Raw genomic sequence first — 56143 nt, 5'->3', positions numbered from 1 at the left:
CAGTCACGCGCCGGCAATCGGGGTGACGTCCTCTGACAGGTCGTATGGATAGTTCGCAAGAAGGCTTAAAGCCCGAAAGTGCGGAATCCCTAGAGGCAGGATGCGGAGAACCTTAACAGAGGCCTGTAGAATTAGCCATAGGGGATTATCACTGCCTACACCCTAACGACAGTAACAACCGCAGCAAGAAGGCTCGCAGCCGTCAGCCCCACAAGAGACAAGCGGAGGTTCCAGCGGAATGAAGCATCCATGGCTCTATAGCCTGTCAGGCGCTCCATAATAAGAGCATTGGCAGCAAAGGGGGTTCCAAAGGCGGTTATCCCCCAGCCTGTTACCATGCCAATACCCAGGCCGATCAGTGCATCGCCAGGCCAGATAGCGCCTAGAATACCGCCCGCGAGGGTGCCTATCACAATCGGATTAATACCGGCCAGACCGGCCGCAAAGAACACCCAGGGAACGCAGGCTGCTATGACAGGCCAAAGCCAGGCCGGCACATTCGGGTCACCACTTATCTGCCCCAGCACAGCACCGCTGATCACCGAGCCAATAAATGCAGACCCACCCACAATCGCCAGCTCGTTACTGACGTTAGACATATTGACCAGCGGCGGGTTCGTGTTGCGACTCCAGGCCAGAATCCTTGCGCCAAGAACCGCGGCTAAACAACTGAGGGTCACCGCATGGGCATAGCTGAGTTGATAACGCTGGCTAAGCAGGAACACACCCGCACAGATGGCCAAAATGAGCGCCCCGAATCGTAACCACGGCGCCAGACCAGCCTTGCCCGTAGGGGCATCCATTTGTTGCGCGCTTTCCGGCTCGCGCCAGATCAGACCACATAAAACGATAGCGGCAGAAAACGGGACGGTGAACAACAACAGATCAAGACTGCCCAGCCCCGGCAACAGCGTGAGCGTGAGTACAACAGAGATCGATAGCGGAGAAAACGTAGGCGAGACACCAAAGCCTCGTAACACCGCACGGGTTGCGTTACGGGTAGCTGGCGAATCACCACTGCTGCGCACACGCTCACCCACCAGGCTACCGACGACGGCCACAGATCCAAAATTCAGAGGTACGGAAACAAGAGAGGTACCGAACGACAGGCTCAGGTAGCGAACGGATGAATTACCTCCAAACAGGCTGGAGGAAATCTGCTGTAAATCACGGGTACGACCAAGTACGGACGACAAGAGCATCACCGCCAGTACGAGCCCCGCCAAGCGGCTCATATTCCCCGCCGCAGCGCCAATCAGGCCCGGGTCACGCCCTAACGCAAACACCAGTGCCAGCACTGCCACCAGGAAAACAGCCCTGGGCACCCTTCGCATGTCTCGCCAACCCAGAATCACCGCAAGGCTGACTGCTCCGGCACCCAGGCCCGCCATACCGGGAAACAGTACGAAAACAGCAGCCACAAGGGCAATATAAGCAAGAGCAGAGCGTATCAGCAGCAAGAGTGCATGTCCCGAGCGTCAAAGCCGGGCATTTTAGGGGCCCGGTGCCTTATCGGGTATCCGCAATTATGGGGATACCCTTAGCTTCCTTATGGCTTTAGCTCTCAGCGGGTTGCGGCGCCGGCAAAATTCGACAGAGCGCCACTCACTTTTTCCAGCACTGCGTCGCAGCCCTCAATAGCGTGCCTGGCTTTCAGGTACTCGGGGTCGTTATAACCGAGCCAGACTTGCCCACTCTCGTCTTCCCATATTAACGCTTTCTGGGGCAAATCGACTGCCACACTCTGGGCGCACTGCATGAGTGGTGAACCCACTTTCGGGTTGCCAAAAATCACCACCTCAGTCGGTCGCAACTCCAAACCCACAGACTCGGCACCAGCGGCATGATTGATCCGGTTCATGATTTTCATACCATTGTCGCTCAGAGCCGCTTCAAGTTTGTCAGCGGTGGCCGCTACGCTGTGATTGCTTTTGACCACAATCAGGCCGTCTGCAGCATGGGCTGCACTCGCACACAGCACTAAAAGAAGGGGTAATACGACGATCCTGAACATATTCATCAAGCGCTTCCTCTTTATGAATGACAAGGCCCATACTAGACCATTCATGCCTCTCCAAGAAGCCGGGCAAATGATTTTACCTAGCTGCCAAACAGCGCCGAGCGCAAGGGTCGCAGAAAACCTCGAGGCTTGTACTCCTGGGCTCTGGTCTTCTCGCCATCAAACTCGATATATCCGTCTTCAATGGGTTCAAACCGCAGGATTTTTACATCTGCCAGATAGTTCTGGGAAGACTTCCAGGGGCCGTGAGTGCCCTGGCGTGGAAGCCGATCCTGAGCCCGCTTTATGTAGCCTGCATCCAGAGAGCCCAACACGGTGTCTTTACCGAGACTGTTGCCGGTATCTCTGGCAAGTGCCACACGCCTGCCTCGCCGGTCCATGTGGTTAATCAGGCGGCAAAGATATTCACTCGCGATATCCGCTTTCAGGGTCCAGGAAATATTGGTGTACCCGAAAATCATACCCGCATTGGGCACCCCTTCTACCATCACATTCTTGTAGACAACTTTATCTTTCAGAATCACTTCCTGGCCGTCCACCCGTGGCTTTACGCCCCCAAGCATCTGAATATCCAGGCCCGTGGCCGGAATAATGATGTCTGCGTCCAGGTGCGCGCCGGATTCCAGTTGAATGCCATTTTTAGTGAAGCGCTGGATGTGATCGGTTGCGATAGACGCCCTGCCCGTTTTCAACGCCTTGAACAGGTCGCCGTCTTTCACCACGCATAAGCGCTGATCCCAGGGGTTGTAGTCTGGCGTGAAGTGGCGCATATCGGCTTTATCGCCAACCTGCCGCTTGATAATGCCCAGAAACAGGCGGCGCATAGTTGCCGGGCTTTTACGGGAGCGTTGATATAAAAAACGGGACATGGAGATGTTTCGGGCCCGGGTCAGTCGGTAGGCGGCCTTGGGAGACAGCACCCTTTGCAACGCGAGCGTTATCTTATCTGTGGACGGCATGGGCACCAGGTAGGTCGGTGAGCGCTGCAGCATGGTCACGTGGCCGGCTTCTTCGGCCAGAGTGGGCACCAGGGTAATCGCCGTCGCCCCGCTGCCAATAACCACGACTTTTTTGCCCTCGTAATTCAGGTCTTCCGGCCAGTGCTGAGGGTGCACAATAACGCCTGTAAAATCCGCCTCTCCGGGGAAATCCGGCTTATAACCCTGATCATAGTTATAGTAGCCGGTACATCCAATCAGAAAGCTGGCGGTGTAGGTTTCAGGCTTGCCGCTCGCTTCATTCAAAGCAATCAGTTTCCAGCATTTATCCACACTGGACCAATCTGCAGTTTGCACCGCCCGGCCATACCGGATGTGCCGCTCAACGTCATACTCTTTGGCTGTTTCAGCCACATACTGTTTAATGGAAGCGCCATCCGCCAGCACCTTGCCGCCGGTCCAGGGGCGGAAGTTGTAGCCAAATGTGAACATGTCGGAATCTGAACGTATGCCCGGATAGCGGAAGAGGTCCCAGGTCCCGCCGAGCGTCTGGCGCCGTTCCAGAATGGCGAAGGACTTGCCCGGGCATTCCCGCTTCAGATGGCAGGCCATACCGATACCGGACACCCCGGCACCAATAATCAATACATCAAAATGCTGTTCGCTCATAACCGGCCTCTCGATTCCATTGTCGTTATTCTGGCAACGCACTGGAAATCAAGATAACGCAACGGGGTACCATGAAAAATTGGCCCGCACGGTCGCAGGTTGCTGCGGTTTAGGCCAGTTTTCGGATACTAGTGGCAGAATGCTCTGCCCATAGCCGGTAAGCATCCAGGCCAGGGTGGAAGCCATCCGAAGCCATAAACCCGGGCTCGAAAGGAAAGGAAACACAAAGGTATTCAAGGTTACTGCGACGGCTGCAGATACTTTCCATCAGTCCGTTCAACTGCCTGGCCCGCATACCCAGATACCAGCGTAAGGGCTGAGGTAAGGACGGGAACAGATGCATGGGAGGAATAGCGGTGAACAGAACTCGGGTGGCACCCAGATCGTGTAGCAGGCAGTCCGAAAGCTCGTTCAGAGCCGAAAGCCACTGCTGTGTGCTGGTGCGGCCGGTAACGTCGTTTACACCAACCGAGACGAGCACTACATCGTAGCGATCTTCCGCTGAAGCTTTGACTGCCTCCAGAACATCGACTGCTTTACGACCTGTTTCCGCCAGCACACTCCAGATCACGCGATGATCACTGGCCAGGTTTCTGACCAACTGCCCCACCAGTGCGTCCTGCTGGTTGCTCACGCCCACACCGGCGGCAGCTGAATCCCCAAGGATAAGCAGCCGAAGCTCCGGCCCTTTACCAGCAACGCCCTGGCGCTCGCCCTCAGGCTCTGGCAAGCGCGGCGTTACTCTGCGTACATGCCGCCCCTGGCCAATAAGAACCGGCGCCAGCGCGAGCGTCGACAAAGGGTAAAGCATGACGTATGTACCCGGTCAGTCGTGGTGGCCAATCGGCCCTTCTGTAAACAGAAACTCCCGCAAGTGCTTGTCCATCACCGGATCCTTACGACGGATCCACTCGAGCACCATAGCCGCATGTTCTTTTTCCTCGTCACGGTTGTGCTCAAGAATCGCTTTCAACTCGGCATCCTTGCAGGCATCCACCCGCTGGTTGTACCAATCAACCGCCTCAAACTCCTCCATCAGGGAAACCACGGCGCGGTGCATTTCGCGGGTTTCATCCGTCAGTTCACCAACTGGCTCGTGATAACTATCGCTCGACATAATCTGGTCCCTCTACATTTGGTTTTATACAGGTGCACAAGACATTTTTTAACACAACAACACTGTCTGACAATAGCCGAAAATCCAGCGCTTAAACACCATGGTTTCATTTGAGCCGTATCAAGGGCTGTGGCAAAGTCTTAAGACAAGCTGACCGGGATAAATTCTTGATGAAAACCGTCTTCTCACCACTGCATAGCCTCCGCTCAGTCAAAACTGAACTGGATGGCGGCATATTGATTCAACCCCACGAAAAACCGTCCCGGGCAGAGACCATCCTTGCACGCGTAAAAGCGCAAATGCTCGGTGACGTACTAGGGCCGGAAGAGTTTGGCCTCGAGCCGGTCAAACGCGTGCACACAGCGGATTACGTGGAATTTCTTGAGCACTGCTGGACGGACTGGGTAGCGGAAGGCAAACCGGGAGAAGCCATCCCCGCCGTCTGGTGTGGCCGGGGCATGCGGCCACGGGTACCCAAAGACATTGACGGCCGTCTCGGCTACTACAGCTTTGCCGCCGAGACCTCCATTTCCGACGGTACATGGGAAGCGGCCCGCGCTTCTGCCAACGTCGCACTGACGGCTCAGAAGCTGGTCGCCAATGGTGAGCGGGCCGTTTTCGCCCTGTGCCGACCGCCTGGCCACCACGCCCATGCCGACCTGTTCGGTGGCTACTGTTTCTTCAACAACGCAGCCATTACAGCCCAGGCCTTTCGGGATCAGGGTTGCGAACGTGTTGCCATTCTCGATGTGGACTTCCACCATGGCAACGGTACCCAGGCCATCTTCTATGGCCGCAGCGATGTGCTGACAATCAGCCTGCACGGCGATCCGGACCTGGTATTCCCCCACTTCCTCGGTTTCGAGGATGAAGCCGGTGAGGGAGAAGGTGAAGGCTATAACCTGAATATCGTTTACCCTCCGGGAACGCCCTATGGCGCCTGGAGCAAGGGTCTGGAAACCGCCTGCGAACGCATTGCAGCATTCAAGCCGGACGCTCTGGTTATTGCCCTGGGGGTAGATACGTTTGAAGACGACCCGATCTCATTCTTTAAACTGAAATCGGCGGATTACCTGTCGCTGGGCAAGCGCATTGAGCAGTTAGGGCTACCCACCGTATTCACCATGGAAGGCGGTTACGACGTGGACGCCATCGGCGTTAATGCAGTGAACGTGATGCAAGGCTTCGAGAACTGGAAATGAACATAGGGGTTAACAACTACTAGACGACCGGTCTAGTAGGCTTTATCCTTCTGCCATGGATAAACACCACAATACCTGCCAACACCTGCTGGACACCGGCCGCGAAATCCTTGCTGCACGGGGTTTCAGTTCGGTTGGATTGAGTACTATTCTTCAACAGGCAGGTGTGCCGAAAGGTTCCTTCTATCACTACTTCAAGTCGAAAGAAAGCTTCGGCCAGGCAGTGCTGGAAGATTATTTCGACGGTTATATGCAAAACCTTGCGGTGCGTTTCAACGACGGCCCCGAACCGGCGCTGGATCGACTTATGAGTTATTGGGTTGATTGGCAACACCAATACTGCGGCCCAGAAGGACTCAAGGATTGCCTGGTGGTCAAACTCAGTGCCGAAGTCGCCGATCTATCTGAGGCTATGCGCCTCACACTGCGGGATGGCACCGGCAACATCATCAGCAATATCGCCGAGTGCATTGATGCCGCAATAGCCGAAGGGTCGTTGCCCGACCAGGATTCCCGACAACTGGCCGCCAGTCTCTACCAGCTATGGTTAGGCGCCAGCCTGCTGACCAAGCTCCATCGAGACAATCAGCACATGACGTATGCGATGGTCTTAACTCAGGAATTACTTTCAGGTTAGGAAAGCCTCTACAAGCAAATGGCCAACAGGCCTTATTTTTTTACATCAAAACTAGTCGACCGGTCTATTCCTTTCGTATCCCAGACCCACTATGAGGATTGAGAATGAACAACTTTGATTTTTACAACCCGACCCGCATCGCTTTTGGAGAAGGTAAAATTGCCGAGCTTGATAAGCTCGTGCCCCAAGACGCCAAAGTGCTGGTGCTCTTCGGCGGAGAGAGCGCCCGCCGTACCGGCACCCTGGCTGAAGTGAAATCATCCCTTGGCAACCGCCAGGTTTCAGAGTTTGGCGGCATTGAACCAAACCCGAGCTTCGAAACCCTGATGAAAGCAGTTGCCCAGGTGCGAGAGCAAAACGTCGACTTTCTGCTTGCTGTAGGCGGCGGATCCGTTATCGACGGCACCAAATTTGTGGCCGCGGCGGCCGTTTTCGAGGGCGACGAGTGGGATATTCTGCTGCAAGGCGGTAACAACATTAAACGCGCTCTGCCCTTCGGCTCTGTACTCACTTTGCCGGCCACCGGTTCCGAGATGAACAAAGGCGCAGTAGTCACTCGCAAGTCACTGAAAGCAAAGCTGCCGTTCCACAGTGACCTGGTGTTCCCGCAGTTCTCAGTACTCGACCCTACTAAAACCTACACTCTGCCGTTACGCCAGGTAGGTAATGGGGTTGTCGATGCCTTCGTCCATGTGGTGGAGCAATACCTGACCTATCCAGCCCAGGCTCCGGTTCAGGATCGCTTCGCAGAAGGGCTGCTACTGACATTGACCGAAATCGGCAAACAGGCACTGGTTGACCCCGAGAACTACGAGATCCGTGCCAGTCTGATGTGGACAGCCACGCTGGCCTTGAACGGCCTGATCGGCAGCGGCGTCCCGCAGGACTGGTCCACCCACATGCTGGGGCATGAGCTGACCGCCCTGCACAATCTTGATCACGCCCAAACACTGGCGATTGTATTGCCCTCAATGCTACGTGAACGCAAGGCTGAGAAGCTCGACAAACTGGTCCAGTACGGTGAACGCGTCTGGGATATCCGGGATGGCACTCCCGAAGAGAGGGCAGAAGCCGCCATTGCCAAAACCCGTAACTTCTTTGAATCACTCGGTGTGAAAACCCGCCTCAGCGATTACGATCTGGGCGAAAGCGACATTGAGTCGCTAATTGAAAGCCTGGAAAGCCACGGCATGGTGGCACTTGGTGAACACGGTGATATCACGCCTGATGTATGTCGCCGAGTACTTCAGGCAAGCCTGTAAGATAAACGAGTCCTTTTGCGGGGCCCTGCTGTGATTGCAGGTGCCCCTTTTTTTGCATATCCGATGGGGAGGGGGGTCAGCCCTTGAAGCCCTTGCCAACCACATAGACTTCCCGGGAGCGGGCGCGGGACGAATCCGGCTTGCGCACCACCACCTTATCGAACACCGCCCTGGCGGCTTTCAGGAATTCTTCATAGCCTTCACCCTGAAACACCTTGGCGACGAAACTGCCTTTGGGCTTGAGCACCTGACAGGCCATATCCAATGCCAACTCCACCAGATACATGGAAGATGCCTGGTCGGCCACCGTTACCCCGCTTATGTTCGGCGCCATATCCGAAATCACCACATCCACCGGGCTGTCTCCCAGTTTGGTCATGATCTCTTCAAATACCGAGTCTTCAGTGAAGTCGCCCTGAATGAATTCCACCCCGGCAATGGCGTCCATAGGCAATATGTCAGAGGCCAGCAGCCTGCCCTTGTGGCCGACCAGATTGACGGCCACTTGCGACCAGCCACCCGGCGCGGAGCCAAGATCCATCACCACCATATTGGGAGCAATCAGCCGATCCTTCTTGTTGATTTCAAGAAGCTTGTAACTGGCCCGCGAGCGATAGCCGTCCACCTGCGCCTGTTTTACGAAGGGGTCGTTCACGTGCTCTTCAAGCCAGCGGTTACTGCTTTTGGATCGGGCCATAGGGACTCATCAAAAGGGGAAAGCGGACACACCATTCTACGTGTCCCATCCGCCTGCGGCAAAATCCTGACATCCGGGCCGGGCGCACGTACAATTGCCGCAACATTTTCCGATTCTTTTATCACCGGCTATTAACCCGTCACCGACGGCGAGATCCGGGCAGGACCTACTATGATCCGCCTTACCGAACTGGCGCTGCCACTGGACCACCCCGAAAGCGCCCTGCGAGCCGCAATCCTCGAACGGCTGGGCATCGACGACGCCGATCTGGCGGATTTCACCGTCTTCAAGCGCAGTTACGACGCCCGCAAGAAAAATTCCGAGATCAAGTTCGTTTACATTGTTGATCTTAACGCCCGGAATGAAGAGGCCATTCTGGCCCGCTTTGAAAAAGACCAGCACGTGCGGCTGGCGCCGGATACCGCCTATTATCCCGTTGCACAGGCGCCCGCCGGCCTCACCGAGCGCCCGATCGTGATCGGCTTCGGCCCCTGTGGGCTGTTTGCAGCCCTGATTCTGGCCCAGATGGGGTTCCGCCCGATTGTACTGGAGCGCGGGAAGAACGTGCGCAGCCGTACCAAAGACACCTGGGCCCTGTGGCGGAAAAAGCAGCTTTCACCGGAATCCAACGTCCAGTTTGGTGAAGGCGGTGCTGGCCTGTTCTCGGACGGCAAGCTTTACAGCCAGATCAAGGATCCGAAATTCTTTGGTCGCAAGGTGATGCACGAGTTTATCCGGGCCGGTGCACCGGAAGAGATCCTGTACGTCAGCAAGCCCCATATAGGAACCTTCCGGCTGACGGGTGTGGTGTCCACCATGCGCGAGGAAATTATCCGCCTGGGCGGCGAGATTCGTTTTGAAAGCAAAGTCACTGACTTGCTCATCGACAACGGCCGCATTGAGGGCGTAGAGCTGGACACCGGGGAACAACTGCACAGCCGATATGTGATTTTGTCTGTCGGTCACAGCGCGCGCGATGTCTTTCGAATGCTGCAACGCAATGACGTGTTTATTGAAGCCAAGCCCTTTGCCATCGGCTTTCGCATCGAGCACCCACAATCGCTCATCGACAACGCTCGCCTGGGCAAATACGCCGGTCATCCCGCGCTGGGAGCTGCGGACTATAAACTGGTGTATCACGCCAGCAACGGGCGCGCGGTTTACAGTTTTTGCATGTGTCCTGGGGGAACCGTAGTCGCTGCAACCTCGGAACCCGGCCGGGTCGTCACCAACGGTATGAGCCAGTATTCGCGCAATGAGCGCAACGCCAATGCCGGCATTGTGGTGGCTATTCATCCGGAAGAAGACTTTCCCGGAGGCCCTCTGGCCGGCGTGGATATGCAGGAAGCTCTGGAGTCAAAGGCCTATACGCTTGGCGGCAGTGATTATTGCGCGCCCGCGCAGCTGGTGGGCGATTTCATCAAACGCAAACCCTCCAGCGAACTGGGCGAAGTCGAGCCTTCCTACAAACCGGGTATCAAGCTGGGCGATCTTGCACCTTCGCTGCCGCCCTACGCCATCGACGCCATTCGCGAGGCGCTGCCGGCTTTCGGCAAGCAGATCCGGGGCTTCGACCGCAAAGACGCCATTCTGACCGGCATAGAAACCCGCACCTCCTCCCCCGTGCGCATCACCCGGGATCGCACCAGCCTGCAGAGCCTGAATACCCGGGGGCTATACCCGGCAGGCGAAGGCGCAGGCTATGCAGGCGGTATTCTCTCGGCTGGCGTGGATGGCATCAAGGTTGCCGAAGCTCTGGCTCTGGCCATGCTGGAAGATCTGGCCACCAACAGCGGAAGCGAATCGTGAAGCTGGATGACATAAAAAAACTGCATCAGAAAAAATACCGTCAGGCACTGGGCCACTATCTGGTCGAAGGCGAGCATCTGGTGCTGGAACTCCAGAAAGCAGCAGCCCGCCAGCCCCGGCTGAACGCTTCCGAGCTTTATGTAACCGGCGTGTTTGAACATTGGGCAAGTCCATTCAAAACCCACCAGGTTAATGATCGCCAGATGGCCCAGCTTGCCGATACCCGCACGCCTCAAGGGATTCTTGCCGTGGTGCCCATGCCGGAGAAAGGCCTCGAGCCTGCAGCGGACCCCGGCGAAAAAGCGGTTTACCTGCACGAAGTACAGGATCCTGGAAACCTGGGGACAATTTTACGCACTTTGGCCTGGTTTGGCGGATTTCGCTGCCTTCTGAGCCCCGGCAGCGTCGACCCCTACAATCCGAAAGTAGTGCGCGCCAGCATGGGTGCCATATTTCACGTACCGGTGGAAACTGACGTCCCACTGGATAGCCTGAGCAACCGCTACCATTCTATCGCCTGCCTCGATCTGAACGGCGACAAACTGACATCGGAGCCCTTCAGCACACACGATTGCTATCTGTTTGGCAACGAAGCCCGAGGCGTACCACAGGAAGTACTGGCTCAGCTGGCAGCAACGCCCTACACCATTTCAGGCAAAGGCGAAATCGAATCCCTGAATCTGGCTTCCGCAGTCAACATGTGTGCCTATGAGCTTGCCCGGGACAGCTGACCGGTAGCGGTGGTCTATATTGGCAATAATCCTGGCCGTTATCGCCATTGCCTGTAGCTTGCTAATTGGCGACTATCAAAGCCTGATGCCCTGAACCGGATGCCTGATTATGGATCGATACCTCCAGCCCACTGAGTTTTTTGACTACAACCAGCCTGAACTGAAGGCCTGGATTGCGGCCCGACTGGAGGGCGTACCTGAAGATAAGGTAGAACAGGCAAAGGCCCTGTATCTGGCAGCCCGGGACAGCGTGAGCTACAACCCCTACATTTTCCGCCCCGAACCCGAAACCTTCAGCGCCAGCTATGCTCTCAAAACCGGCGAAAGCTACTGCATTCCCAAGGCGGTATTGCTGGGCGCAGCAGCAAGGTCCATCGGCATACCCAGCCGCCTGGGCCTTGCCGATGTGCGCAATCATCTCTCAAGCCCGAAACTGATCGAATGGCTGCGTTCAGACATCTTCCGCATGCACGGGTTTATCGAGCTATATCTCAACGGGCGCTGGGTGAAAGCAACGCCGGCGTTTAACAAACAGCTTTGTGAATTGATGAACGTAGAGCCACTGGAGTTTGATGGCGTCAACGACTCCATTTTCCAGGAGTACACCGAGGCCGGTGAAGCACATATGGAATACGTGAACGATCACGGTCTTTTCGACGACGTTCCCCACAACTTCATTTTGTCCGGAATAAAAGAGGCTTACGGTCACCTGTTTTCAGAAGAAGGTGCACCAGAAATAGTCGATGGAAGTCTGGCGCAAGATATATCCGGGCGCTGAAACGCAAAACGGCACTCGCCTGCTGTGGGAGTGCCGTTTACGAACCAGAGCCGGGAACTGGATCAGGCTCCCACCCCTCCTGCCAATTACCTTATTCCACAGAATTGCGAATCAGGAAGTCAAAAGCACTCAACGCAGCTTTCGAGCCCTCCCCCATGGAAATCACAATCTGTTTGTAGGGCACGGTTGTCGCATCACCGGCCGCAAAGACACCAGGAATCGATGTCTCGTTACGATCGTTAATGATGATCTCTCCGTGCTGGCTCAACTCGATATCGCCTTTCAGCCACTCGGTGTTGGGTACCAGGCCGATCTGGACGAACACGCCTTCCAAAGCCACATGGTGGTTTTCACCGGTGTTGCGGTCTGTGTAGTTCAGGCCGCTCACTCTGCCGTTCTCGCCAACCACTTCCGTGGTCTGACCAGAGGTAATAATGTCCACATTGTTGAGACTGCGCAGCTTTTTCTGCAGCACATCGTCTGCGCGCATTTCAGCACCAAACTCGATCAATGTGACATGACCAACGATACCGGCCAGGTCGATGGCAGCTTCCACACCGGAGTTACCACCACCGATCACCGCAACGTGTTTACCCTTGAACAGCGGGCCGTCACAGTGAGGGCAATAGGCCACACCTTTGTTACGGTATTCATCCTCTCCCGGAACACCCAGCGGGCGCCAGCGCGCACCGGTGGACAGCACAATCGTGCGGGCCTTGAGCGACGCACCATTAGCCAGACGGACCTCGTGTGGCATTCCACGCTTGGCAGCCGGAATCAGCTTCTCGGCATGCTGCATGTTCATGATATCGACGTCATATTCTTTAACGTGCTGCTCCATGGCGGCAACCAGTTTCGGGCCTTCGGTATAAGGCACAGAAATCAGGTTCTCGATACCCATGGTGTCGGCTACCTGTCCACCGAAACGATCGGCGGCAATACCGGTAGAGATACCTTTACGCGCTGCGTAGATCGCTGCTGCTGAGCCAGCCGGCCCGCCACCAATCACCAGAACCTCGAAGGTGTCTTTCTGGTTGATCTTCTCGGCTTCTTTTTCCTCAGACTTGGTGTCCAGCCTGGAAACGATCTCTTCCAGCGTCATGCGGCCCTGGCCCCAGGGTTCTCCATTCAGGTAAACGCTCGGTACGGCCATAACTTCGCGCTTTTCCACTTCATCCTGGAACAAAGCACCATCAATGGCCGTGTGACGCACACCCGGGTTCAAAACACTCATCAGGTTCAGCGCCTGAACCACATCCGGGCAATTCTGACACGACAGGGAAAAATAGGTCTCAAACTCGAAGTCACCGTCCAATTGCTGGATTTGTTCGATCACTTCCTGCGACGCCTTGGAAGGGTGCCCACCGACTTGCAGCAACGCGAGAACCAGAGAAGTAAACTCGTGCCCCATCGGAATGCCGGCGAAGCGAACGCCCATATCGCTGCCAATGCGGTTTATCGCGAAGGAAGGGCGACGCACATCGTTCGAAGCTTCCGTGCGCAGGCTGATTTTCTCGGACATCGGCTCGATTTCTTCCAGAAGCTGCTTCAGCTCCTGGGACTTATCGCTATCATCATAGGCTGCCACCAGCTCAATCGGCTGCTGCAGCTTTTCCATATAAGCCTTCAATTGTTGCTTGATATTGGCATCCAACATGTAACGATTCCCCTCTTGAGTTCTTTAGGCTGACCGCCAGAATCCGTAAAATCAAAATGATCTGTGATTAAGATATATTCCAAAGATACGGAGTGGCTTAAAAAAGCTCAAATTAATTGATGCAAACCAATTGATAGGCAGTTGCTATTATTACTTTGATGCGGTTACGAATAGCGAATACCCATCCAAGCCTTACCCCGGTACCATGTTACCAGGCGTCGCAACGTCACCCTTTGCACTCAGGATAAGCAGCACATGTTTCCAGATCGTTATCACTCAACCCAGAACGGATGCGTACACATTTCCGCATCTCAGGCCAGTCTGTTCGCAAAAGAAGTGGCCGGGGATTTCAACCCGATTCACGATCCGGACGCACGCCGTTTCTGCGTTCCCGGAGACCTTCTTTTTGCCGTGGTCGTCGCACGCTTCGGGCTTTCACGACACATGACCTTCCAGTTCCGTGCACTGCTGGGTGACGGCGTCCCTCTGGAGTTCCGGGAAAGCGATGACGAAACCATCGAAGTGTGCGATCAGAACGGCAAGGTCTACCTGGAAGTAACCCGTAGCGGCGAGGTAACCCGGGACAGACAAGTGATCGAAGAGTTTATTCGCTGCTATGTGGCGGCCTCCGGCAAGAACTTCCCACACACTCTGAAGCCACTTATGGAATCAAAGAATGTGATGTTCAACCCGGATCGCCCCATGGTGATGTACGCCAGCATGAGTCTCACTCTGGACAGCCTGGACGCAGCGTCACCGGAGTTGGAACTGCACAATGCCGACCTGGAAGCAAATGGCAAGCGTGGCAATGTCACCCTTGATTACCGGTTGATCTCTGATGGCAAACCCGTGGGCGAAGTGACGAAACATCTGGTACTGGGCGGACTGCGACCCTACTGCCCGGATGCCATGGCAGAGGTGATCGAAGAATTCTATCGCCTTAAGGCACGCGGCTCCCGGTACGGTGTCGATACAGCCAGTTCCTGATACAGATCGTCTTTTCAGAGCTGGTTCATGGCTACAATGATCCTTATGAACTTCGCAGTCACAAGGACGAATAGCCATGACCAGCGAACAATCGCCGTTAGCGCCTTATAGACTTTCTTCCGATGCCGTCATCTCGGCTTTGGGTAGCAACGGACAAAACGGCCTTGATGGTGATGAAGCCGATCAACGCCTGGAGCGTGATGGCCCGAACGAGCTTAGCGCTTCCAGACCAGTCCCCGGCTGGCGCAAGCTGCTCGCCCAATTCTCCGACACGCTGGTTATTCTGCTCCTGCTCGCCGCTGCCATCTCCTCGGCGCTGTGGCTGATAGAGCGGGACTCACCTCTTCCCTACGAAGCCATTGCGATACTGGCCATTGTGCTTTTTAACGCCGCTATGGGTTATATCCAGCAGGCGCGTGCGGAACAGGCCGTTGCGGAATTACAGCAGATGTCTGCCGCCCAGGCCCGGGTGATACGGGACGGGCAACAGCAGAGTATCCCGGCAGCCAGGCTTGTAGCCGGTGATATTATCCTGGTAGAAGAAGGCGATACGATTCCCGCCGACAGCCGGCTCATTCAATCTGTGTCTCTGCAAACCTCAGAAGCAACACTGACCGGCGAAAGCCTTCCTGAATCCAAAGACCCGGAAACCATCATCGACGACGCCCCTATAGGTGATCGCCAGAACATGATTTTCAGCGGCACTACGGTTACCTATGGCCGCGGAACGGCGATAGTAACCGCAACCGGCATGCAGTCTCAGATAGGCCAGATTGCCGGTATGCTGGAGCAGGCACCTCCAGAGACCACGCCACTGCAGCAGGATCTTGCCCGAGTTGGCAGAATGCTGGGGCTGGTGGTCATCATGATTGCGGTGGTGATAATCCTCACCATTATTCTGGTGGATCACGTCACCGGCTTTTCCGCCCTGTTCGATGTTCTGATTCTTGGCGTCGCCCTGGCAGTGGCTGCTGTACCCGAAGGCCTGCCAGCTATAGTCACCGCTGTCCTGGCCCTCGGGGTCCAGCGCATGGCACGCCGTAACGCCATTGTGCGCCACCTGGCAGCCGTAGAGACTCTTGGCGCAGCCAATGTGATCGCCTCCGACAAGACTGGCACCCTGACCCGCAACGAAATGACCGTGAAAGCGATCGTTACAGCCAGTGGGCGGGTTACCCTGGGCGGCACGGGATACGAGCCAGCGGGCGAGGTTAGCGTGCATACGACACTGCCCAGTAGCGGTTCAGTTGCTGTCAGCGAGCCGTTGCGAATGGAGCTGGAACGGGCGCTCACCGTCGGTGACCGCGCCACCAACGCGGTTTTGCAAGAAGACGACGGCCAGTGGACCGTGCAGGGTGACCCCACCGAAGGCGCTCTTCTGGTTGCTGCCAGAAAAATCGGACTGACGGAGGCGATCCTGGATGCCCGATATGAGCGTGTTGGTGAGGTACCTTTCTCATCCGAACGGAAAATGATGTCCACGCTTCATACCGACCGCCAACACAAAGGGCACATTCAGGTATTCACCAAGGGCGCGCCGGATGTTCTTCTGGGCCGCTGTGACCGGGAGCGCTTGGGAGACACTAGCCGCCCGTTAACCGAGGAACGTCGTTCCGAGATCCTGCAAGCCAACGAACAACTGGCCGGCGAAGCACTGCGTACACTCGGTGTTGCCGCCCGCTACCTGCCGGAGGATGGCTTTGAAGCCGATAATATCGACGACGATCTCGAGCAGGATCTGATATTCGTCGGCCTGATTGGCATGATTGATCCGCCCCGTGAAGAAGCCAAACAGGCTGTTGCCCAGGCCCGAAGCGCTGGTATCCGGCCCGTCATGATTACCGGCGATCACCCGGTTACAGCCGCTGTTATAGGGGCGGAGCTGGGCATCTGCACAGATGGCCGAGCCATCACCGGGGCAGAAATTGACGGCATGACGGACGAAGCTTTGTATCAGACCGTGCAGGACGTCTCCGTTTACGCCCGGGTTAACCCGGAGCATAAGCTACGCATCGTCAAAGCCCTGCAAAATGATAAGAACATAGTCGCCATGACCGGCGACGGAGTGAACGATGCTCCCGCCCTGAGAACGGCAGACATTGGTATAGCCATGGGTATTAACGGCACAGATGTTTCCCGCAAGGCCTCGGACATTATTCTGGCAGACGACAACTTTGCCACCATTGTTGCTGCCGTGGAGGAAGGCCGGACAATCTTCGCCAACATCCGAAAGTTCCTGCGCTACCTGTTGTCGTCCAACATCGGCGAAGTACTAACCATGTTCTTTGGTGTGCTTCTGGCCGATGTAATCGGGCTGACCGCAAACGGTGCTGGCCTGGCTCTGCCTCTGCTGGCAACCCAGATCCTCTGGATCAACATGGTCAGCGATGGCGCGCCGGCTTTGGCGCTCGGGCTGGATCCAGGCGATGGGGCGGCAATGACCAAGCCACCAAGGCCCAGGGGAGAAGGCATACTGACGCGCGACATGTGGGCCGGCATTGTTTTCGTCGGTATTATTACCGCAACCGGCACGCTTCTCGTACTTGATGCTTCCATGCCAGGTGGCCTGATAGCTGGTACAGGCAGCCTTGCCTATGGCCAGACCATGGCCTTTACTACCCTGGTTTTATTCTCGATGTTTACCGTGTTCATTTCGCGATCTGACGAACAAAGCGCTTTCAGCGGTCTGTTCTCCAATCTCTGGCTTTGGGCTGCTGTGGGCGGATCACTGTTGTTGCAAATGGCGGTGGTCTACCTGCCTTTCCTGCAAAAGCCTTTTTCCACCGTCAGTCTGAGCCTTGAGGACTGGCTGTTTTGTGCAGCGGTCGCCAGTTCGGTCTTATGGCTTCGGGAGCTAAGCAAAATGGTTATCCGCCTGCAAGAAAAAGAGAGTGGCCCAACCGCAGCGGGCAGCCGCTAATTTGCCATGAACCTGAACGCAAAAAACCCCGGTAGCCCGGGGTTTTCTGGCAGAAGCAGGCCCGTGTAACGAGCCTGTTCCGATTGATTCCCTGTTTAAGAGAACCTTAGATCTTGCCAACCAGATCCAGTGAAGGAGACAGGGTAGCTTCGCCTTCCTTCCACTTGGCCGGGCAAACTTCGCCAGGATGGTTGCGTACATACTGAGCGGCTTTCACTTTACGCATCAGATCGTCTGCATCACGGCCAATGCCTTCCGCAGTGATTTCCATCGCCTGGATAACGCCATCCGGATCGATCAGGAAGGTAGCACGGTCTGCAAGACCCTGGCCTTCACGCATCACACCAAAGTTATTGGAGATGGTGCCGGTCTGGTCGCCAACCATGTAGTACTGAATCTTGCCGATGGTCTCGGAGCTGTCGTGCCATGCTTTGTGGGTGAAGTGAGTGTCTGTAGATACAGAGAATACTTCAACGCCCATCTTCTGCAGCTCTTCGTAGTGATCCGCTACGTCGCCCAGCTCAGTGGGGCAAACGAAGGTGAAATCAGCTGGGTAGAAGAAAAAGATCCCCCACTTGCCTTTAACGTCTGCTTCGGAAATTTCTACGAACTCGCCCTGTTTGAAGGCGGTTGCGTTAAACGGTTTGATTTCAGAGTTGATAATGCCCATCAAATAAACTCCTTGGTTTGCCTATTGGTTAATTTATGGTGCTTACTGTAACGACCCTGAACACTTAAAGAAAATTGGTAATACCCAATCATTCTATAGCTGCAGGCTATCAATGATTATCACGAACATGTTTCACCTTTGCTACCGTCAATTCAGCAAAATCTGACTACAAGGCAACCTGATGCCAGCTTTTGCGCCTGGCTTACCAGGGGCCAACCACATAGCCGAGCTGCTCAGGTAGCCACAGCGCAATGCCCGGAATCAGCGCTACCAGAAGCAGGCTTATGCTCATAGCGGCAATAAACACCAACGCCCACCCAACTGTATGCTCCAGGCGAATATTTGCAATACGTGTTGTAACCATCAGGTTCACTGCCACTGGCGGCGTAAACTGCCCGATAGCAATGTTCATCGCCAGCAAGATACCGAACCATACCGGGTTCCAGCCAAAGTGGTTCATCAAGGGGAGCACGATGGGGATGAGAATCAGGTAAATCGATACCGCATCCAGCAACATGCCGGCAATCAGCACCAGCAACATTACCAGACCCAGCAACACCCAGCCGTTATCTGAAAGAGACAGCAAGGCATCTGCCAGATGCTGGAAGGTACCCAGAGTGGTTCCTGCCCAGGCAAAAATACCCGCCAGAGCAATAATCAGCATGACTACGCCAGAGGTCACCGCCGCGTCTGTCATCAGATCAAACAGGCTGCGTAAACTCAGATTCCGGTATACCACACAGCCCACAATGATGCCGTAGGCCACCGCAACAACGGCAGCTTCCGTAGGCGTGAACAGGCCGGACCTAAGCCCACCCAGAATGATAATCGGGGCAAACAATGCAGGCAGTGCGGCCTTGAAACTGGGCCACAAGGGCGGTCGCTCGGAGGTTTCCGGGTTCTCCCAGCCGAACTTGCGAGCAAGGTAAAGCGCCGGCACCAGCAGTGAAAGGCCGGCAAGAATCCCGGGGAACAACCCGGCGGCAAACAACGCTCGCAAATCAACGCCAGGCACCACAATGGAATAGAGAATCAACGCAATCGAGGGCGGAATCAGAATAGCCGTAGACGACGAAGCCGCAATCAGCGCAGCAGAAAAGGGCTGCGGATAACCAGCCTTGCGCATACTGGGCAGCATCACCATGGCCACTGCGGCCGCATCTGCCGGCCCTGAGCCGCTCATTCCACCCATGATCAGACACACCAGCACCGCAACAACGGTAAGGCTACCGTGGCGGGGGCCGATGATGGCCTGGGCAAAGCGCACCAGGCTGGCCGCGACACCGGCACGCTCGAAAATAAGACCGGTAAGAATGAAAAGTGGTATCGCGATAAGCGGATACTTCGACACGCTGTTGTAGGTATTGGTGCCAAAGGTGGCGAGCATGTCGGGTGACAAACCGGAGACGATCCCCACCAGCCCACCAAAACCCAGCGCAATGGCAACGGGAACGCCCAACAGCAAGGCCAGAAGAAAGCTGCCGATCATCAACAGATCAGGACTCATGGATAACCTCCGCGTCTTTCTTGCCACGCAGGCGGTCGATGAAGTTCTGGGTCATCCGGATAATAATCGCCGCCGACATCAGCGGCAGCCAGATCACGTAAATCCAGTTTGGCAGTCCTAACCCGGGGGACAGAGACTCCCAGTCGTATTCCTGCATCGCAAAGATAGCGCCATACCAGGTGGTTACCCCCATAACCGACACACCCACCAGCCATTGCACGACAAACAGGCCCTTCAGCACAGCGGACGGCAAATAATGCTCAATCAGCTCAATACGGATGTGCTGATTGTTGCGAGCGGCCACGGCTGCGCCAGCGAACGTAAGCAGCACCAGAAGAAACACCGAAAACTCTTCGGTGAAGGCAAAAGAGGCATCTGTGGTGTAGCGGACAATCACGTTGCCCAGGCTGATGACACAGATTGCGATCAAGGCCAGGGATGCCAGCCAGGCTTCCGGCCGGAACTTCGGGGGACGGGAGGGCATGAATACTCCGTTTCAGAATAAGCACCCACCGGAACCGGCAGGTGCCTGTACAACAGCGAGTTACTGCTTGCGGTTGGCGACAGCAGACTGGGCCTGCTTCACCAGGTCTTCCCCGATGCGCGGTGTCCACTTTTCATAGACTGCACTGGTTGCTTCTACAAATGCATCGTGCTGCGCCTGGGTCAGTTCCGTAACGGTTACACCGCGGTCCTTGATGGCTTGTAAGGTGTCCTCAAGCTCGGCGCGGGATTTTTCGATTTCCCACTTGCCGGCATCAATTGCCGCCTGCTTCAAAAGTGCCTGATCTTCGGCATTGAACTGGCCCCAAACACGGTTGCTGACCGCAAATACCAGCGGATCGGCCATGTAGTGCCACAACGTGAGATGCTCCTGCCCGACCTGATCAATACGTGCCACGTCAAAAACAGACAGCGGGTTTTCCTGGCCATCGACTGCACCAGTGGTCAGTGCGGGCTTGGCATCCGCCCAGCTCATCTGGGTCGGGTTCGCGCCCAGTTCGGAGAATGTGTCCTGGAACAATGGCGAACCTACAACCCGGATTTTCAGGCCTTCCAGGTCGGCTGGTTCACTGATAGCGAGCTTGGAATTCGACAACTCGCGGAAGCCGTTCTCGCCCCACGCCAGCGGAGTTACGCCGCGCTTTTCGATCGCTTCAAATACAGCTTTACCTGCATCGCCCTGGGTGATGGCATCGATGGCCGCGTTGTCAGGCATCAGGAATGGCAAGGAGAACAGGTTCAGTTCCGGAACCTGAGGCGACCAGTTGATGGTGGAGCCTACGGCCATATCGATCAGCCCTGAACGCATGGCGGAGAACTCTTTGGTCTGATCCCCAGAAACCAGTTGTGAATTGCTGTAGATCTTCATGTTAATGCGCCCTTCCGAGCGTTCTTTCACCAACTCGACCCATTTATCCGCAGCCTGGCCCCAGGGAAACGCCGACGGCAGTACGGTAGAAACCGTGTATTCATCTTTGTATTGAGCGTTCGCCGCAGAGCTGAGCAGCAGAGTCGCCGCAGCAACAGCGATCAAGGAACGGGATTTCAGCATTTTATTTTCCTTTTTTGTTGGCAAGGGAGCGTGCGACGAAGCACCGGACACATCGCAGCAATGGGCAATTATAGGAGGGGGTGTTGCTGAGACGCAAAACAAAACAACAGGGGCTGGTGATCTATTTCCTGACGTGGCAGAACTGCCACCTCATTACATATCCGTTGTTTTTATGTTCTCGTAACCATTGGCGTCTACACTATGCTGGATATGAAATCCTCAAAGCACAGTGGCAGCCATGGAAAGCAACGAGCATAGTGAACCCGGAAGCAGTCAAGTAAATAGCATTGCCAAGCCTGATAAGGCACTACTTGAAGCCGTTAACATACGCAGCCTTTCACTGGTTATTCTCACCAGCATCGCCACCCTCTTTTTCATAGACTGGGCCCAAGCCGTGCTACTGCCTCTGGTGGTCGCGGTAATGATCAGCTATGCGCTGGACCCCCTGGCATCAACACTTGATCGATTCAGAATCCCCCGGCCATTGAGCGCGGCCATCGTAATGGTTCTGATGCTGGGGTCGATCGCTGCCGCCAGTATCCCTCTGCAATCTGAAGCCATGGCTATGCTGGACAAGGTTCCTGTGGCGATCAGCGAGTTCCAGCGCAAGGAGGCCAGGGCTCCCGATACAGAAGAAGGCCTTATGGAAAAGGCCCAGGCTGCAGCAAAGAAAATCGAGGAATCTGCTGATCAGGACCAGAGCAACAGGCACCCGGCGCACGAGGGTGTAACGCCTGTTCGTGTGGTGGATAAACCGATGGATGTTCAGCAATACGTTTTGAAAGGCTCGCCTGCCGCAATCGTGCTTGTATCCCAGCTTTTCTCAGTATTGCTACTGGTGTATTTCATACTGGCAGCCGGGTCGCTGTACAAGCGCAAGGTTGTGAAAATCTCTGGCCCGTCATTCGGGCGCATGCGCAAAGCCGCCAGAATCATGAACGAGTTCCACCATCAGGTCCGGCGCTTTCTGTTCGTGATGTTTGTTGGTGCCCTGTTTGTAGGGGTTCTGACTTGGCTGGCATTCCTCGCCCTGGGAGTGGAGCAGGCGATGCTATGGGGCGTGGTAGCGGGTGTAGCCAGTGCAATTCCCTATCTGGGGCCATTTCTGGTGCTGGTTGGCACTGGTGTTGCGGCGTTCATCCAGTTTGGTGACTTGAATATGGCGATCATTGTCGCCGCCACATCACTGGTGGTTACCAGCATTCAGGGGTATCTGCTGACCCCATGGCTAACCAGTCAGGTTTCAAGCCTCAATGCCGTGGCGATTTTTGTCGGGCTTCTGTTCTGGGGCTGGCTCTGGGGGCCGGTGGGGCTGATCATAGCAACACCGCTTCTGATGATCATAAAATCTCTGTGTGATCATATTGTAAATCTTCGCCCGGTTGGCGAGTTACTGGGCAAATAGGACAAGAGCAGATAGCTAAACAAAAATCGGGAGACACGCCATGTTCGATACTGAAATCCCTGTACTGGATATGTTTATCCGGCTTCTTGCGGCGGCCGGCCTGGCGTTGCTTCTGGGCCTGGAGCGAGAGCTAAGGGGCAAGGCGGCGGGCTTGCGCTCACACATGCTGGTTTCTCTGGGCGCGTCCGCTTTTATCATCATGGGCATGCACATCCTGTTCGCCACTGCAGAAGGCGATCCCTCAGCCCGCATCGACCCGACCCGTATTGTTGAAGGTGTCATCGGAGGCATCGGGTTTCTCGGGGCCGGCAGCATAATACAGAGTCGCGGCAGCGTTCAGGGTATTACCACCGGGGCTTCAATCTGGATGGCGGGAGCCATCGGCGTGGCCTGTGGCCTTGGCATCTTCGCCCTCGCGGGCATGGTTACCTTGATGGCACTGATTATTATGGCGGTGCTGGGTCGGTTCGAGCATGAGGTTATCAAGGACAACTGAAAAGCGTTACCCCAGCTTTCTGTATTCCGTCTCACTCAGGGCTATTGGCCGGTAAAAGTGGGATTCCCCAAGATCAGTTTTCAACCAGTCTGTCATTGCAGACAGTACATCAATCTGGTTGGGGTAATCGTCATAACGCTGAGCACTCCAGTACCCCTGATTGTGAACAAAACTGTCGAAGAGCGTCATCTGAATATCGTATTTTGGGGCCCCTTCCCCGTCCGGTACGTCTCCACGAGCCTGAATGGTCAGTTCCGCCAGTGATCCTGCCTGGGGGCAGCTGATTGAACACTGCCGGGCATCAAGATCCATATGGATAAGGCCGTTTGCATACCGCATCACCATCGATCGCTCTTTAGCCCCCATAAACTTACCTGTACGCACATTGATTGCACTGGTAGCACCGGGCCTCGAACGCAATGACACGTAACTGGCGCCATAATCACTCAAGGAAAGCGCTTTGCTGCCCAGCCGGTCAGGCAAATTTTCGAGTAGGTGCCACTCAGCCTGCAAATCTGCCAGCTGCAAAGGCTCTTCCAGCACGTGGCTCAGAAGTGTTATGGGGTGTATCAGGGTCTCGAAGAACAGGCCTCCGGTTTCCTTTGCCAGGCTCCACTCGCGGGGATCCTCACCTTCAAAAAAGGTGATATCAACGCCAACAAGCTTGCCCAGTTGCAGTCGCAGATAAGCAAGCGCATCGGCCCCCACAGGGCGACCTGACGGCCTGCCTTTCACATTGATCTCAAGAAATCGTTGGTATTGAGGATTCAACGTAAGGAAATAGTTAAGGGGCAGCGCTTTTTCCAGCCAGTAGTAACTGAACAAAAATCCCCGTTCCATCAGCTGGTCCTGACACTGCCGAAGAACCGCCAACTCTGCGGCGGTCCCCACCAACGGCTTTTCAACACCGAAAACAATGCCTTCCTTTGCCAGAGCGGACACATAAGCGAGGTGACTCGCAGTAGGCGTTGCAACAATGGCATAAGACGATCGTTTTTTAATGAACTTGACCACCTCCTGCACTTTTTCTTCACTGTTCGCACTACTCTTCAGTAATTGAAAAGCCACGCCTTCTTTCCTGAGCTGATTCTGAAAGCTCTCATCAATACAATCGCTGATGATGGCGATCTGGCCGGGCAAGTAGAGTTTTTCCCCGATCAGCGCAGGCAGCATACGCTCCCGAACCACATCGCCCGCACCAATGATCGTAATATTCGGGCGCCTGCCAACGGGAATTGGAGGGATCAGGTTAATGATGTTGGCAATGATAAGTGCGGTGTAGATGTATCCGAAGGTGCCAATGGCCAGCTGGGCAGTCTGACTGCTCCGATACCCCTCAAAATCCAGGCTCAATGCCAGCGCCAGCACCTCGGACACGCTGACACCCATTAGTCCTGCCAACAGGAAAAACTGCGTTGCGAGCACAAAAGGTAGAGCAATAAAGTACTCCGCCTCGTTGAATATGGTCAGATGCTTTTCGATCAGAATCCGCAGCAACATGTAGTAAAACAGCCACATCACCGATTCAAACAGCAGCAGCGCAGCAATGGCTTTCACCAGCAGACTCAATCCGGTAGCGACTGCCTCAGGGATACCAGGCAAAGCTGGAACGAAAGGCGGGGCGAAGTAGAACGCCAGCGACAGGCATAACACCACCAGCAGATAGAGCTCTGAGTGCATGGCATGGAAATCCACGCGCTCTTTCTCATCGTTATTGGCCGCTTGCCGTTTCCGGAATATGAACTTTATCCACTGCAGGGGAGAAAGAACCCTGAGAACGAAAATCAGCCAATAAGTGACGGATGCAAAAATGCTGCGGTGTTTGCCCCAGGTATAAGACTCGTAATGTGGTTTGGTGCTGACTTTCGAGAACAAATCCATTGGGTCGAATCTTTTACCTGGTTGGCATTGGGGGTTAACTACGGAACGCAAGAACTCTGGTGCTAGCAATAGGCATGTATCAGTTGCAGAAGCCCACTGCCTACGCCTCGCGAAATCAATGTGATATGTTGTTCCTTAAGACACGTAAAAATACTTATGACAGTAAGAGAGCAAACGCCGAGGTCTTTCATGGCTCACAAGCTGCGCATGTTGAGCGGAGTATTTATTCCGCTGGCGTTCATTATTACGACTGGCTGTAGCCAGGGCAACTCTGGTCCTGACGTCAGTGCCAAGCCGGCAGAAAAGTTGGCACCTCCGGAGCAAACAGGCGTGCTGGAAATAGCCACACGCAATGGCTCCACCACCTATTACCTTGATCGCCATGAAAATCCGACTGGGCCGGAATATAGCCTGGCGTCGGAATTTGCTGCCAGCCAAGGCTGGACCATCAACTGGACCATGTACGATTCAACCGCCGCTGTGTTAAACGCACTGGAATCCGGCAACACCCACATGGCCGCTGCCGGGCTGACGCACCTGCCTTCGCGCACCGAGAAATTTACCCGCGGCCCCGCACACACAGAAATTACGGAACAACTGGTATGCCACCGTGAGATGCGCCCCATGCCCCGGGTGCCCGAAAACATACCCGGCGTAGGCATTACGGTAACAGCCGCATCCAGTTACGTGGAAACACTGAACAAACTTGCCAAGGATCACGAAGGCATCATATTTACCGAAGATAGCAGTAAAACAACCGAAGTACTGCTGTCAGAAGTGGCCCAGCAGACCATCGACTGTACTGTGGCAGACTCCAATATTGTCCAGGTCATGCGGCGCCACTTCCCTCATCTCGAAGTAGCCATGACCCTGACCAAGGGCAACAATCTGGGCTGGTACCTGCCGGCAAACTCCGATGAATTGGCGGGAGTTGCGCACGAATGGATGAACAGCACCGAGGGCGACGAAGCCATAGCTGATGTAGAAAGCCACTACTACGCCTACATTGGTGAGTTCGACTTCGTCGACCTACGGGCGCTCAACCGCCGCATCGACGAACGCCTTCCCGGCTTTATTAGCCGCTTCTCGGCGGCGGAAGCAGCCACAGGCATGCCAGCAGATTTACTGGCAGCACTGGCTTACCAGGAATCCCACTGGGACCCATCGGCCATCTCCCCCACAGGTGTTCGCGGCATAATGATGCTGACCCGGCGCACCGCGGAATCCCTGGGCGTGATGAACCGACTCGACCCTGTAGCCGCCATTGATGGGGGCGCCCGCTACCTGGCAGACCGCCACCGCAGGCTGCCGGATACCATTCCCGAGCCGGATCGTACCTTTTTGGCACTGGCGAGCTACAACATTGGTCGTGGCCATCTGCTGGACGCCCGACAGCTGGCGAGGGACCTGGGTAAAAACCCGGATTCCTGGGACGACATGAAAGAAGTACTGCCACTGAAAGCCGACAAACGGTATTACCCGAATACCCGCTACGGCTACGCTCGCGGTTACGAGCCGGTGCACTACGTGCAGCGTATCCGTAACTATCGCGACGTCATCAGCTCGGCATTCGACTAGCCATTCAATAGACCTTTTCTGCTCCTTCGGGGCGGGTCTTAAAGCGCTTGTGCAGCCACAGGTATTGATCAGGCTGTTCACGAATCGCGTCTTCAATGTAGCGATTCCAGACCTCCGTATCCTTGTGTTTATCGGCTCCAAAATTCGCCTGCACCGGAGAGAACACTACTCGATAGCCCCCGTCGGGCATGCGCAGGTGGCTTACGCACACCACTGCGGCTCCGGATACTTTTGCTATATAGCTTGGGGAAGTAATACATCCGGTTTCGACACCGAAAAAGGGCACGAACAACTCGGTTTTGCGGCCAAAATCCTGATCACAAGCGAACCAGACCTCACCGCCCTTTTTCAGAAATGACACCATGGGCCGAAGTTCACGCTTGGTGAAGGGTCGGATACTGAAATGACGGCGCCGGCCATTTTCAATCATACGGTCAATAACCGGATTGTTATTGGGCCGATAGACGTACCCCGGGTTTTTCAGGTGGCAGGCAATCAACGGTAACGCGAAATCAAAAATGCTGTAATGACCGCCAACCAATAATACGCCTCTGCCCTTGCTCCGCGCCTCTTTGAGGTGCTCCAGCCCCTGCACCTCGGTAGCTTCGTAATAAGGCGACATATCCCGCCACCAGGCATGGGTACTCTCCAGAAAACCGCGTGTGCAAGCGATAAAATTATCCTGCACCAGTTTTTTTCGGGCGTCCTCGTTTAGACCGGGAAAGCAGATAGCCAGGTTACGGCTAGCCACGCGAGCGCGGGATTTCAGTTTGCCACCAAGAAAACAACCCAGCTTTCTTCCCAGTTTTTGCTTGGAAGACATAGGCAGAAACGACAGCAGATACAGCATAAATACCAGCGCCCACGAGGGCCATAAACGCGGGTGCCAAAGCGGCTGTTTATTCTTTTTGGAAGATCTACGCATAGGTCAAAACCCGCTTAAACAGAGACCGTGAACCTGACACAATTACGGTCGAAAGGGTAGTTCTGTTTATCAAACATGAGGCCTGGTCAGCCCCAGATGGCTTCGCAAAGTACGGCCCTGGTACTCCTTGCGGAAAAGACCGCGCCGTTGGAGTTCCGGCACCACTTGCTCAATAAAGTCTTCAATACCGGAGGGTAAAGACGGCGGCATGAGGTTGAAGCCGTCCGCGCCTTCATTGTTGAACCAGAACTCCATCTTATCGGCTATCTGCTCCGGCGTGCCTACCATGGTGCAATGGCCGCCACCCGCCGCAAGCCGGCCCAACAACTGACGCAACGTGGGCTGTTCAGTCTGAATAATGCGCAATATGGTGCTGTAACGCCCCTGCGGCCCACTGAATTCCTCCAACGGAGGCAAAGGTGGAACCGGCGCGTCCAGTTCCCAGCCCGAACAGTCCTGATCAATGAACATGGCCAGCTGGCGCAAAGAGGCATCGGCGGGCAACAACTCGTCGAGCTCACGCTGCTTCGCCAGCGCCTCCGCTTCGGTGGGCGCCACGTAAGTGACCAGGCCCGGCAGAACAGGCACCGTCGCGTCCCGCCCCGCGGCTTTGACGCGCTGTTTTATGTCCCGGTAGTAACTCTGCGCGGCTGGCAAATCGTAGGCCACCGCATAAATGGCCTCTGCACATCTGGCCGCCAGCTCACGCCCCTGCTCCGAGGCGCCCGCCTGGAACAACACCGGGTGGCCCTGTACCGGACGTGGTACGTTCAGCGGCCCGTCCACGCGAAAGAACTCACCCTGGTGGTTAATCGGCTTTACCTTGGCCGGGTCGGCGTAATGCCCCTGGCGATCAAAGGTCAGAGCGTCATCGGCCCAGGAATCCCACAACCCCAACACGGCCTGCACAAACTCATCGGCCCGGCGATAGCGTTCGGCATGGCCCGGCATGGATTCATAGCCGTGATTACGCGCTTCCACATCAAACATGGAGGTGACAACATTCCAGCCGATACGCCCGCCGGAAATATGATCCAGCGAGGCCACCAGGCGGGCTGCGTGAAACGGCGTATAAAACGTGCTGGAAACCGTACTGATAAAGCCGATGTATTCGGTGGCACGGCTCATGGCAGCAATGGCAGTAAGAGGCTCCAGGTACCACCAACTGCCATCGGAGACGTTACCCACCGTGTTGCTGTCGGCGAAAAACACAGCGTCCAGTTTGCCACGTTCGGCGGTTTGCGCCAGGCGCTCGTAGTAACGTATATCGCCCAGTTGCTCTACCGCCGAGTCCGGGTGGCGCCAGGCCGCCCGGTGGTGGCCGCAGCCCATCAGGAACAGGTTGATGTGCATCATGCGTTGGCAGGAAGAAGAGGCCGCCATCAGTTTTTCACCAGGCCGCCATCAACCACCAGGTTCTGCCCGGTAACAGATCGCGACCAGGGCGAGGCAAAAAACAGTGTGGCATCGGCAAACTCGGCCGGCGTGGTTACCCGCCGTAACGGCGTACTGGCAGCAATGAAATCGAACACGGCCTCCGGAGTAGCGGCCGAGGCATCGGTGGTGCGCAGCAGACCGCCAGACACCATATTCACAGTGATATTGTCCGGCCCGAGATCCTGCGACAGAGTACGGGTGAGTGACAGCAAAGCCGCTTTACCGGCGGTGTAATCGTGATAAGGCACAACCGGGTTATGAAACAGGTTGGTGCCGACATTCACAATGCGCCCAAACCCCGCTTCTCGCATACCATCCAACGCCGCCTGGGTGGTATTCAGGGCACCGCCAACCACGCCGGAAAACTGCTGGTTAAGGTGCTCCCAGGTCAATTGCTCGGCGTTGGCGCGGGCATCGCCATTGAAGGAAAAGTCCGGCAGGGCGTTATTGATCACGGTAGTCACCGGCATACCAAAATGCTGCAGAGCAGACGCAAACATCGCCTTTACCGCTTTGCTGTCAGTAACGTCTGCCTGCACCGCCAGCGCCCTTTCCGGCACTTCGCTGGCCAGCTTTTTCGCTGCTTCAGCACTGTTGCGATAGTTGATCACCACTCTGGCACCCTCACGCAGGAAAGCGCGCACCAGGTGCTCACCCAGGCCACGGGCACCGCCTGTTACCAGCACGAGTTGTTGATCAAGACCTAAAGAATTTTGCATAGACACCTCAAAAGAGAGGCGAAGGTATGAATAGGCAGATGCGGCACAGCATCCCGGCTGCGCCTGCGGCTGACATCCCTTCGCCAGTGTGAACTGGATCAGGTTCAACGGGTGTTATCTCAGCCCTGCGTGCAGGACACCCCGTGTCGAGTCGAAACCATAGCACATCAAATGCACAGGTATGTAGGACAGGATAGCTGCAATTGACAAGTACCCACAGACTTCCTACTCTGTCGACACTCCTGGGGGAGCCGGTTAACGGCTGAGACTCCGCATGCTATGCGGTAACCCTTCGAACCTGATTCGGGTAATGCCGGCGAAGGGAAGGAAAGTGCCTGCTGCACACAAGCCTGTGTGCCCCTTCTTCCTGTACGCCTGCCACGCAAACAAGCAACTTTTGGCGATTGCGCTACACGCCTCAAAGGCAAGGAAGATAACGGATGCTCAGCTCCTCGACTGCACTTGTGTGGCTGGTTTTATTTGCCGCTCTGTTCGCCATACCTGGCCTGATATACGCCCGCCGAAAACAGGACCAACTCGACGATTTTCTGGTCGCCCGAAATAGCCAGAGCAGCTCCGCCACGCTGCTGACACTGCTGGCCACCACCCTGGGCACCTGGATTCTGTTCGGGCCGGCGCAGGCCGCAACCTGGGGCGGCATTGGCGCGATTACCGGCTACGCTCTGGGCGCACTGGCACCGCGCCTGATCATGATTCCTCTGGGCAACCGCATTCGCACACTCATGCCAGAAGGCCATACTCTCACCGAATTTGTACTCGGTCGCTATGGCCGGGTGATGTACGGTTTCGTGCTGATCATCATGATCTTCTACTTGTTTATCAGCCTGACAGCAGGCCTGACCGCCATCGCAAAAATGGTCGCCCTACTGGCACCGGTACCCTTGTGGCTTACCGCCAGCATAGTGATGGCAGCCACCCTGCTCTATACCCTTTATGGCGGCCTACGAGTAACCATCTTTACCGATCGGGTGCAGATGCTGGTGATCCTGCCCTTTCTGGTTCTACTGGTCGCCTTCGGTTGGCAAGCCACTGGCGGCCTTGCTCCAGCGCTGCATGGCTTGCAGGCAAAAGCGCCGCACCTGCTGGACCCGCTGGACATCAACGGCCTGAAATCCGGGCTCACATTCTTTATTGCCGTGGTGCTTACCGGGCTGTTTTATCAGGGAACCTGGCAACGCATCTTCGCCGCCCGCGATAACAAGGTCATTCGGAACGGATTTATCATGAGTGGCCTGCTGAGCTTTCCCATTATCTTCATCATGGGTTTATTCGGGCTGGCGTTCGTGGGGCTGGACTTGCCCGGGGACGGTTCGGTGGCGCTCTTCAGCGTGCTATTGTCAGATGTACCACTCTGGTTTGCGGTTGGTCTGTTACCCTTCGGGCTGGCGCTGATTATGAGCAGCGCCGACTCCACCATCAGCGGGCTGACCAGCATTATGGTGGTCGACCTGCGCCGATTACTGCCCAGACTGAGCAACCATAGCCTGCTTTCGCTGGCGCGCTGGCTGATTATCCTGCTGTCGGTACCGGTGCTGTTCGTCGCGGCCCAGGGCTACAGCGTGCTCTACCTGTTTTTGCTGGCAGACCTGCTGTGCTGTGCCGCAGCCTTCCCGGTATTTTTTGGCTTCTACAACGCTCGCTACCAGAACTACAACGCTGCCCTCAGTACTTTGGCCGGTCTTGTTGCCGGGCTTTCAGTATTTCCTGCGCCGGGGGCTCCCACTACCTACTTATTGGAATCGTTCCTGCTGGCATCGTTGGTGCCTATAGCCGTATCGCTACTGCTCTTGCTTCTACCCAAAGGAAAGCTCTTCGATTTTTCCATACTGGCGCAGCGGGTTCGGAATCTGGAAGGGTAAAAAGCTGCGGGGCTTTCGTACAAAACAACAAGTCCTTCCCGTTGTTTGTGATTGGGGCCATACTGATTGTTCTGCGTGATCAGCATCGTATTCTTTATTGATGCCAAAGCACGCACTAACAGGAGTACATGTAATGAGCAAAGGACAGGACAAAAAAAAGGACACCAAAAAACAACCGCTTTTAACCGCAAAGGAAAAGAAAGCGGCCAAGAAATCAAAGAAGAATGAAACGAACGTTCTAGGAAACTAAGAAAAGCATCAGGAGCGAAAAAACGCCCCTCGTGCAATCGCCTGACGTTATTCAGGCTTGATTGGCTGCAAGGTTCGCTTGGGATGCATACCGTTTACCATGCCCATGAACGGTGGATGGATTGAATAACCCACCATGCTCAGCAGCTGCTCAGGAATTTGGGAAAGTGTGCTCTGGCTAAGCTCAAGAAAAAAGTTCTCTTGCGGCCTTAACCAGGGCTCGCAGTACTGGCAGGTTACCGCAAGACGGTCCGCATCCGAGCGGTTAGCACCCCCTCCATGCCAGAGCGTCCCCAAAAAGAACACGACTGAACCCGCAGGCATCACGGCGGGTATTGCCTGTGAGCGGTCAGTGATTACTTCCTTGCCCAGGTTGTGGCTTTCAGGAATAACCACCGTAGCGCCGTTGTCTTCCGTAAACTCGTCAATCGCCCAAACAGTGGCCGCACCAAAGGGTGGACGCGGACGTGGAACCGGGTAAAAGCCATCATCGTAGTGCAGCGGCTGTGCCGATTCGCCAGACAGAATATTGATAATCTGAGCCTGACTGAGCAGGTAATTCGGCTGAAAAAGACGATCCAACAGCCCCGTGATGCGGGGATGTGTTGCGAGTAGATCAATCACCCGGGTTTTTTCGAGCACGTTATACAGCCGCTGCGTCTTTACGCCTTCAAATGTGTTGCGGCCAGCCTTCCCGAGCAATGGCAGGGTAGCATCGCGAATCAAATCGAGTTGCGAAACCGAAAGAAGCTTCTCAATGATCACATAGCCGTTCCTCATAACGGCCTCGAAATCCTGGGCGATCTGATTTTTGAGAGTTTCAGAACTGCTTTCATCCGACCGAAACGATTTGTGCGTGGCGGCAAGATCTTCAGTTAGCTCCAGAACAGATTCTATCTTTTTCTTATCAGGCATAGAGAGGGCTCTCAAAAGTGGTCCCGCACGAGCTGCAACTACCAATTTCCAGCCCGCTATATTGAATCCTATCTTAAAGCAGTTACACCAACACCTGCCGTGTATTGGCTATATAGCCATGAACCTGTCGCTCAATGTCGGCGTCAACCATTTGCTCCGGCCGGCGACCATTTGGGCAGGGCATATTTTGCGTCGTACCGAACAACCGGCAAATCAACGGGCGCTCCTCATAAACCCGGCATCCTTCCGGGCCAAGATGTACGCAATTAAAATCTTCTAATGCTGCCTCGTGTTCGGCATCACTCTTTACCGGTAAGCGTGACATTTCTTCCGGAGACGTCGTCACTGGCCCGCAACAATCGTGGCAACCCGGAACACACTCAAAAGAAGGAATGTGCTCCCGCAGTCGCGCGATGATTTTCTGGTTACCGGTTTTCATTTACTGCAATCTCCTTAGCCGTAAGTTCTCTGCAGAGCCCCTCATCAAGTCCTTCGAGGGAAATGCGTCCAACAGAGACGCGATGAAGCGACAGCACCTCATTCTGAAAAAACCCGAACATCCGTTTAACCTGGTGATACTTGCCCTCAGTCAGTGAAAGCCTTGCGGTGTAATCAGACAGAATCTCCAGGCGTGCCGGCTTGGTCGTAATACCCTCGTAGCCAAAATAGATGCCTTCCCTGAAAACAGCAACGTACTCCTCCGTTAATGGCTTGGATAACGTCACTTCATACGTCTTTTCAAGCTTTGTTTCAGGCAGGCTTATATTGCGCGACCAGGCGCCGTTATTGGTTAAAAGAACCAGCCCGGTGGTATTCAGATCCAGGCGCCCAACAATATGCAGCTCGCTCTTCCGGGGGTGCTGAACAAGATCCAGCACTGTAGTGTGCCTGGTGTCTCTCGTCGCACTGACTACTCCTCGGGGTTTGTTCAGCATGATATAGACAGGCTGGTTGTCTTTCAGGCAGCGACCATCCAGAACAACCCGAGTAAATTCCGTCACCGATTGCTGAATGGAATGCGCCACGCTCCCATCTAGAAGAATACGTTTCTGAGCAATCAGAAGGCGGGTATCCGCCATTGAAAAATCACTGTTCTGACTAATAAAACGATCGAGCCGACTGGTCCTGGACTTCATGGTTTATCTTCAACAGCCATTCTATTGCGGTTACAATTCAGGGCAGGATCAATCCCCCCATTTCATTTGAAGCTAACCCTCGGGCCCATCCCATTGAGTACACTCCATCGAGGTAAAAAGAGCCAGACCAAACCGGCCCAAAAACGCCTTCACCCCAGAAACATACACAATCAGGGCTATGACTTTCCGTCTCTCACAAAAAGTTACCCGCCGTTAGCCCCACATGTAAAAGCAAACGCGCACGGTAATCTCTCCATAGACTTTGCCAACCCACTGGCAGTTAAAGCCCTGAATGCCGCGCTACTCAAGCGATACTACAACATTATCGATTGGGATATTCCGGAAGGTGCCCTTTGCCCACCCATCCCGGGCAGAGTTGACTACATCCACTACATCGCCGAGTTACTCGGAGTGAGAGAGCCCGCCCAAAAGCCTTCCGGGGCACGGCCTGGAATCGCGATGCTTGATATAGGAACCGGTGCCAACGGGATATACCCGATACTGGCCTGCTCAATATATGGTTGGCAGTGTGTTGGTACAGATATCAGTGCACGGTCACTTGATAATGTCGCGTCGATAATTGCCAAAAACCCTAAACTGGCAAACCGCTTCACACTCCGCAGGCAGCAAGACAGAAACCGTATTTTTGAAGGCATCATTCAAGCGGGCGAATTCTTTGATGTCAGCGTATGCAACCCGCCCTTTCATGCTTCGCAAGAGGATGCTCGCAAAGGCAGCCAGCGCAAAACCAACAACCTTGCGCACAATCGCGGTGCCGCCCCGTCAACACCCTCAAACTCTCCCACCCTCAATTTTGGAGGCCTGGACGCAGAGCTCTGGTGCAAGGGTGGCGAGCGCATGTTTCTGAAAAAACTGATAAAAGAAAGCCAGATATACTCAGCTCAATGCCGCTGGTTTACCAGCTTGGTTTCGAAGAGTGGCAACATAAAGCCCGCAAAAAAACTTATTCATAAACTGGGTGCCACGGACATACGAGAAATAGAAATGAAGCAAGGAAATAAAATTACGAGAGTACTGGCCTGGACGTTCATTAAAACTCCGGATTAGCTGACAACCTGCCACTGAATATCTTTTACCTATTCGGCTATGAACACTTTTTGTTACCCAAAACAGACTGAGCCGCGTCACCTTTCATGTAATACTCAATTTTCCTTTATATAAAAAGCAGAACATGACTTATTTTAAGCAAGTTATTTTTTTGCTGGCTGTGGCCCTGACAATTGGCGGCTGCAGCAACAAGAGCATCCAGTTCGAGGGCGAAGACCTCGAACAGTCAGCATATGACGGTACTCTGGCACGCGTCTCTATTTACGGAATTTCTAACGATGGCGACATTCTCACTGCATTACAGGAAACCGCCAAAGAGAAATTCCAGGAAAACCGAAACCTTTTCAGTGGCTCCGACTCCCATTTATACACACTGAAAATCAACACCTCGGTCGCGGAAAGCGGCATCGAATGTAAAGAAACCAACCTCAGTTACACGACCGAGGGCACCCTCTCTACCAATTACATCCTCGCGACCCTGGAACGACACCCCCAAACATTGTTCGATGTGGATATTGAGACAAAAGGCCATCACGAAGCCTCGCGCATGTCTGATATAAAAAACGCGATCGATTGCGGAAAGAAAACAGCCATTGCCACGGACGCCATCTCCAGAAGTATCCGTATATTTGATCTTCTGGTGAAAGAAGCCAATGGCCTGGATGTCACCCAGGATCTGGAAAAAGTGAAAAACGACAAGGATATTGAGGGCGGCGCCATTGTTATGAGAGTTGTCACCGGAACGCTTTATACCATCGTAATGCCTATTGGTGTCGCCGTTGAAACCGCCGCCGAAACCGACTGGAGCAGCACTATTTCAGCGGCGGCAAAAGCCGCAGATAATATGTCGGCCACCAGCTATGATCCACTGAAAACAACCTACAGCACGCCATCCTATAACATGAGTTACCCTTCACCCCAGACGCTTCCACAGGCTGCGACCACTCAACCACAGGGCTCAGCTTCCGGAAGGCCGACACAGAGTCGCCTGCAACCACAGCCCGCACCCAAAGCAGAGAAACCGGCCGCGAAGACGGTGACAGCGGAAATCCAGGCCCGCGGCACCACTGACATGCACTTTGCTTATGCTCAAGCCCTGGACCTGGCCACCACGAATGCCGACACCCAGGCCAGACAGCAGTGCCGGGAGAATTACAGGGGCACAATTACAACTCTCGACGACCCGAACATGGCAAAAAAAGAATGCGTAGAAAACCGCAACCAGGAATACCGCTGTGTGGTTCAAATAACCCACACTTGTGAATACAAACAGTAAAAGGGCACACCTGATGAAATATCTGCTACTCCTGGCTCTGGCACATTCATTACTCGGGTGCGCCGTCGCCTTCCCTCCCAGTGACGAAGGCATCAATACACAAGCGACAACCGCAAAGCAGAGTATTTACATCGCCAGCACCAACACCAGCGACCCCTCTTGTCATGACGGCACGCTAATTGAAGAACTGAAAAAGCGCTTTGAGTCCCTGGATTACACCCAGGCAGACACCAAAGGCAGTGCTGATCTGGCGCTCTTTCTGGAGTCAGAGTGCCGATTGGAGCAAAACGGCGCGGACATGGCGTCCATCATCCTTCCCCTTGCGTCCTTTTTCATCCTGCCGATTACCACGACAACGGAATACCATGTCCGTGTCGAGACACATGAATATGGCAACCCGGCAAAAGAGTACTTTTTCGACGGCAGCAGCAAGGTAGTGACTCATCCCTTTTACTTCGGGAACTTGGCGAAAGAGCACAAGGACTATGTAGACCAGTCCACTCCCGCCATGAGCAGCAGAATTATCAATGCCCTTGAAGAAGACCACTTCCTGTAGGTTTTTGCTTCAAGGAAAGGCCACACTGCGTCAGACGAGAGGTGGCACTTTCATACCGCCTCACGGCGCCAGCTTGCGCTTCAATGCCCTGGAAACCGATAGCGGAAGGCTGGGCAAGGAGCGAAGCATCCACGGCAGGATCCTGCGCTTCACTCCGCTCAGAGATTCCGGTATCACGGCTTCAATCAGGTGCGGCCCCGGCATTCTCCCGGCATACTCCAGAGCTCTCGCCATTTCCTCGGCGGTGTGCACCCGTACGCCATGCACACCCATGCCATTGGCCATTTCCGCAAAGTTGATCACTGGGCCTCTCAGGTCTAACTGGGATTTGGCTTTTTCTCCCGCCTCTTCCGCGCCTACGCGCTCCAATTCTATGTTAAGCACGGAGTAAGAGGCATTGTTAAAGATGATGGAAGTTACGTTAAGCCGCTCCCGGGCCATAGTCCAGAGGGCCTGGATGGTGTACATGGCGGTGCCATCACCAATCAGCGCGAACACTGGCCGATCCGGGCAGGCCACCGCTGCACCCACCGCATTCGGCAAGCCCTGGCCGATGGCGCCGCCAGTGAGGGTAATCATATCGTGGCGAGGAGCGCCGGCGGTCATTGCTGACAGCATCAGGCTGGAGGTGATGCCCTCATCCACAATAATGGCGTTCTCCGGCATCAGATGACCAAGGGCTTTGCAGACTTTCTCTGCGGTCAGTTTGCCTCTCGGACGGCCCGGCCGTTTAGCGGGTTGCAGTTCCGGTTCTGTCTGGCTGGCACCAACGGCATCGTTAAGTTTGTTCAGGCTGGCGAGGATAGCCTGGTCCGGGGCGACCAGAGTATGTACCTCACAGGTATCCGGTACCAGGTAGCTCTGCTTTCCGGGGTAAGCGAAGAAGGAAACGGGCGCCTTGGCATCCACCAGAATCAGTTGTTCCACATCGGTAAGCTGCACCGCGGCCAGTTCGGCCAGGTAGGCCAGGCGTTCAATGTAAGGCAGGCCGGCACCGCGCTCCAGGCGAGTTGGAAAGGTTTCTGCCAACAAGGTAACGCCGCTGTGTGCGGCCAGTTTAGCCGCCGCCAGAATACTGGGTTCGCGCAGGGAATGGCCGCCCATCAGCAGTGCGGTTTTCTTGCCCGAGCGGATGGCCGCGGCAATGGCCTCTACGATGGCATCCTCTGCCGGCTGCGGTGTCGGCGGCGCCAGTGGTGCGCCAGGGATACCACCCTCGCCCCAGGAAACATCCGCAGGCAATATCAGTGTAGCCACTTGGCCTGGCGCTGAACGGGCGACGGCAATGGCCTCAGCAGCATCCTGGCAAAGCGTTTCTGTACTCTTGGCCGTACGGACAAAACCGGGAGAAACGTTGCGGGCGACGGTTTCGATGTCCGATTGCAACTGAGCATCGTATTTCACGTGATAGGTGGCGTGGTCGCCAACAATATTCACCACAGGCACCTTGCCTTTGCGGGCATTGTGCAGGTTAGCCAGCCCGTTACCCAAGCCGCAACCCAGGTGCAACAGAGTGGCGGCCGGCTTATCCGCCATGCGGGCGTAGCCGTCAGCAGCACCGGTGGCGACGCCCTCGAAAAGAGCAAGGACGGCGCGCATTCCGGGCTCGGCATCCAGAGCAGCAACAAAATGCATTTCACTGGTACCAGGGTTGCTGAAGCAAACCTCAACACCGGCATCCACCAGGGTTTTCATCAGGGCTTGTGCGCCGTTTGTCATTATTGTTCTCCAGCTTCTGAGTGTTCGAATGTTCGGTAAAGTGTTTTGCCCATAGCGATCAGTTTCCCGCCAAAATGGAGCGCACCGCTGACCGCGCCGTCATGATACACCCGGGCAGAAAGGTGCCTTCCAGGGAACGCTTGCCATTGGCGCCGCCGCCCCCAAACCCAGCTGCCTCTCCCACACAATAAAGGCCCGGCACCGGCTGGCCCTGAGCGTCCAGAATGCGGCTTTGCAAGTCGGTTTGCAGGCCACCCAGGCTCTTGCGGGTAATCAGTTGCATGCGAATAGCAATGTAGGGCCCGGCGCCGGGCTTCTGGAGAGGCTCGGGTTTGCACGTGCGTAAACGGTCGGGCTTCCATTCCCTCGCATGCTGAATCAGCCGGATCTGGGGATCATCATGCAGGCTGGTGCCAGCAGCAAAGTTGGCATCGAAAGTATCTGCCGTGGCCTGCAGCGTTGCCGCGTCGACGTCGTGGGAGCAGGTCAGCGCATTCATCTTTGCGGACAGTTCAGTCAGGCTATCTGCCACCAGGAAATCCCGGCTTTCATGTTGCATCTGCCGCACCAAAGCGTGGTTGCCCAGCAACAGTTCTTTCACAAACAGGGGGAACTGTTTTTCACGGATGCGGGCGTTGTGCTCGGCGCCTGAGATGGCAAATTCCTTGGCGGCGATGCGCCAGTTCAGCAGGTGCCAGGTCCAGGGTTTTTCCTGTTCCGCCACCCGCTGACATAACCAGTGGGTATCAAAACCGGTCACCAGAGGTTCCGGGCCAATCCGTTCGCCCCGATGGTTGAGCCAGAGGGCTGATTTACAGGGAATGGTGGAAAGGCCGTGGCCAGGAAAATGAGGGTACGGATGTGCAAAGCCGGCGGCGTAATTCCACATTTCGCCGGCATGGGTAATCTTGCCACCAAGGGTGTCGGCCACCCAGTGATGCATGCGGCCATCGGCGTAAGGATGAGCACCGTTCAGCATACGGGCAGGTTGAGGGCGATCAACGGGCCAGTTAGCGCGGCATTCCTTGTGACTGCCATTGATACCACCGGTAGCCAGAACCACGGCGGAAGCGGCGAAGCGGACCTCCTCACCAGTGGCCTCGTTGATGGCCAGGGCGCCGCTCACTTTTCCTGCTTCGTGGTCCAGTTCCGTAATGCGGTGCTGGTGCAGGAGGGTGAGTTTGCCGCTGGTGTTCTCCCGGTGCAGAGCGGTCACCAGGCAGCGGACCAGTTCCCGGGCGGTGCCCCAGATCACATGGTACCGGGGCAGGCGGTTGCCATCGCCAAAACGACCGCGCTCAACCCAGTTCACAGCCGGCAGGAATTTAATGCCCTCGTTGCTGAGCCAGTCGTAGACCTCAGAGCGTGAATTCTCCACGTAGTAACGGGCCCACTGGAGGGGCAAGTCTTCGTCGGACGCCAACTCGCCAAAGCTGAGCCAGTCGGCCAGAGCAATCTCCGGCGTGTCGGCAATTTTCATGCGCTTCTGCAATGGCGTGTCCACCAGCAGCATGCCACCAAAAGCCCACAATGCCAGGCCGCCCATGCGTTCTTCCGTATCCCGGTCGGCCAGGACAACAGACTTGCCGGCGCGCAGGGCTTCTAGAGCCGCGACAATACCAGCCAGCCCGCCGCCGACCACCAGGATATCTGAAGTAATTACCTTGGCCATATCGCATCCGATCTGATTGCAATGAGTTGTCAGTTTCAAAGATATACCGGTACCATGGCTTTAAAATTGACTTAAGAGGCCAATAAAATTGACGTTAGAGGCCACCGTTTCCATTGGCTGGATTAACACCGTGATCGGTGCCGCAGAGCGACTGTCTGTGTCCGCCGACCAACTGCTGGTAGCCGCCGGTATTCCGCACGCTGCCTGCGAACTGGAACGGTGGCCGATCGACGATATCACTCGCCTCTGGCACGCCGCCGAACGCTGCACCGGTGACCCCGGCTTCGGCCTGAAAGTGGGCGCAGAGTTCTCTCCGATGAGTATCAGCGGCGTCGGTTTTGCTCTGCAGTCTGCCGCCACGCTGCGGGAAGCCATCGTGATGGTTCAGCGCTTTCAGCGGCTGATCTCCGATGGCGGGCGTTTCCAGGTTGTCGCCGGTAACGCTGCCACCTGGCTGGTGTACCATCCAAGGCAGGGCCGGCTGGCATTCAGCCCGCATCAGATCGAGGCGGTGCTGGCCTCGGTGGTAGGATTCGGAAGCTGGGTTACGGGGACCCGAATGCAACCGGCGCGTGTGCAATTCAGCCAACCCCGGCTGGGGCCGCTGGCGGGATACCAGACCGTGTTTAATTGCCCGGTAGAGTTCGAGCAGGCCTTCAGTGGCATATTGGTAAACAACACCGTTCTGGACCAACCCCTGCCCCAGGCAGATCCGCAGCTTGCGCAAGTGCACGAGCGCTACACCACCGCCCGCCTGGCCGCGCTCTCCATCAACAGTGCCTCAGTTCCGGAAATACGGCAGTGGCTGGCCGCTCGCTTGGGACCTGTTCTGCCCCGCCGGGCCGAGGCGGCCGACGCCCTGGGCATAAGCGAACGCACCCTCGCCCGCCGGCTTGGCGAACAAGGTAAAACCTTTGATGGGTTATTGGATGACGTACGGAGAGAGAAAGCTCTGCAGGCAGTTTCCGATTCCACCATCGCGCTGCCAGAAATAGCCGAGGCGCTGGGCTTTGCCGAGGTAAGCCCCTTCTACCGGGCCTTCCGGCGGTGGACAGGCATGCCGCCAGTGCGATGGCGCAAACAGGGGCAACCGCTATTGCGACCAACTGGGCCAGAATCCTTCAGTTGATCCACCGTTACCTGCCATCTCCTTTCACGCCCAACCGGTCCAGATAAAGGTGGAGCTCTGCCTCGCTCATATCCACGTATTCAAGCACCCTGCCGTACAACATGGCAGTCGGAACGTTACGGCCGTTCAGCTCCCGCTGGGTCTCATGCAGTACATAAAGGATAGTGCGCTCGGTGCGGGTAAGACCGTCGCGAACGTCGGGGATAACTTCAAGGAGCGCACGGCGGTGGTCTGAATCAGGCATCATCTTCTCGGAGTCAAACATTGGACAGTGATATCGTAGCTGACCGCTACGCACGAGCGCAGCCAGGCTGTCAGCCCGAATTGTTAAAGCCTTTTCAGCCTTTGGTTATACCCTCTGCCCGATTTCAGATACAGCATTCCAGGGACGAATATTCTTCGGCTAATACTCCAGGGCCCTTCAGCAACTCACTCAAAATTGACGAAGTCCATGAGGCGGTGAAAAAATTGTCCCCCAACAATTCTTGGTAGCTATGGCCAGGTAGATTACCACTGCAGCGAGCGCCATGCTGATTCAGCAAATTCTCCGCGATACTCCTGAGGTGATCCCTTGACCCGGCCAGACAGCCAGGCTCTGCAATAGTTTTCTGACGGGCCTATGATGAGAGAGAAGAGAATCTCGAAGGGCTGAACAATTTTGACATCGCCCTTGCTGAAACCAAGCAACTGGTCTTTCAGTTTCCGATAATTCTGGATATTTCGGTCCTTCAGCTCCTCCTGAAACGGCCCCTTGGCGACTGGGGAACGCGCCTGATAAAGGAACCTGGCCCACTCCGGGTTGGCCACAACCCAGTCCAGATAGCTCCCGATAATGCAAAACACAGCCTCCCGCAGACTGTTCGCCCCGGCCAGCTCCTGCTCCAGATGCTGTCGCTGATCATCCAGGGCGGCAAAAAAGAGCGCACTCAGAATACCCTCTTTGTTCCCGAAGTGATGGTAAATCGCCCCCACACTGGTGTCGCAGCGGGCTTTGATGGCATCGATGGTGGTGGCTTCCACCCCCAGCTCATTAAAGCAATACAGCGCCTGTTCCAGAATCTCTCTTTTCAGCGCAGCTCTGCGGCCCGGAAACCTGTTCTCTAGGATGTTGTATTTGTTCATTAAATGGGTATTCGCCTATTTGGACTTGCCATGCTTTGTATTCTACCGTTTGACAGCTCCGGCATAAACAGAATACTCTTCTTTTGCAGAATATTATTCTGTTTTGTTTTCAAGCCACACCTTCGTCCACATGGAAAGCTCCAGGCAAAAACTTTCTTACTCACCCTCGCCAATACGGAGATTAATTGGATCGATAATGGAAAAAACCGTAATAACTTGTGAAGACGGCCATAGGCTCATCGGGCACTTTTTCAGGCCAGCCACAGAGTCACCTCGCGGTGCTGCCCTAATCTCCCCAGCTACGGGATTCCGGCACCAGGTCTATTTCAGTTTTGCCACCTGGCTGAGCGAACAGGGCTTTGCCGTGCTGACCTTTTCCAACAGGGGCATCGGGGACTCCCGCAACCATATCCCCCTGGCAGAACTCTCGGCCGACCTGGTGGACTGGGGCACCCTGGATTTGCCGGCAGCGCTGGACCAGCTGATCGCCCTTGCCCCGAACCTGCCGGTGACCCTGGTGGGCCACAGCGCCGGTGCACAGTTAATCGGTTTGATGCCCAATTTCGCCCGAATTGACCGCTATGTTCTGGTTGCCGCGTCGTCGGGCCATTTCAACAACCTGAAACCGAAAACCCGGCTGGCAGCCAAGCTGATGTTCCATGGCTGGCAGCCGGTTTCCGTTGCGGTGAAAGGCTACTGGCCCACGAAATTTATCGGTTTTGGTGAGGACCTGCCCGCCGGCGTCGCCAGGCAGTGGCGGCATTGGTGCAGCTCACCCGGCTATGTAGAAAACAGTTTCGGCAAGGAAATACAGCAGCATCACTATGGAGACATCACGGCACCGGTGCTGTCACTGACCGCCACAGATGACCACATCGCAGTGCCTGCAAACGTGGAAGACTTTCTGCGCCTGCTGCCTAATGCCAGGATAGAAAAGCACTTTCTGGAGCCTGCCAGCTTTGGCCTGAAAGAAATCGGCCACAGCGACCTGCTGCGCAGCCGATGCAAAGCCTGTTGGCCGAAGATTCTGGGTGGCCTGGAGTGCAACGGCTGAACCTGATAGCTCCACTCCACCGCTTCATCTTTGAATTCCGGGGGATAACACTGGCTGCTCATGGCCATTCCTCCTATGGTCAAATCATAGGCCTGGAGTGGCTAGTGGACCGGGGTAAATCCAACCTCTTTATCAATATAACTCATGTACTCAGCATTCATCTGGATATTGCTTCTAATATCAAAACCCGCACCAATGCCGTAAGAAATATCGGTTTCAGACGCAGAGGCGGATACCGAGCCACCCGGCCCTGTAACGGAAGCGGTCAACCAGGTAATCGATCTCATTTTTACCACTACCTTTTCTTTCGTCGCTTCCATTCCATTGCCACTTCGCCCATTGTTTTGGGCTGTCCATTTTTCACCCAAGCCATGAATTCCCGGTCAAATTTGAAATCAGGTCCGCAATGTTGCTGTAAAAATCGACGTACGTTTTGCGTGTTACGGTACGAGCTAGTCACCGGCGTGGCTTTAGTAATCTGATCACTGTGCCAGTCAAAACCACCCACTTGTTTTTCCATCTATTGGTACCTCATAACGCCTTGCAGCATGCGCGCCTAAAAATGACGGCGAAGCCTCAATGCAGTATGCGTAGCCGTGCCTGCACTGGTTATGCCAAATCCCCTGACTCGGATACGTGACAGGCCTAGAAACCAAGGATAGCCAGTCAACCTTCTCCAACCACGGTTTTACGCTCTCTTTCATAGTCTTCGTAGGACTTATTGGAGCGCTCCATACACTCCTCATATTGAGCAGGCGGAGCATCGTTGCATTCTTGGCGATTGGTGCGTTGGATGTTGTCGTATACGGCTTTACTACTGCATCCATAGGACAAAATACAGGCTAGAGGTATTACCCACATCTTTCTGGTATTGAGGGCTAACGATCGGAACACATAACGCCTGAGCTCACCGGCGACCCACGTCCGAGGGCTGTGACTTGATAGCAATCACACCATAGGTCCACGTTCAGCCAATGCACTCAGTAACCACCGAAATGCCCAAATGGTCCGCATATGATTGTCATCATGATACTCGTTATCGTATTCCGGCCCTTCGAGCTGAAACAGGTGTGTGCGATGGTAGCTCAATCTGGTAGCCCCTCGAACTCTGGCACTTCCCCTAACTCCCCATCCCAAACAGCTTTGCTGGATGAAAAGATATGCGCTGTTGGCTCCATAGATATTTCAGTGTCCAAGCATCCTGCGGGAACGACGAGCAACCCTGGGACCTGAGTGTTTGGCAATGCTGAGCCACACAGCTTACAAAAGCTTTTGGTATGACGACTGCCCGGAAGCGTAAAGGAAGTCACAGCCCCTGCACCCGACAGCCAGACCAATTTAGCTGACTGCGAGAATAGGTTTGCCGCATGACCCGAACCCGTATCTTTTTGGCAATGCTGACAATGACACAGGTAAAAGCTATCGAAGTCACCTTTTACCTCAAAGCTCACAGTGCCACACAGGCAAGAACCGAAATGATCAGACATCAGAACCTCTTCCATGGCCTGTGGATGAAATACACATAACGCCGCAAGCACCCGCGCCGCTTTTCGGCGTCAGCCTGTCTTGCCTTGTTAGTTGCCTTTACTTTCAACGTGCTTTTTGAAATTGTTAAGAATACTTTGCCAGCCTTGTTTTTGCTGCTCAGCGGAATTCTCATCTTCTGCATCAAACGTTTCTAAAACCTTAACGCCATTAACCGTTTCTATGAACTCAACTGTCACAACACGGTTATCACCAAGTTCAAAATAAATCGATTCGTTTGACTCAATTTTGGTAAATATGCCTTCAAAGTCGAACCCCACTGAGCCGTCTTTTGCTTCCATCCGGTAATTGAAATTACCACCTGCTTCCAGGTTTACCTCTGCTCTTGGACAACACCACTCGTCTAGGGCAAAGTTCCATTTTGTTATATCTTTGGGTGTGACCCAAGCATCCCAAACAGTGGCTAGTGGCGCTTGAACTTCTGTTTCAATAACTATTTTCATATTCGTCCCATCGGTTGATCAAACAAAACAGTCTTGACCACATTGTGGTCTCAAAAGTTAGTCGATTAGATCAACCTAAAATCGACAATACGATGAAATATTTTCGCAAACGTGTGCAATTAACGCTTTTGTTTAGCAGCGACTAAGGAGCGCAGCGTAGTAGGCGTCCGGTGTAGGGCCGCTTGGCCCGGAACGTACTACAACACTTTGTTAAATTTTCTGGCCTGATACCGCTCCCGTAGACATAGGGCCAGTGCAGCAACCCCAATCCCTAAACTATAACCACCGTAGAGCGAAGCTACTATAGCAAGAGGTAGTACCCACAAGAGCTTGAGCTCTTTCGCCCTGATTAAATAGACCCCAAGACTGGCTGCTGCAATGATTATTAAAGCGTTGAAGGCAACGAAGCCTGAAAGATACAAAAACGGGTCTTGTGGTGCTGCGAAAGCCGTTGCTTGCTGCCGGAGATCATCGAAGTTCATGACCAGTTGAACCGCTACAAAAGTGGAATGGCCGAGTACGATTATCCCAAGCAACTGCCGCACTGACACGATGCCTCCCAAGAATTTAACGCCGCGCACACCGGCGCGAGCTTGCGAGCGTCCGGCAGCCGGAGGCTGCGTAGTGCTGCGCCTGGTTATGTGTTGACTCTGTCGCCACGTTAATCCGATAGGTTGAGTTGCCAAGACACGCCGTACCTATCCTTCAGCCACCCAAATTTCTGGCTAAAGCCATAGTTATCCAAAGGCATCAGCTCCGAGCCACCGTCGGCTAAGGCCCGAAAAGCCTCCTCAATTTCGCTCGAGGACTCACACTCAACATACAATGACATGGAGGGTGTAAAATTAAATTGGTGATCAAGATGACTGTCCAGCGCCAAAAACTCGGTTCCGTTTATCCTGAACCGAGCCATTTTGGTAGAACCTTCTGGTTCATGCTCACCGGCTCCGTAGCGCTGAATATCGGTGATCTGTGAACCAGGAAATAAAGAGGTATAGAACCTGATTGCCTCCTCGGCTTTCCCGGCCTGCTCTCCGACAAACATGAGCGAAGTCGTGATGGATTTCATGTGCTCCTCCAATCTGATGGGTACACATAACGCCAAGCTCACCGGTAAATTGGGAGCGCAGCGAGTAATTTATCCGCGTGCAGCTTTTTGTCATACATGAGTTTCCTCCGGAATCAGAGCCAATAGGTCAGTAACTCCAACTTCCGCACCCGCTTGGGATAATAAAGCAGAAACTTGCCCTCGATGATGGGCCTGATGGTTAAAAAAGTGGAGAACAAGACTCGAATATCGCTTGTTGGCCGGATCCCCTTTGGTGTTGTGGTAGTTGAGAACGAAATTCAGATCACCTTCGGTTAGCCCCGCTACCCAGCTGATAATCTGTCGGTCAAGCCAAGCCCGGTGTTCAGATAAGCGAGCAATATCCTCAAACACTATCTGGCTTAGGCTTGTCGGATTTGGAAGGTTGGCGACCTCCTGCAACGAATCCACGCAGGATGGATGGGTGGCAAACCGCTTCAACCAGATGGTGTCACCAACGATGATGTGATTCAGAGTTCCAAGAATAGAACCGAAAAAAGCCCCGCGATCCCTAGTTAAGTCTGTTGCAGAGAGCGAACTTGCAGACTCGTAAATTTTAGAATTCATCCATTGATTATAAATGGACAGCAATTCAAAGTGATCTTTCAAGCTCATCTGAGTTCCCTCTCAGGTATAACGCACTGGGTAAGCCGCCGGAGCGGAGCGCAGCGTACCGGTCGGCTTCACCCAATGGTTATGCCTGGCTCTCTGCTCTTAATGATTCTTCCCACTGACATACTGCACCTTTCTTATGTGCTTGCAGCCTGTCTTCGACATGATCTTTTCGCCAAACTGCGGCGCACTCCAGACCAACACAACCCTCCCTCGTGGAGGGTATATCATTGGTACAGTCTACGTAGTGATAAAACTTCTTCGAGACAATATCGTGTCGGTAGAACCTGGCCTCCGGTATTGGTAGTTCTTTGAGCGGCACATCTCCGATAGCAGGCCAACCGTTCTTGCCAATCGCTGAATTCATTACCCAAAGCTGAAAAGCTACCTTGCTGAATAATTTTGGCGTTATTTCAGGACGTTCCGTAAATGTAGCCGCTGTAAATGCAACTAGAGGCTCCTCGATAACTACGCCATATGAAAATGAACCGTCATCAAGCTCAATTTCAACAACATTTCCCGGTGCCCATTTTTTTCGACGAGGCATAGTCCTCCTCAGGCAGAACGCTGAACGAAGCGGCGGCTGAACGCCGTCCGGTGGACGGCCGACAGGTCGGCCACGAACTTGATCGACTGGTTAAGCAGCACTTAGGCCAGCTTGCCTGATTGGGCCCAATGCTCCTCAGTCAATATAACGATAGGCACACCGCTATCTCTGTACTCAACCGCCTTCTCAATTTTTCGACCGAATGTCTCGTGGGCCCAACTGTCCGTCACATAAGTTCCGAGAACAAGATAGTTGAGATTCTTGTTAACGCTTTTCGAGATAGCTCCTCCGAGAGCCTCGGTTGCTTCATGGCATTGCTTACGAGTCCCGAATGCGCAGGTTCCGGTAAACAAAAAAGATGCTCCCTCAAATCCTATTTCGGGAAGGGGCTCATTAATCGGAAGTGAAGAGGTTTTTGCTAATTCACCGATCTCAGCCGAATCACCAGAAATTTTGCGAAGTATTCCCAATAGCTCCTCTGACTCTTCTTTATCGAGCACACCGTCCACGAGCATAGCGGAGACTTTCTGGAGTAGATTGATAATTACCGGATTATCACTGGATTGACGATTTTGAATCAGCCAGCTCATCAGAAACTCGGCTTCGGCTTGATTTACAGTTCCGTCAGCCAAAAACCCTTTGCTCAATCCTATGAGCGTGTCGATTTGACGGTCTTGGATGTTCTTTCTGTTGAATTTCGCAAAAACGTCCATGGTATAAATTTTCTCCTTGATGCTTAACGCTCAGCTAAAGGGCGCCAATGGAGCGCAGCGGAATTGGCGTCCATTTTGAGCGCCGTGTTATGCGCTTTCATTAATTTCCTGCATGAGCACTTTGTGTCTTGCATTACGTTCTTCTTGTAATTTCTCAATCTTATCGATCTCTTCCTTCATGAATTGCACTGGATTCCATTCCTCTGGTGTGGGAGTGACTTGATGAGGTAACTTCCCAATAGAACGTAATGTTGAAGCCAAGTTATGAGCCTGTAATCCCAGCGTGGCGTACTGCATTTGACGCTCTTCAAACCCTTCTTCGTAGTCTGGCGGCGAGGCAGCATATTCAAATGCCCCGGATATTTTATGGTTTGCGGCTTCTATTTGATTTGGGAGGCTAAGCACCTCATACATTAAGTTCGCTGGGAGAGCCTTCCACTCTACTTCGAAAGAAAGAGGATCGAAGTTTGGTGTTTTTGTCTGTATTGACCTACACCCGTCTTGATCCGGCTGGCCACAACATAGGCCATCTTCCGCTACGACATCAGCACATCCGTTAACGAAGGAATTGAGAGCACAAGAGATGCGAATGGCAAGATATTCAAGATCTTTCTTGCTCTTGCCTTTCTGGAACCACCATTCCTTGATGGCATTGAGCAGAACACCTAAAACCACACCAATTAATACATACGCTGTTTTATCCATACAGACTCACTTCTTGTAACGCATAACGCCCTGGGTAAACCGCCGGTGCGGAGCGCAGCGTAGTAACGGTCGGCTTCACCCAATGGTTAGGCCTTGTTCTCTGCTCTTAATGATTCTTCCCACTGACATACTGCACCTTCCTTATGTGCTTTCAGTCTGTCTTCGACATGATCTTTTCGCCAAACTGCGGCGCACTCCAGACCGACACATTCCTCTCTCGTGGAGGGTATATCGTTGGTACAGTCTACGTAGTGATAAAACTTCTTCGAGATAATATCGTGTCGGTAGAACTTGGCGTCAGGTATTGATAGCTCTTTGAGCGGCACATCTCCGATAACAGGCCAACCGTTCTTGCCAATCGCTGAATTCATTACCCAAAGCTGAAAAGCCACCTCGCTAAATAATTTTGGCGTTATTTCAGGACGTTCCGTAAATGTAGCCTCAGTAAATGCAACTAAAGGCTCCTCGATAACTACGCCATATGAAAATGAACCGTCATCAAGCTCAATTTCAACAACATTTCCCGATTCCCATTTTTTTCGACGAGGCATAGTCTTCCTTGGGCATAACGCTGAGCTAAGCGGCGCCACGGCAGTGGCGTCCGGTGGACGGCCGACAGGCCGGGAACACACTTGAGCGACTTGTTATGCTAAAAGCCAACGAATGCCGTCGACCATAAGGTATACACACGTAGTCAAACCAACGATTAAAAGTGCCCACACCAATCGTCGTACCCAGGGTTTTGCCTGTGGTTGAAGCAACACCGGAACAACCTTAGCAGGACCATCATCCGACTCAACATGAGTATTCACTTCTCCCCAAGTGGTAGGCGCAAAATAAAGGTAATTTACGCTGACCTCTTTCTTGGGAACTAGCGTTGGGAAGACTATCTCTTTGCCACCACCGGGCAGGTCCCTAATCTCATGATCCGTATCGGGATAAACGTTTACGTTTGGCAACAAGTTATGGCCGAGCCGAACATTAGTAGCCGCCCTGCGACCAGTATTTTTGATAATTACGGAGTGAGTGTGAACTACAGCACCAGGCGTCCCATCTGCATTCGGGCCCATTCTGTGAGCCGAAATGAACCCTAAGTGGGAAACGAGCTTAGGACGGCTTTCAAGAAGGTGGTTGATCAACACACCGAGGAATAGAGTAATGATCGGCATCCCTACCGCAGCTGCCAAATTCCAATCGATGTTCATAACTCAATCACTCTCCTTGAAGCATAACGCCTGCGTAAGCGGTAAATTTGAAGTGCGAAGCAACGGAAAATTTATCCGCTTGACGCACTTGTTACATTTTTTGGTACATAGATGAAGCTATGACCAGTTGATTGAGAAAAGTAATATATTCTATTGGATTCACCTTCAATTCCAGCGCAGTTCTTTGCGCCGCAGCCTAAGTAACGAAGTGTTTTCTTATTGTTACCAATCACAACAGATATCATATTTCCTGGATTTTTCTCACCGGCCAAATGCTTAGCGATAATATCTTTTGCCTGTTGTTGACCTTTATTTTCGAAGTAAATCAAGCTAACAACAAAAGCGAAGCCAGACAACGAATAAATTGCAGCACGATTAAATCTGCTCTTTTCATTCTTTTCTATCGTGGGAGTGATTCGCTTCCCTATCCAGTAACGGCGAAACTTTATAACCCGCCGCTTAGGCCTAACACCACCTCTTACCCAATCAAGATATACCGGTAAAATAGCGTGGGACCAGATAAATAATGCAAATGCCACCAAAAATAACATTAAAAGAATTGGGCCGAACGACACAATCAAGCCACTATAAATAACTTGATGAAAGCTTCGTTCCATCATGTCTGAATCTAAGCTAAGTGTTGTAAGAAACCCGTGATAGTTTGCCGTACTCCACGAATACAGAAGCGCAGTACAACCTGCTAGCAAAATCGCACTATCTATCGGTTTTCTCATGAACTTTCCTAGAAATGTAACGCTTTGGCTTTGCGGCGTGCCGGAGCGCAGCGTAGGTGCGTCCGCCAACAGCCACTTGTTATAAATCGAACTCAAAAACCTGTTGCTGCTTCAATAACTTGAAACCTTGTGCGTGGTAAAAGTTATGGGTGGCAGCGCGCTTCGAATTGCTGCGAACCCGGACGGCAACCCCGATTGACTTGGCCCAGGCGACAGCTTCCGCCACTAACTTAGAACCAATTCCTTCACTCCGGTGTTGCTCCTCAACTATGAGACCAGCTATTTCAATAAATGGTGCCACTCCAACTCGCACCGCCAAATATGCATGTAGCCAACCAACAACCCCATCGTCGAAATCCGCTACCCATATCCGATGGCCGTCTGAGTTTAAGAGCAGGCCCAGCGCATCGCCAGATTGATACTTTGATTCAGCGGCAGGCGTCAGCACATGCGCTAGACGCTCGATCTCATGCTTATCTACCAACACTGCCGGTCTGATGTTCACAAGTTCCTCGGAAAGAATTTATAACGCTGAGGTAACCGGCGCCGGAGCGCCAGCGGAGGGAACCAAAAGCGCCACGCTTTTGGCGTCCGGTTGACCGACTGGTTAGAGCCTGATGATCTCAACGTCATTTCTGCCACCGCCCTCGACAACCCACATGCTAGCCATGTTCTGAACATCCTCCAGTGACTCATCCACGTGGCTGGTCGTTGTTATATGATGCTCTTCCATACGATCAGGGTCGGTTACAAACAGGTCCATTGCTGACTCCCACTGCTCACAATGCGTTCCCCATGTGCAAAACAACTCTATGCGCCGGTTGAATAGTTCTTCCAACAGCGGCTCGTACTGCTCAGAGTATCGTCTGTTGGTGGCTAGAATAACCTTTCTGGGCTTCATGGTTCGTCAGCTCTAACGCCAGTGGTAATGGGCGCCAACGGCGCGGAGCGTAGTTGGCGTCCCGTTGACCACCTTGTTATGCCTCAGTCCGAATAAATTTTTCATAGCACTCGGAGCAGAGCCAAGTGCGACCTTCTATGGTATAGCCTTCACCTGACTCTGGGTCATCTGCTTCGTACAATGACCAACTACATATTTCGCAATGGTCGTGACTCCAACCATCCTCAACGAGTTTTGTATATTCAGGACGATAGCTTTGGCCGACGTACTCTGACGTTTTACCTTTGGATACGAGAGCGGCTCTTGGCAGCCACTTTCGCTTTACCCATACCTGCGCCCGAGCCCATTCTATTTGCTCGTCAATATCGGAAATTTTCCATTCATCGCCGTGTATGGACACGTACTCTTCCATGTCTTCACCGGGTATAACGCCGACAGCACGCGCGGCTGCGAAATGGAGGCGAAGCCGCAATGTAGCTGACGTCGCCGTGCCTGTGATTGTTAAATTTTGACCGGCTAAAAAGGAATATCATCGTCTTCACCCGCAACCGGATCTGGCTTCAGAGGACTCAAAGCCTCCATCGTCAACTTATTCAATTTTCGGTTACCAGAATACAAATTCCATGTTCCTTGGTGAAGACCGACCACGATATTGACGGGATAGGTCCGCTCAATGGCCCTTATCATTTTTAGGTGCATCGCTCTAGCTGTTCCACCAACAAACATTGTAGGTGCTAAATGTAATCCGCTTTCAGAAAGTGGACTATCATCGTCATCTGCATCCCGATACCACCCGTGCGCAGTTACGAACATTCCAATGAAGGAGACCAAAAGTTCTGGGAAAGGCACCATAGACTTACATTCGTGAACTGCAACTACAGATTTGCTGGAAACCGTATAGAAGGGCCTTTTACCTGACGCGTAGTCGTCATCCTTTATGGCTGATATTTCGCTTCCTTTGAACAACACAACAATATCAGGAGCAAACGCAATATCACCATCTAAGTGTGAAAATATCCGCACTTGCTGACGGAGCTCAAAGTAACCGTCTTTTCCGGACAACAATATATACGAGAAGTTATCTGGGTTACCGTTCGGTGTCGTAAGATAACGATATTCCCCATCAACCAAATTCTCGACCGAGACATTATACCCAACGCCTTTGTAATAATTTAAAAGAGCATGAAAACAGCCGATCTCAAATGAAGCCGAAAGCTCTCTTTTCTTTTTGTTATAGGTTGCAGAGTGTTTTTTTGCGAATTCTTTAGCCCTTTTTTCGACACTCTTTACCCATTCATCATGCTTACTGCTCATTTTCTTTTATTTTCTTCGCAACTTGAAAAACAATGTCATTAGCTTGGTTCAGGTTCAACCACCATTCATCCATGCCAGACTCATAGATTAGTACGTTAAAATCAAGGTAGGCCTTGTTGATTGTGCGATTTCTAGCGTCATCAAATTTAATTTCTGCTCCGTAGCTTATCGGTATGGTGCTACCGATGCCAATTTCAGAAACTCCGCGTGACGAGCTGGCAAGTGGACCAAGCACAATTTGGAAAAAAGAATTGAGTGCAAATAGCACCTTGTAACGTTCAGAAAACCACCCCTTGCTGTAAGTAAACATGAGATGTTCATTCTGTTTTTCCACAAGATAATTGTATTGACGAACCAAAGCTTCATAGCGCCGCTCGCACTGACTCTTTACTTCACGCTCCATTTTCCCTACTAGCAAATTCAAAACGGAATGCATGCGGCCCCCTGAAATTTAACGCTAATGGTAACCGGCGCCGGAGCGCAGCGGAGGGAACCAAAAGCGGTACGCTTTTGGCGTCCGGTTGACCGACTGGTTATGTGTAGGACTAAACACCAAACTGAGGTTCGCCATACTTCTCCAACAGTGCATTTATCTTATCGGTATCCTGTATTAGGTTGCTGCGCGACTCATCGACGTTCATAGACGAGCCTACGCCTAGCTTTCCAACTGTTACATGGCGTCGCGCAGACATCACCGCCCCCTCAGGCTTAACGTCTTCTTTTCGGTCTCCACAATCGAGTTTGTGGCCGCCTAGTAGCCAGCCAGACCCAGTCAGGTATAGTATTTCCCACTCGTTGCTTGCAGCCATTTTCCCACCTCTTCAGAAATTACACATAACGCTTGCAGCATGCGCGCCCATGGAATGGAGCCAAAGGCGCAATGTAATGGGCGTCGCCGTGCCTGCATTTGTTAGAGTTGATCTTTATTGTATGTTAGATTTTTAACTACATATCCAAGCTCAGATTGCTTAACCAGAAGCTCAACTTCTATTCCCCGATCGGGAAGAAAATTATACGTCTGTTCAGAAATACAGTAAAAAAACAAACGGCGGCTAAATGAATCAAACTCTAATCGATGCCGACAACCCCACCCTCGCCGACTAGCTCTCGATTGTTTTTTTACTTCAGCAGTCAAAGTAGCATCTTCACCAAAAATTTCTGTAAACAACTTTGGAACGAAAAACGCCGAATTCACCCAAAATAACCAAAAAAGGAATACAGGCATTCCGAGAAATAACGCAAACCCTTTTAACCCCTTGGGGAAAAGACTGGATTCTCTGAATGAACAAAAAATTCCCTTTACATATAAAATCCAATAAATAGCGCACAAAAATAAAATTAGGCCTAACGATATATATACCGACCACTCAGAGATTACAGGATCAACCACAAAATCATGTGAAAACGACGAAAAAATTAATCCAATACTGGATACCGCTGTAACCAAACCTAAAATTAAATGATCTAACGAATAATTTTTTCTCGTTATAGTCATCACCAGCCTTTCTTGAACTCTAACGCGAAGCTAAGCGGCGCCCTGACAAGGGCGTCCGGTGGACGGCCGTCAGGCCGGGAACAAACTTAAGCGACTGGTTAGCTGGGGGTAACTGAGGAACCTGATCCCTGGCAAACAACACGACGGCCTGCTCCATTGCCCTTGCACCGACACCTGCCAATGCAACGTGATTAAAACCACCGCCTTTGATGCGGTGAATGAACCTGAACTCCAGAGTAGCAGATCGCGATTCAGTTTTCGGCGGATTGCCCCGCAGGGTGAACACCGAGTTTGATACTTACCCAATATTCCGATTGAGCTGCCAGCAAGATCGCGAATTTTAACGGCCTTGGCGGAACTCCGAAAGTACCGGTTTTGCTACCCGCTTGCGGCCAAGGCCCAATGGCACCGAACCACCCAAAAGGCCCCAAGGCACTACCAGCTAACGCCAATATTAAGCGGCGCCCGACTCGGGCGTCCGGTGGACGGCCGCCAGGCCGGGAACGAACTTGAATGAATGGTTAGGCATTTATCACTCCGGCGACTCCGACTCTGTGACCACAACCTCTTGAATGCCGGTGAAAATGCTCAGAACACCAAAGCCGATAATGAAGCCAAGCGCTAAATGCGTGGAAATGCTAAATAGAAAAAACGTGAGCGTGATCATTCCCAGCCCTATTCCGCACCATGCTGCTATTGCCATTGCCTGCGGCGAGTGCGAAATGATGTGAAAACCGAATATCGATCGCGGCTCAATTCGAAATTCAGACAGCCAAGCACCCACAATACACAGTGGCATACTGAGCCCCAACATGACGGCTATTCCCGAGTGTTCATCCCACCAAACTGGGGTAGTTGCCATGGTAAGTGTGGCCGCAAAGCACGCTCCGGCTACCGCATACGATATTTGTGCAACTCGCTTCATCCTGATGCGCAACCTCCGATTTCAAATATGCCTAACGCCAGCAATAAACGGCGCCCTGACAAGGGCGTCCGGTGGAGGCCGTAGGCCGGAACGAATTTGATTGCCTTGTTACAAGCTTACTCAAAGACCGGCCTCATAAAACTGCGCTCACAGCTTAGTACACAACGAGTTTCTTCGGCGTATTTGAATGCGGCCTGGCAATCTGAGTCCTGGAACGAAACCTCACGATATTTTTCATAGGCTGCCAGAGACTCGAAAGTGAATAGTGCGATGGCGATGTTGTTGGCTCCCTCGGAAGGCAAGAAATACCCATGGTGCTGACCGCCCAATTTCTGGACCAAAGGTATCCACATTTTCGAGTAGCGCTCGAACTCGGCGGCTTTGTAGGGATCTATGACGTACTTTAGGTAGCAGGTAACCACTTGAACTCCCTTTCAGTTGGCCTTGTAACGCCTGCATAAACGGCGTGATCTTGTACCACTTTGATGGACACTTTATGCACTGAGCTTTTCATAATCCTCCGGGGATTGGTAGCCCAGACTCG

Annotated in this window: 59 protein-coding genes and 2 riboswitches; of the genes, 17 read left to right on the top strand and 42 right to left on the bottom strand. The window is 53.7% G+C overall.

Features of this window, described 5'->3' with window-relative positions:
• Positions 1-155: 155 nt before the first annotated feature.
• The 5 genes from Q4606_RS00295 to Q4606_RS00275 all read right to left on the bottom strand — a co-directional run bounded on the left by Q4606_RS00295 (position 156) and on the right by Q4606_RS00275 (position 4744).
• Positions 156-1460: a hypothetical protein gene (locus Q4606_RS00295; RefSeq protein ID WP_303595005.1), complete on the bottom strand. Its 1305-nt coding sequence runs from the start codon at positions 1458-1460 to the stop codon at positions 156-158.
• Between the two features lie 104 nt (positions 1461-1564).
• A complete protein-coding gene (locus Q4606_RS00290; protein WP_303606335.1) occupies positions 1565-2020 on the bottom strand; it encodes a DUF302 domain-containing protein in 456 nt (151 codons plus the stop codon).
• 80 nt (positions 2021-2100) lie between these two features.
• Positions 2101-3627 (bottom strand): NAD(P)/FAD-dependent oxidoreductase, encoded by a 1527-nt coding sequence (locus tag Q4606_RS00285; protein ID WP_303606334.1) that lies wholly within the window; start codon positions 3625-3627, stop codon positions 2101-2103.
• Between the two features lie 109 nt (positions 3628-3736).
• Positions 3737-4438, bottom strand: coding sequence for an SGNH/GDSL hydrolase family protein (locus Q4606_RS00280; RefSeq protein WP_303595011.1), 702 nt, complete (start codon positions 4436-4438; stop codon positions 3737-3739).
• 15 nt (positions 4439-4453) lie between these two features.
• Positions 4454-4744, bottom strand: coding sequence for a ferritin-like domain-containing protein (locus Q4606_RS00275; RefSeq protein ID WP_303595012.1), 291 nt, complete (start codon positions 4742-4744; stop codon positions 4454-4456).
• Positions 4745-4914: 170 nt separating this feature from the next.
• Here Q4606_RS00275 and Q4606_RS00270 point away from each other — a divergent pair, with 170 nt between their 5' ends.
• From Q4606_RS00270 to Q4606_RS00260, 3 genes are all read left to right on the top strand, one after another.
• The gene (locus Q4606_RS00270; protein ID WP_303606333.1) at positions 4915-5946 is read left to right on the top strand and encodes a histone deacetylase family protein; all 1032 of its coding nucleotides are present in this window, start codon (positions 4915-4917) and stop codon (positions 5944-5946) included.
• A gap of 55 nt (positions 5947-6001) precedes the next feature.
• Positions 6002-6583, top strand: a complete 582-nt coding sequence (locus tag Q4606_RS00265; RefSeq protein WP_303606332.1) for a TetR/AcrR family transcriptional regulator — start codon at positions 6002-6004, stop codon at positions 6581-6583.
• Positions 6584-6687: 104 nt separating this feature from the next.
• Positions 6688-7845: an iron-containing alcohol dehydrogenase gene (locus Q4606_RS00260; RefSeq protein ID WP_303606331.1), complete on the top strand. Its 1158-nt coding sequence runs from the start codon at positions 6688-6690 to the stop codon at positions 7843-7845.
• Positions 7846-7921: 76 nt separating this feature from the next.
• On the opposite strand, the gene rlmE is transcribed toward Q4606_RS00260, so the two are convergent.
• A complete protein-coding gene (rlmE, locus tag Q4606_RS00255; RefSeq protein WP_303595019.1) occupies positions 7922-8542 on the bottom strand; it encodes a 23S rRNA (uridine(2552)-2'-O)-methyltransferase RlmE in 621 nt (206 codons plus the stop codon).
• Positions 8543-8713: 171 nt separating this feature from the next.
• Here rlmE and Q4606_RS00250 point away from each other — a divergent pair, with 171 nt between their 5' ends.
• The 3 genes from Q4606_RS00250 to Q4606_RS00240 all read left to right on the top strand — a co-directional run bounded on the left by Q4606_RS00250 (position 8714) and on the right by Q4606_RS00240 (position 11860).
• Positions 8714-10351 (top strand): NAD(P)/FAD-dependent oxidoreductase, encoded by a 1638-nt coding sequence (locus Q4606_RS00250; protein WP_303595020.1) that lies wholly within the window; start codon positions 8714-8716, stop codon positions 10349-10351.
• A complete protein-coding gene (locus Q4606_RS00245; RefSeq protein ID WP_303606330.1) occupies positions 10348-11082 on the top strand; it encodes an RNA methyltransferase in 735 nt (244 codons plus the stop codon). Before Q4606_RS00250 ends, Q4606_RS00245 begins: the two co-directional genes overlap by 4 nt.
• 109 nt (positions 11083-11191) lie before the next feature.
• Positions 11192-11860 carry a transglutaminase family protein gene (locus tag Q4606_RS00240; protein WP_303595023.1) on the top strand — a complete coding sequence of 223 codons (669 nt, stop codon included), beginning with the start codon at positions 11192-11194 and terminating at the stop codon, positions 11858-11860.
• A 91-nt stretch (positions 11861-11951) separates the two neighbouring features.
• Here the strand turns inward: Q4606_RS00240 and ahpF are convergent, their stop codons facing one another.
• The gene (gene ahpF, locus Q4606_RS00235) at positions 11952-13517 is read right to left on the bottom strand and encodes an alkyl hydroperoxide reductase subunit F (protein WP_303595024.1); all 1566 of its coding nucleotides are present in this window, start codon (positions 13515-13517) and stop codon (positions 11952-11954) included.
• Between the two features lie 255 nt (positions 13518-13772).
• Between ahpF and Q4606_RS00230 the strand changes: the two genes are divergently transcribed.
• On the top strand, positions 13773-14504 hold the full coding sequence (locus tag Q4606_RS00230) for a DUF3581 domain-containing protein (RefSeq protein WP_303595025.1): 732 nt from the start codon (positions 13773-13775) through the stop codon (positions 14502-14504).
• 76 nt (positions 14505-14580) lie between these two features.
• Positions 14581-17424 (top strand): cation-translocating P-type ATPase, encoded by a 2844-nt coding sequence (locus Q4606_RS00225; RefSeq protein ID WP_303606329.1) that lies wholly within the window; start codon positions 14581-14583, stop codon positions 17422-17424.
• Positions 17425-17530: 106 nt separating this feature from the next.
• Here Q4606_RS00225 and ahpC read toward each other — a convergent pair whose 3' ends face one another.
• From ahpC to Q4606_RS00205, 4 genes are all read right to left on the bottom strand, one after another.
• Positions 17531-18094, bottom strand: coding sequence for an alkyl hydroperoxide reductase subunit C (gene ahpC / locus Q4606_RS00220; RefSeq protein ID WP_303595028.1), 564 nt, complete (start codon positions 18092-18094; stop codon positions 17531-17533).
• 202 nt (positions 18095-18296) lie between these two features.
• The gene (locus Q4606_RS00215; protein WP_303595029.1) at positions 18297-19601 is read right to left on the bottom strand and encodes a TRAP transporter large permease; all 1305 of its coding nucleotides are present in this window, start codon (positions 19599-19601) and stop codon (positions 18297-18299) included.
• Positions 19591-20085, bottom strand: coding sequence for a TRAP transporter small permease (locus Q4606_RS00210; RefSeq protein ID WP_303595031.1), 495 nt, complete (start codon positions 20083-20085; stop codon positions 19591-19593). Before Q4606_RS00210 ends, Q4606_RS00215 begins: the two co-directional genes overlap by 11 nt.
• Before the next feature lie 60 nt (positions 20086-20145).
• Positions 20146-21156 carry a DctP family TRAP transporter solute-binding subunit gene (locus Q4606_RS00205; RefSeq protein ID WP_303595032.1) on the bottom strand — a complete coding sequence of 337 codons (1011 nt, stop codon included), beginning with the start codon at positions 21154-21156 and terminating at the stop codon, positions 20146-20148.
• 238 nt (positions 21157-21394) lie between these two features.
• Here Q4606_RS00205 and Q4606_RS00200 point away from each other — a divergent pair, with 238 nt between their 5' ends.
• The gene (locus Q4606_RS00200) at positions 21395-22561 is read left to right on the top strand and encodes an AI-2E family transporter (RefSeq protein ID WP_303606328.1); all 1167 of its coding nucleotides are present in this window, start codon (positions 21395-21397) and stop codon (positions 22559-22561) included.
• A 40-nt stretch (positions 22562-22601) separates the two neighbouring features.
• A complete protein-coding gene (locus Q4606_RS00195) occupies positions 22602-23057 on the top strand; it encodes an MgtC/SapB family protein (RefSeq protein ID WP_303606327.1) in 456 nt (151 codons plus the stop codon).
• A 6-nt stretch (positions 23058-23063) separates the two neighbouring features.
• Here the strand turns inward: Q4606_RS00195 and Q4606_RS00190 are convergent, their stop codons facing one another.
• Positions 23064-24938, bottom strand: a complete 1875-nt coding sequence (locus tag Q4606_RS00190; RefSeq protein ID WP_303606326.1) for a hypothetical protein — start codon at positions 24936-24938, stop codon at positions 23064-23066.
• A 189-nt stretch (positions 24939-25127) separates the two neighbouring features.
• Here Q4606_RS00190 and mltF point away from each other — a divergent pair, with 189 nt between their 5' ends.
• The gene (gene mltF, locus Q4606_RS00185) at positions 25128-26516 is read left to right on the top strand and encodes a membrane-bound lytic murein transglycosylase MltF (protein WP_303595038.1); all 1389 of its coding nucleotides are present in this window, start codon (positions 25128-25130) and stop codon (positions 26514-26516) included.
• A gap of 4 nt (positions 26517-26520) precedes the next feature.
• Here mltF and Q4606_RS00180 read toward each other — a convergent pair whose 3' ends face one another.
• The 3 genes from Q4606_RS00180 to Q4606_RS00170 form a co-directional block, all read right to left on the bottom strand.
• On the bottom strand, positions 26521-27441 hold the full coding sequence (locus tag Q4606_RS00180) for a lysophospholipid acyltransferase family protein (RefSeq protein ID WP_303606325.1): 921 nt from the start codon (positions 27439-27441) through the stop codon (positions 26521-26523).
• A 69-nt stretch (positions 27442-27510) separates the two neighbouring features.
• Positions 27511-28824 carry an LLM class flavin-dependent oxidoreductase gene (locus Q4606_RS00175; protein ID WP_303606324.1) on the bottom strand — a complete coding sequence of 438 codons (1314 nt, stop codon included), beginning with the start codon at positions 28822-28824 and terminating at the stop codon, positions 27511-27513.
• On the bottom strand, positions 28824-29597 hold the full coding sequence (locus tag Q4606_RS00170) for a 3-oxoacyl-ACP reductase (protein ID WP_303606323.1): 774 nt from the start codon (positions 29595-29597) through the stop codon (positions 28824-28826). The genes Q4606_RS00175 and Q4606_RS00170 overlap by 1 nt, the downstream gene beginning before the upstream one ends.
• Before the next feature lie 58 nt (positions 29598-29655).
• A riboswitch (TPP riboswitch) is annotated at positions 29656-29751 on the bottom strand.
• 80 nt (positions 29752-29831) lie between these two features.
• A riboswitch (TPP riboswitch) is annotated at positions 29832-29939 on the top strand.
• A gap of 98 nt (positions 29940-30037) precedes the next feature.
• On the opposite strand from Q4606_RS00170, the gene Q4606_RS00165 reads away from it, so the two are divergent.
• Positions 30038-31477, top strand: coding sequence for a sodium:solute symporter (locus tag Q4606_RS00165; RefSeq protein WP_303606322.1), 1440 nt, complete (start codon positions 30038-30040; stop codon positions 31475-31477).
• 297 nt (positions 31478-31774) lie between these two features.
• Here the strand turns inward: Q4606_RS00165 and Q4606_RS00160 are convergent, their stop codons facing one another.
• The 3 genes from Q4606_RS00160 to Q4606_RS00150 form a co-directional block, all read right to left on the bottom strand.
• On the bottom strand, positions 31775-32641 hold the full coding sequence (locus tag Q4606_RS00160) for a phytanoyl-CoA dioxygenase family protein (RefSeq protein ID WP_303606321.1): 867 nt from the start codon (positions 32639-32641) through the stop codon (positions 31775-31777).
• A gap of 82 nt (positions 32642-32723) precedes the next feature.
• Positions 32724-33080: a YkgJ family cysteine cluster protein gene (locus Q4606_RS00155; protein WP_303606320.1), complete on the bottom strand. Its 357-nt coding sequence runs from the start codon at positions 33078-33080 to the stop codon at positions 32724-32726.
• The gene (locus Q4606_RS00150) at positions 33067-33777 is read right to left on the bottom strand and encodes a pseudouridine synthase (protein WP_303606319.1); all 711 of its coding nucleotides are present in this window, start codon (positions 33775-33777) and stop codon (positions 33067-33069) included. The genes Q4606_RS00155 and Q4606_RS00150 overlap by 14 nt, the downstream gene beginning before the upstream one ends.
• Positions 33778-33870: 93 nt before the next feature.
• Between Q4606_RS00150 and rlmF the strand changes: the two genes are divergently transcribed.
• The 3 genes from rlmF (at position 33871) to Q4606_RS00135 (ending at position 36677) form a co-directional block, all read left to right on the top strand.
• Positions 33871-34845, top strand: coding sequence for a 23S rRNA (adenine(1618)-N(6))-methyltransferase RlmF (gene rlmF / locus Q4606_RS00145; RefSeq protein ID WP_303606318.1), 975 nt, complete (start codon positions 33871-33873; stop codon positions 34843-34845).
• A 124-nt stretch (positions 34846-34969) separates the two neighbouring features.
• A complete protein-coding gene (locus Q4606_RS00140; RefSeq protein ID WP_303606317.1) occupies positions 34970-36121 on the top strand; it encodes a hypothetical protein in 1152 nt (383 codons plus the stop codon).
• 13 nt (positions 36122-36134) lie between these two features.
• Complete coding sequence (locus Q4606_RS00135; protein WP_303606316.1) at positions 36135-36677, top strand: hypothetical protein; 543 nt, start codon at positions 36135-36137, stop codon at positions 36675-36677.
• Between the two features lie 60 nt (positions 36678-36737).
• Here the strand turns inward: Q4606_RS00135 and Q4606_RS00130 are convergent, their stop codons facing one another.
• Together Q4606_RS00130 and Q4606_RS00125 are read right to left on the bottom strand one after the other, a co-directional pair.
• Positions 36738-38396 (bottom strand): acetolactate synthase large subunit, encoded by a 1659-nt coding sequence (locus Q4606_RS00130; protein ID WP_303606315.1) that lies wholly within the window; start codon positions 38394-38396, stop codon positions 36738-36740.
• A 58-nt stretch (positions 38397-38454) separates the two neighbouring features.
• Positions 38455-40068 carry an FAD-dependent oxidoreductase gene (locus Q4606_RS00125; protein ID WP_303606314.1) on the bottom strand — a complete coding sequence of 538 codons (1614 nt, stop codon included), beginning with the start codon at positions 40066-40068 and terminating at the stop codon, positions 38455-38457.
• Positions 40069-40156: 88 nt separating this feature from the next.
• Here Q4606_RS00125 and Q4606_RS00120 point away from each other — a divergent pair, with 88 nt between their 5' ends.
• On the top strand, positions 40157-41197 hold the full coding sequence (locus tag Q4606_RS00120; RefSeq protein WP_303606313.1) for an AraC family transcriptional regulator: 1041 nt from the start codon (positions 40157-40159) through the stop codon (positions 41195-41197).
• A 7-nt stretch (positions 41198-41204) separates the two neighbouring features.
• On the opposite strand, the gene Q4606_RS00115 is transcribed toward Q4606_RS00120, so the two are convergent.
• Both Q4606_RS00115 and Q4606_RS00110 read right to left on the bottom strand, forming a co-directional pair.
• Positions 41205-41441 (bottom strand): hypothetical protein, encoded by a 237-nt coding sequence (locus Q4606_RS00115; protein WP_303595475.1) that lies wholly within the window; start codon positions 41439-41441, stop codon positions 41205-41207.
• 263 nt (positions 41442-41704) lie between these two features.
• Positions 41705-42319 carry a TetR/AcrR family transcriptional regulator gene (locus Q4606_RS00110; RefSeq protein ID WP_303595060.1) on the bottom strand — a complete coding sequence of 205 codons (615 nt, stop codon included), beginning with the start codon at positions 42317-42319 and terminating at the stop codon, positions 41705-41707.
• A gap of 196 nt (positions 42320-42515) precedes the next feature.
• Here Q4606_RS00110 and Q4606_RS00105 point away from each other — a divergent pair, with 196 nt between their 5' ends.
• Positions 42516-43373, top strand: coding sequence for an alpha/beta fold hydrolase (locus Q4606_RS00105; protein WP_303606312.1), 858 nt, complete (start codon positions 42516-42518; stop codon positions 43371-43373).
• A 101-nt stretch (positions 43374-43474) separates the two neighbouring features.
• On the opposite strand, the gene Q4606_RS00100 is transcribed toward Q4606_RS00105, so the two are convergent.
• From Q4606_RS00100 to Q4606_RS00005, 20 genes are all read right to left on the bottom strand, one after another.
• Entirely contained in the window at positions 43475-43741 is a 267-nt protein-coding gene (locus Q4606_RS00100) for a hypothetical protein (RefSeq protein ID WP_303607022.1), read from the bottom strand.
• Positions 43669-43893, bottom strand: coding sequence for a DUF6434 domain-containing protein (locus Q4606_RS00095; protein ID WP_303606311.1), 225 nt, complete (start codon positions 43891-43893; stop codon positions 43669-43671). The genes Q4606_RS00100 and Q4606_RS00095 overlap by 73 nt, the downstream gene beginning before the upstream one ends.
• Positions 43894-44458: 565 nt before the next feature.
• Positions 44459-44860 (bottom strand): GFA family protein, encoded by a 402-nt coding sequence (locus Q4606_RS00090; protein WP_303606310.1) that lies wholly within the window; start codon positions 44858-44860, stop codon positions 44459-44461.
• A gap of 87 nt (positions 44861-44947) precedes the next feature.
• Positions 44948-45361, bottom strand: a complete 414-nt coding sequence (locus tag Q4606_RS00085; protein WP_303606309.1) for an SRPBCC family protein — start codon at positions 45359-45361, stop codon at positions 44948-44950.
• A 197-nt stretch (positions 45362-45558) separates the two neighbouring features.
• Positions 45559-45843 (bottom strand): hypothetical protein, encoded by a 285-nt coding sequence (locus Q4606_RS00080; protein ID WP_303606308.1) that lies wholly within the window; start codon positions 45841-45843, stop codon positions 45559-45561.
• Between the two features lie 179 nt (positions 45844-46022).
• Positions 46023-46430 carry a VOC family protein gene (locus Q4606_RS00075; protein ID WP_303606307.1) on the bottom strand — a complete coding sequence of 136 codons (408 nt, stop codon included), beginning with the start codon at positions 46428-46430 and terminating at the stop codon, positions 46023-46025.
• 90 nt (positions 46431-46520) lie between these two features.
• Positions 46521-47063 carry a DinB family protein gene (locus tag Q4606_RS00070; RefSeq protein WP_303606306.1) on the bottom strand — a complete coding sequence of 181 codons (543 nt, stop codon included), beginning with the start codon at positions 47061-47063 and terminating at the stop codon, positions 46521-46523.
• A gap of 79 nt (positions 47064-47142) precedes the next feature.
• Positions 47143-47607, bottom strand: coding sequence for an Imm26 family immunity protein (locus Q4606_RS00065; protein ID WP_303606305.1), 465 nt, complete (start codon positions 47605-47607; stop codon positions 47143-47145).
• Between the two features lie 101 nt (positions 47608-47708).
• Entirely contained in the window at positions 47709-48320 is a 612-nt protein-coding gene (locus Q4606_RS00060) for a BRCT domain-containing protein (protein ID WP_303606304.1), read from the bottom strand.
• 87 nt (positions 48321-48407) lie between these two features.
• Complete coding sequence (locus Q4606_RS00055) at positions 48408-49025, bottom strand: hypothetical protein (protein WP_303606303.1); 618 nt, start codon at positions 49023-49025, stop codon at positions 48408-48410.
• An 86-nt stretch (positions 49026-49111) separates the two neighbouring features.
• Complete coding sequence (locus Q4606_RS00050; RefSeq protein ID WP_303606302.1) at positions 49112-49576, bottom strand: Imm26 family immunity protein; 465 nt, start codon at positions 49574-49576, stop codon at positions 49112-49114.
• Between the two features lie 93 nt (positions 49577-49669).
• Positions 49670-50230: a hypothetical protein gene (locus Q4606_RS00045; protein WP_303606301.1), complete on the bottom strand. Its 561-nt coding sequence runs from the start codon at positions 50228-50230 to the stop codon at positions 49670-49672.
• Positions 50231-50301: 71 nt separating this feature from the next.
• The gene (locus tag Q4606_RS00040) at positions 50302-50964 is read right to left on the bottom strand and encodes a hypothetical protein (RefSeq protein ID WP_303606300.1); all 663 of its coding nucleotides are present in this window, start codon (positions 50962-50964) and stop codon (positions 50302-50304) included.
• Positions 50965-51043: 79 nt separating this feature from the next.
• Complete coding sequence (locus Q4606_RS00035; protein WP_303606299.1) at positions 51044-51469, bottom strand: GNAT family N-acetyltransferase; 426 nt, start codon at positions 51467-51469, stop codon at positions 51044-51046.
• A gap of 102 nt (positions 51470-51571) precedes the next feature.
• Positions 51572-51865 (bottom strand): hypothetical protein, encoded by a 294-nt coding sequence (locus tag Q4606_RS00030; protein ID WP_303595646.1) that lies wholly within the window; start codon positions 51863-51865, stop codon positions 51572-51574.
• Positions 51866-52381: 516 nt separating this feature from the next.
• Entirely contained in the window at positions 52382-53179 is a 798-nt protein-coding gene (locus tag Q4606_RS00025; RefSeq protein ID WP_303606298.1) for a hypothetical protein, read from the bottom strand.
• A complete protein-coding gene (locus Q4606_RS00020; protein ID WP_303606297.1) occupies positions 53169-53615 on the bottom strand; it encodes a hypothetical protein in 447 nt (148 codons plus the stop codon). The genes Q4606_RS00025 and Q4606_RS00020 overlap by 11 nt, the downstream gene beginning before the upstream one ends.
• A gap of 474 nt (positions 53616-54089) precedes the next feature.
• Entirely contained in the window at positions 54090-54677 is a 588-nt protein-coding gene (locus tag Q4606_RS00015; RefSeq protein WP_303606296.1) for a hypothetical protein, read from the bottom strand.
• Between the two features lie 529 nt (positions 54678-55206).
• Complete coding sequence (locus tag Q4606_RS00010; RefSeq protein WP_303606295.1) at positions 55207-55599, bottom strand: hypothetical protein; 393 nt, start codon at positions 55597-55599, stop codon at positions 55207-55209.
• Between the two features lie 116 nt (positions 55600-55715).
• A complete protein-coding gene (locus tag Q4606_RS00005) occupies positions 55716-56021 on the bottom strand; it encodes an NIPSNAP family protein (RefSeq protein ID WP_113813899.1) in 306 nt (101 codons plus the stop codon).
• Positions 56022-56143: the final 122 nt, after the last annotated feature.

Source organism: Marinobacter sp. 1_MG-2023, assembly GCF_030549045.1.
In the GTDB taxonomy this organism is placed as follows: domain Bacteria; phylum Pseudomonadota; class Gammaproteobacteria; order Pseudomonadales; family Oleiphilaceae; genus Marinobacter.
Note: the sequence above shows the minus strand (reverse complement) of the source record. Positions and strands in the feature narration are given on the sequence as shown.

What these genes read in the sequence shown, in the direction of transcription:
- Q4606_RS00265 (WP_303606332.1), top strand. Translation starts at nt 6,002, where the DNA reads ATGGATAAACACCACAATACCTGCCAACACCTGCTGGACACCGGCCGC.
- Q4606_RS00130 (WP_303606315.1), bottom strand. Translation starts at nt 38,396, where the DNA reads ATGACAAACGGCGCACAAGCCCTGATGAAAACCCTGGTGGATGCCGGT.
- Q4606_RS00075 (WP_303606307.1), bottom strand. Translation starts at nt 46,430, where the DNA reads ATGAAATCCATCACGACTTCGCTCATGTTTGTCGGAGAGCAGGCCGGG.
- Q4606_RS00240 (WP_303595023.1), top strand. Translation starts at nt 11,192, where the DNA reads ATGGATCGATACCTCCAGCCCACTGAGTTTTTTGACTACAACCAGCCT.
- Q4606_RS00020 (WP_303606297.1), bottom strand. Translation starts at nt 53,615, where the DNA reads ATGCATTCCGTTTTGAATTTGCTAGTAGGGAAAATGGAGCGTGAAGTA.
- Q4606_RS00080 (WP_303606308.1), bottom strand. Translation starts at nt 45,843, where the DNA reads ATGAACTTCGATGATCTCCGGCAGCAAGCAACGGCTTTCGCAGCACCA.
- mltF (WP_303595038.1), top strand. Translation starts at nt 25,128, where the DNA reads ATGGCTCACAAGCTGCGCATGTTGAGCGGAGTATTTATTCCGCTGGCG.
- Q4606_RS00260 (WP_303606331.1), top strand. Translation starts at nt 6,688, where the DNA reads ATGAACAACTTTGATTTTTACAACCCGACCCGCATCGCTTTTGGAGAA.
- Q4606_RS00140 (WP_303606317.1), top strand. Translation starts at nt 34,970, where the DNA reads ATGACTTATTTTAAGCAAGTTATTTTTTTGCTGGCTGTGGCCCTGACA.
- Q4606_RS00210 (WP_303595031.1), bottom strand. Translation starts at nt 20,085, where the DNA reads ATGCCCTCCCGTCCCCCGAAGTTCCGGCCGGAAGCCTGGCTGGCATCC.
- Q4606_RS00050 (WP_303606302.1), bottom strand. Translation starts at nt 49,576, where the DNA reads ATGCCTCGTCGAAAAAAATGGGAATCGGGAAATGTTGTTGAAATTGAG.
- Q4606_RS00195 (WP_303606327.1), top strand. Translation starts at nt 22,602, where the DNA reads ATGTTCGATACTGAAATCCCTGTACTGGATATGTTTATCCGGCTTCTT.
- Q4606_RS00095 (WP_303606311.1), bottom strand. Translation starts at nt 43,893, where the DNA reads ATGGAAAAACAAGTGGGTGGTTTTGACTGGCACAGTGATCAGATTACT.
- rlmE (WP_303595019.1), bottom strand. Translation starts at nt 8,542, where the DNA reads ATGGCCCGATCCAAAAGCAGTAACCGCTGGCTTGAAGAGCACGTGAAC.
- Q4606_RS00200 (WP_303606328.1), top strand. Translation starts at nt 21,395, where the DNA reads ATGGAAAGCAACGAGCATAGTGAACCCGGAAGCAGTCAAGTAAATAGC.
- Q4606_RS00190 (WP_303606326.1), bottom strand. Translation starts at nt 24,938, where the DNA reads ATGGATTTGTTCTCGAAAGTCAGCACCAAACCACATTACGAGTCTTAT.
- Q4606_RS00025 (WP_303606298.1), bottom strand. Translation starts at nt 53,179, where the DNA reads ATGAGCAGTAAGCATGATGAATGGGTAAAGAGTGTCGAAAAAAGGGCT.
- Q4606_RS00155 (WP_303606320.1), bottom strand. Translation starts at nt 33,080, where the DNA reads ATGAAAACCGGTAACCAGAAAATCATCGCGCGACTGCGGGAGCACATT.
- ahpF (WP_303595024.1), bottom strand. Translation starts at nt 13,517, where the DNA reads ATGTTGGATGCCAATATCAAGCAACAATTGAAGGCTTATATGGAAAAG.
- Q4606_RS00010 (WP_303606295.1), bottom strand. Translation starts at nt 55,599, where the DNA reads ATGAAGCGAGTTGCACAAATATCGTATGCGGTAGCCGGAGCGTGCTTT.
- Q4606_RS00125 (WP_303606314.1), bottom strand. Translation starts at nt 40,068, where the DNA reads ATGGCCAAGGTAATTACTTCAGATATCCTGGTGGTCGGCGGCGGGCTG.
- Q4606_RS00060 (WP_303606304.1), bottom strand. Translation starts at nt 48,320, where the DNA reads ATGGACGTTTTTGCGAAATTCAACAGAAAGAACATCCAAGACCGTCAA.
- Q4606_RS00215 (WP_303595029.1), bottom strand. Translation starts at nt 19,601, where the DNA reads ATGAGTCCTGATCTGTTGATGATCGGCAGCTTTCTTCTGGCCTTGCTG.
- Q4606_RS00055 (WP_303606303.1), bottom strand. Translation starts at nt 49,025, where the DNA reads ATGGATAAAACAGCGTATGTATTAATTGGTGTGGTTTTAGGTGTTCTG.
- Q4606_RS00280 (WP_303595011.1), bottom strand. Translation starts at nt 4,438, where the DNA reads ATGCTTTACCCTTTGTCGACGCTCGCGCTGGCGCCGGTTCTTATTGGC.
- Q4606_RS00115 (WP_303595475.1), bottom strand. Translation starts at nt 41,441, where the DNA reads ATGCCTGATTCAGACCACCGCCGTGCGCTCCTTGAAGTTATCCCCGAC.
- Q4606_RS00290 (WP_303606335.1), bottom strand. Translation starts at nt 2,020, where the DNA reads ATGAATATGTTCAGGATCGTCGTATTACCCCTTCTTTTAGTGCTGTGT.
- Q4606_RS00065 (WP_303606305.1), bottom strand. Translation starts at nt 47,607, where the DNA reads ATGCCTCGTCGAAAAAAATGGGCACCGGGAAATGTTGTTGAAATTGAG.
- Q4606_RS00175 (WP_303606324.1), bottom strand. Translation starts at nt 28,824, where the DNA reads ATGGCGGCCTCTTCTTCCTGCCAACGCATGATGCACATCAACCTGTTC.
- Q4606_RS00180 (WP_303606325.1), bottom strand. Translation starts at nt 27,441, where the DNA reads ATGCGTAGATCTTCCAAAAAGAATAAACAGCCGCTTTGGCACCCGCGT.
- Q4606_RS00165 (WP_303606322.1), top strand. Translation starts at nt 30,038, where the DNA reads ATGCTCAGCTCCTCGACTGCACTTGTGTGGCTGGTTTTATTTGCCGCT.
- Q4606_RS00225 (WP_303606329.1), top strand. Translation starts at nt 14,581, where the DNA reads ATGACCAGCGAACAATCGCCGTTAGCGCCTTATAGACTTTCTTCCGAT.
- Q4606_RS00170 (WP_303606323.1), bottom strand. Translation starts at nt 29,597, where the DNA reads ATGCAAAATTCTTTAGGTCTTGATCAACAACTCGTGCTGGTAACAGGC.
- Q4606_RS00160 (WP_303606321.1), bottom strand. Translation starts at nt 32,641, where the DNA reads ATGCCTGATAAGAAAAAGATAGAATCTGTTCTGGAGCTAACTGAAGAT.
- Q4606_RS00045 (WP_303606301.1), bottom strand. Translation starts at nt 50,230, where the DNA reads ATGAACATCGATTGGAATTTGGCAGCTGCGGTAGGGATGCCGATCATT.
- Q4606_RS00105 (WP_303606312.1), top strand. Translation starts at nt 42,516, where the DNA reads ATGGAAAAAACCGTAATAACTTGTGAAGACGGCCATAGGCTCATCGGG.
- Q4606_RS00270 (WP_303606333.1), top strand. Translation starts at nt 4,915, where the DNA reads ATGAAAACCGTCTTCTCACCACTGCATAGCCTCCGCTCAGTCAAAACT.
- Q4606_RS00205 (WP_303595032.1), bottom strand. Translation starts at nt 21,156, where the DNA reads ATGCTGAAATCCCGTTCCTTGATCGCTGTTGCTGCGGCGACTCTGCTG.
- Q4606_RS00070 (WP_303606306.1), bottom strand. Translation starts at nt 47,063, where the DNA reads ATGAGCTTGAAAGATCACTTTGAATTGCTGTCCATTTATAATCAATGG.
- Q4606_RS00090 (WP_303606310.1), bottom strand. Translation starts at nt 44,860, where the DNA reads ATGTCTGATCATTTCGGTTCTTGCCTGTGTGGCACTGTGAGCTTTGAG.
- Q4606_RS00110 (WP_303595060.1), bottom strand. Translation starts at nt 42,319, where the DNA reads ATGAACAAATACAACATCCTAGAGAACAGGTTTCCGGGCCGCAGAGCT.
- Q4606_RS00085 (WP_303606309.1), bottom strand. Translation starts at nt 45,361, where the DNA reads ATGAAAATAGTTATTGAAACAGAAGTTCAAGCGCCACTAGCCACTGTT.
- ahpC (WP_303595028.1), bottom strand. Translation starts at nt 18,094, where the DNA reads ATGGGCATTATCAACTCTGAAATCAAACCGTTTAACGCAACCGCCTTC.
- Q4606_RS00285 (WP_303606334.1), bottom strand. Translation starts at nt 3,627, where the DNA reads ATGAGCGAACAGCATTTTGATGTATTGATTATTGGTGCCGGGGTGTCC.
- Q4606_RS00275 (WP_303595012.1), bottom strand. Translation starts at nt 4,744, where the DNA reads ATGTCGAGCGATAGTTATCACGAGCCAGTTGGTGAACTGACGGATGAA.
- Q4606_RS00030 (WP_303595646.1), bottom strand. Translation starts at nt 51,865, where the DNA reads ATGAAGCCCAGAAAGGTTATTCTAGCCACCAACAGACGATACTCTGAG.
- Q4606_RS00150 (WP_303606319.1), bottom strand. Translation starts at nt 33,777, where the DNA reads ATGAAGTCCAGGACCAGTCGGCTCGATCGTTTTATTAGTCAGAACAGT.
- Q4606_RS00230 (WP_303595025.1), top strand. Translation starts at nt 13,773, where the DNA reads ATGTTTCCAGATCGTTATCACTCAACCCAGAACGGATGCGTACACATT.
- Q4606_RS00040 (WP_303606300.1), bottom strand. Translation starts at nt 50,964, where the DNA reads ATGAGAAAACCGATAGATAGTGCGATTTTGCTAGCAGGTTGTACTGCG.
- Q4606_RS00250 (WP_303595020.1), top strand. Translation starts at nt 8,714, where the DNA reads ATGATCCGCCTTACCGAACTGGCGCTGCCACTGGACCACCCCGAAAGC.
- Q4606_RS00135 (WP_303606316.1), top strand. Translation starts at nt 36,135, where the DNA reads ATGAAATATCTGCTACTCCTGGCTCTGGCACATTCATTACTCGGGTGC.